General features: G+C 42.7%; 55 protein-coding genes (1 of these 55 running past the window's edge). 43 read left to right on the top strand and 12 right to left on the bottom strand.

Annotated features, from left to right (window positions below):
* From tadA to rsmA, 23 genes are all read left to right on the top strand, one after another.
* A protein-coding gene (tadA, locus tag IKL48_06260) for a Flp pilus assembly complex ATPase component TadA (GenBank protein ID MBR3604254.1) crosses the window boundary here: on the top strand, window positions 1–1,093 show its final stretch. 1,187 nt of this gene lie to the left of the window's left edge; the window shows 1,093 of its 2,280 coding nt (coding positions 1,188–2,280); its start codon lies off the left edge, out of view; it ends in the stop codon at window positions 1,091–1,093.
* A gap of 9 nt (window positions 1,094–1,102) precedes the next feature.
* Entirely contained in the window at window positions 1,103–2,725 is a 1,623-nt protein-coding gene (locus tag IKL48_06255) for a type II secretion system F family protein (protein ID MBR3604253.1), read from the top strand.
* 2 nt (window positions 2,726–2,727) lie between these two features.
* Window positions 2,728–3,612, top strand: a complete 885-nt coding sequence (locus tag IKL48_06250) for a type II secretion system F family protein (GenBank protein MBR3604252.1) — start codon at window positions 2,728–2,730, stop codon at window positions 3,610–3,612.
* Between the two features lie 12 nt (window positions 3,613–3,624).
* Window positions 3,625–5,007 (top strand): hypothetical protein, encoded by a 1,383-nt coding sequence (locus IKL48_06245; protein ID MBR3604251.1) that lies wholly within the window; start codon window positions 3,625–3,627, stop codon window positions 5,005–5,007.
* An 8-nt stretch (window positions 5,008–5,015) separates the two neighbouring features.
* Window positions 5,016–6,131 (top strand): hypothetical protein, encoded by a 1,116-nt coding sequence (locus IKL48_06240; protein MBR3604250.1) that lies wholly within the window; start codon window positions 5,016–5,018, stop codon window positions 6,129–6,131.
* Window positions 6,132–6,162: 31 nt separating this feature from the next.
* The gene (locus IKL48_06235) at window positions 6,163–6,435 is read left to right on the top strand and encodes a hypothetical protein (GenBank protein ID MBR3604249.1); all 273 of its coding nucleotides are present in this window, start codon (window positions 6,163–6,165) and stop codon (window positions 6,433–6,435) included.
* Window positions 6,436–6,445: 10 nt separating this feature from the next.
* The gene (locus tag IKL48_06230) at window positions 6,446–7,390 is read left to right on the top strand and encodes a hypothetical protein (protein MBR3604248.1); all 945 of its coding nucleotides are present in this window, start codon (window positions 6,446–6,448) and stop codon (window positions 7,388–7,390) included.
* Window positions 7,391–7,480: 90 nt separating this feature from the next.
* Window positions 7,481–9,364 carry a hypothetical protein gene (locus IKL48_06225; protein ID MBR3604247.1) on the top strand — a complete coding sequence of 628 codons (1,884 nt, stop codon included), beginning with the start codon at window positions 7,481–7,483 and terminating at the stop codon, window positions 9,362–9,364.
* Entirely contained in the window at window positions 9,357–10,478 is a 1,122-nt protein-coding gene (locus IKL48_06220; GenBank protein MBR3604246.1) for a response regulator, read from the top strand. The genes IKL48_06225 and IKL48_06220 overlap by 8 nt, the downstream gene beginning before the upstream one ends.
* A gap of 26 nt (window positions 10,479–10,504) precedes the next feature.
* Window positions 10,505–11,191, top strand: coding sequence for a response regulator transcription factor (locus tag IKL48_06215; GenBank protein MBR3604245.1), 687 nt, complete (start codon window positions 10,505–10,507; stop codon window positions 11,189–11,191).
* 4 nt (window positions 11,192–11,195) lie between these two features.
* On the top strand, window positions 11,196–11,375 hold the full coding sequence (locus tag IKL48_06210; protein MBR3604244.1) for a hypothetical protein: 180 nt from the start codon (window positions 11,196–11,198) through the stop codon (window positions 11,373–11,375).
* Between the two features lies 1 nt (window position 11,376).
* Window positions 11,377–12,489 carry a hypothetical protein gene (locus IKL48_06205; GenBank protein MBR3604243.1) on the top strand — a complete coding sequence of 371 codons (1,113 nt, stop codon included), beginning with the start codon at window positions 11,377–11,379 and terminating at the stop codon, window positions 12,487–12,489.
* Window positions 12,486–13,019: a hypothetical protein gene (locus IKL48_06200; GenBank protein MBR3604242.1), complete on the top strand. Its 534-nt coding sequence runs from the start codon at window positions 12,486–12,488 to the stop codon at window positions 13,017–13,019. Before IKL48_06205 ends, IKL48_06200 begins: the two co-directional genes overlap by 4 nt.
* A 177-nt stretch (window positions 13,020–13,196) precedes the next feature.
* Entirely contained in the window at window positions 13,197–14,798 is a 1,602-nt protein-coding gene (locus tag IKL48_06195) for a hypothetical protein (GenBank protein MBR3604241.1), read from the top strand.
* Between the two features lie 12 nt (window positions 14,799–14,810).
* On the top strand, window positions 14,811–16,301 hold the full coding sequence (locus IKL48_06190; protein MBR3604240.1) for a hypothetical protein: 1,491 nt from the start codon (window positions 14,811–14,813) through the stop codon (window positions 16,299–16,301).
* A 64-nt stretch (window positions 16,302–16,365) separates the two neighbouring features.
* Window positions 16,366–17,853, top strand: coding sequence for a hypothetical protein (locus IKL48_06185; GenBank protein ID MBR3604239.1), 1,488 nt, complete (start codon window positions 16,366–16,368; stop codon window positions 17,851–17,853).
* Between the two features lie 8 nt (window positions 17,854–17,861).
* Entirely contained in the window at window positions 17,862–18,128 is a 267-nt protein-coding gene (locus tag IKL48_06180) for a hypothetical protein (GenBank protein ID MBR3604238.1), read from the top strand.
* A 22-nt stretch (window positions 18,129–18,150) separates the two neighbouring features.
* The gene (locus tag IKL48_06175; protein MBR3604237.1) at window positions 18,151–19,644 is read left to right on the top strand and encodes a hypothetical protein; all 1,494 of its coding nucleotides are present in this window, start codon (window positions 18,151–18,153) and stop codon (window positions 19,642–19,644) included.
* Between the two features lie 11 nt (window positions 19,645–19,655).
* Entirely contained in the window at window positions 19,656–19,898 is a 243-nt protein-coding gene (locus IKL48_06170; GenBank protein ID MBR3604236.1) for a hypothetical protein, read from the top strand.
* Window positions 19,899–19,919: 21 nt separating this feature from the next.
* A complete protein-coding gene (locus IKL48_06165) occupies window positions 19,920–21,566 on the top strand; it encodes a hypothetical protein (protein MBR3604235.1) in 1,647 nt (548 codons plus the stop codon).
* 108 nt (window positions 21,567–21,674) lie between these two features.
* Window positions 21,675–25,238, top strand: coding sequence for a hypothetical protein (locus IKL48_06160; GenBank protein MBR3604234.1), 3,564 nt, complete (start codon window positions 21,675–21,677; stop codon window positions 25,236–25,238).
* A 149-nt stretch (window positions 25,239–25,387) separates the two neighbouring features.
* Window positions 25,388–27,058 (top strand): tetratricopeptide repeat protein, encoded by a 1,671-nt coding sequence (locus tag IKL48_06155; GenBank protein ID MBR3604233.1) that lies wholly within the window; start codon window positions 25,388–25,390, stop codon window positions 27,056–27,058.
* Window positions 27,055–27,816, top strand: a complete 762-nt coding sequence (rsmA, locus tag IKL48_06150) for a ribosomal RNA small subunit methyltransferase A (GenBank protein ID MBR3604232.1) — start codon at window positions 27,055–27,057, stop codon at window positions 27,814–27,816. Before IKL48_06155 ends, rsmA begins: the two co-directional genes overlap by 4 nt.
* On the opposite strand, the gene ftcD is transcribed toward rsmA, so the two are convergent.
* Complete coding sequence (gene ftcD / locus IKL48_06145) at window positions 27,799–28,770, bottom strand: glutamate formimidoyltransferase (GenBank protein ID MBR3604231.1); 972 nt, start codon at window positions 28,768–28,770, stop codon at window positions 27,799–27,801. The two genes, rsmA and ftcD, sit on opposite strands and share 18 nt — an antisense overlap.
* 127 nt (window positions 28,771–28,897) lie before the next feature.
* Between ftcD and IKL48_06140 the strand changes: the two genes are divergently transcribed.
* From IKL48_06140 to IKL48_06130, 3 genes are all read left to right on the top strand, one after another.
* On the top strand, window positions 28,898–29,101 hold the full coding sequence (locus tag IKL48_06140) for a cold-shock protein (GenBank protein ID MBR3604230.1): 204 nt from the start codon (window positions 28,898–28,900) through the stop codon (window positions 29,099–29,101).
* Window positions 29,102–29,172: 71 nt separating this feature from the next.
* Window positions 29,173–30,540, top strand: a complete 1,368-nt coding sequence (locus tag IKL48_06135; protein ID MBR3604229.1) for an MATE family efflux transporter — start codon at window positions 29,173–29,175, stop codon at window positions 30,538–30,540.
* Between the two features lie 579 nt (window positions 30,541–31,119).
* Window positions 31,120–31,596: a prepilin-type N-terminal cleavage/methylation domain-containing protein gene (locus IKL48_06130; GenBank protein MBR3604228.1), complete on the top strand. Its 477-nt coding sequence runs from the start codon at window positions 31,120–31,122 to the stop codon at window positions 31,594–31,596.
* Window positions 31,597–31,653: 57 nt separating this feature from the next.
* Here the strand turns inward: IKL48_06130 and IKL48_06125 are convergent, their stop codons facing one another.
* Window positions 31,654–32,631 (bottom strand): class II fructose-1,6-bisphosphate aldolase, encoded by a 978-nt coding sequence (locus IKL48_06125; protein MBR3604227.1) that lies wholly within the window; start codon window positions 32,629–32,631, stop codon window positions 31,654–31,656.
* A 144-nt stretch (window positions 32,632–32,775) separates the two neighbouring features.
* Here IKL48_06125 and IKL48_06120 point away from each other — a divergent pair, with 144 nt between their 5' ends.
* Genes IKL48_06120 through IKL48_06110 form a run of 3 tightly spaced genes read left to right on the top strand, consistent with a single transcriptional unit; the run spans window position 32,776 to window position 36,605 of the window.
* Window positions 32,776–33,810: a M42 family metallopeptidase gene (locus IKL48_06120; GenBank protein ID MBR3604226.1), complete on the top strand. Its 1,035-nt coding sequence runs from the start codon at window positions 32,776–32,778 to the stop codon at window positions 33,808–33,810.
* A 2-nt stretch (window positions 33,811–33,812) separates the two neighbouring features.
* Window positions 33,813–36,158, top strand: a complete 2,346-nt coding sequence (locus IKL48_06115; protein ID MBR3604225.1) for a hypothetical protein — start codon at window positions 33,813–33,815, stop codon at window positions 36,156–36,158.
* An 18-nt stretch (window positions 36,159–36,176) separates the two neighbouring features.
* Entirely contained in the window at window positions 36,177–36,605 is a 429-nt protein-coding gene (locus tag IKL48_06110; GenBank protein ID MBR3604224.1) for a DNA-binding protein, read from the top strand.
* A 63-nt stretch (window positions 36,606–36,668) separates the two neighbouring features.
* On the opposite strand, the gene dut is transcribed toward IKL48_06110, so the two are convergent.
* From dut to IKL48_06095, 3 genes are read right to left on the bottom strand one after another with little or no spacing between them, the layout of a single operon-like run.
* Entirely contained in the window at window positions 36,669–37,088 is a 420-nt protein-coding gene (gene dut, locus IKL48_06105) for a dUTP diphosphatase (protein MBR3604223.1), read from the bottom strand.
* Window positions 37,089–37,096: 8 nt separating this feature from the next.
* Entirely contained in the window at window positions 37,097–38,137 is a 1,041-nt protein-coding gene (locus tag IKL48_06100) for a hypothetical protein (GenBank protein MBR3604222.1), read from the bottom strand.
* A gap of 55 nt (window positions 38,138–38,192) precedes the next feature.
* Complete coding sequence (locus IKL48_06095; protein MBR3604221.1) at window positions 38,193–38,345, bottom strand: hypothetical protein; 153 nt, start codon at window positions 38,343–38,345, stop codon at window positions 38,193–38,195.
* A gap of 141 nt (window positions 38,346–38,486) precedes the next feature.
* Between IKL48_06095 and IKL48_06090 the strand changes: the two genes are divergently transcribed.
* Both IKL48_06090 and IKL48_06085 read left to right on the top strand, forming a co-directional pair.
* A complete protein-coding gene (locus tag IKL48_06090) occupies window positions 38,487–39,449 on the top strand; it encodes a hypothetical protein (protein MBR3604220.1) in 963 nt (320 codons plus the stop codon).
* Between the two features lie 407 nt (window positions 39,450–39,856).
* A complete protein-coding gene (locus tag IKL48_06085) occupies window positions 39,857–40,399 on the top strand; it encodes an OmpA family protein (protein ID MBR3604219.1) in 543 nt (180 codons plus the stop codon).
* A gap of 58 nt (window positions 40,400–40,457) precedes the next feature.
* Here IKL48_06085 and dacB read toward each other — a convergent pair whose 3' ends face one another.
* Window positions 40,458–41,915, bottom strand: coding sequence for a D-alanyl-D-alanine carboxypeptidase/D-alanyl-D-alanine-endopeptidase (gene dacB, locus IKL48_06080; GenBank protein MBR3604218.1), 1,458 nt, complete (start codon window positions 41,913–41,915; stop codon window positions 40,458–40,460).
* A 76-nt stretch (window positions 41,916–41,991) separates the two neighbouring features.
* Here dacB and IKL48_06075 point away from each other — a divergent pair, with 76 nt between their 5' ends.
* Window positions 41,992–42,438, top strand: coding sequence for a methylglyoxal synthase (locus IKL48_06075; GenBank protein ID MBR3604217.1), 447 nt, complete (start codon window positions 41,992–41,994; stop codon window positions 42,436–42,438).
* A gap of 38 nt (window positions 42,439–42,476) precedes the next feature.
* Here IKL48_06075 and IKL48_06070 read toward each other — a convergent pair whose 3' ends face one another.
* Together IKL48_06070 and IKL48_06065 are read right to left on the bottom strand one after the other, a co-directional pair.
* Window positions 42,477–42,830 carry a DUF190 domain-containing protein gene (locus IKL48_06070; protein MBR3604216.1) on the bottom strand — a complete coding sequence of 118 codons (354 nt, stop codon included), beginning with the start codon at window positions 42,828–42,830 and terminating at the stop codon, window positions 42,477–42,479.
* Window positions 42,831–42,994: 164 nt separating this feature from the next.
* Complete coding sequence (locus tag IKL48_06065) at window positions 42,995–44,551, bottom strand: hypothetical protein (GenBank protein ID MBR3604215.1); 1,557 nt, start codon at window positions 44,549–44,551, stop codon at window positions 42,995–42,997.
* Window positions 44,552–44,716: 165 nt separating this feature from the next.
* Between IKL48_06065 and IKL48_06060 the strand changes: the two genes are divergently transcribed.
* The 8 genes from IKL48_06060 to IKL48_06025 all read left to right on the top strand — a co-directional run bounded on the left by IKL48_06060 (window position 44,717) and on the right by IKL48_06025 (window position 50,484).
* The gene (locus IKL48_06060) at window positions 44,717–45,772 is read left to right on the top strand and encodes an aminopeptidase P family protein (GenBank protein MBR3604214.1); all 1,056 of its coding nucleotides are present in this window, start codon (window positions 44,717–44,719) and stop codon (window positions 45,770–45,772) included.
* A 1-nt stretch (window position 45,773) separates the two neighbouring features.
* Window positions 45,774–46,829: an aminopeptidase P family protein gene (locus IKL48_06055; protein MBR3604213.1), complete on the top strand. Its 1,056-nt coding sequence runs from the start codon at window positions 45,774–45,776 to the stop codon at window positions 46,827–46,829.
* A 28-nt stretch (window positions 46,830–46,857) separates the two neighbouring features.
* On the top strand, window positions 46,858–47,430 hold the full coding sequence (efp, locus tag IKL48_06050) for an elongation factor P (protein ID MBR3604212.1): 573 nt from the start codon (window positions 46,858–46,860) through the stop codon (window positions 47,428–47,430).
* The gene (locus tag IKL48_06045) at window positions 47,430–47,948 is read left to right on the top strand and encodes a hypothetical protein (GenBank protein MBR3604211.1); all 519 of its coding nucleotides are present in this window, start codon (window positions 47,430–47,432) and stop codon (window positions 47,946–47,948) included. Before efp ends, IKL48_06045 begins: the two co-directional genes overlap by 1 nt.
* On the top strand, window positions 47,929–48,216 hold the full coding sequence (locus IKL48_06040; protein ID MBR3604210.1) for a DUF192 domain-containing protein: 288 nt from the start codon (window positions 47,929–47,931) through the stop codon (window positions 48,214–48,216). The genes IKL48_06045 and IKL48_06040 overlap by 20 nt, the downstream gene beginning before the upstream one ends.
* Before the next feature lie 9 nt (window positions 48,217–48,225).
* Window positions 48,226–48,972 (top strand): hypothetical protein, encoded by a 747-nt coding sequence (locus IKL48_06035; GenBank protein ID MBR3604209.1) that lies wholly within the window; start codon window positions 48,226–48,228, stop codon window positions 48,970–48,972.
* Window positions 48,973–49,133: 161 nt separating this feature from the next.
* The gene (locus tag IKL48_06030) at window positions 49,134–49,766 is read left to right on the top strand and encodes a hypothetical protein (protein ID MBR3604208.1); all 633 of its coding nucleotides are present in this window, start codon (window positions 49,134–49,136) and stop codon (window positions 49,764–49,766) included.
* Window positions 49,767–49,824: 58 nt separating this feature from the next.
* Entirely contained in the window at window positions 49,825–50,484 is a 660-nt protein-coding gene (locus IKL48_06025) for a hypothetical protein (GenBank protein MBR3604207.1), read from the top strand.
* A gap of 165 nt (window positions 50,485–50,649) precedes the next feature.
* On the opposite strand, the gene metK is transcribed toward IKL48_06025, so the two are convergent.
* On the bottom strand, window positions 50,650–51,810 hold the full coding sequence (gene metK / locus IKL48_06020; GenBank protein ID MBR3604206.1) for a methionine adenosyltransferase: 1,161 nt from the start codon (window positions 51,808–51,810) through the stop codon (window positions 50,650–50,652).
* 13 nt (window positions 51,811–51,823) lie between these two features.
* Between metK and xth the strand changes: the two genes are divergently transcribed.
* Complete coding sequence (gene xth, locus IKL48_06015) at window positions 51,824–52,651, top strand: exodeoxyribonuclease III (GenBank protein MBR3604205.1); 828 nt, start codon at window positions 51,824–51,826, stop codon at window positions 52,649–52,651.
* A gap of 71 nt (window positions 52,652–52,722) precedes the next feature.
* The gene (locus IKL48_06010) at window positions 52,723–53,553 is read left to right on the top strand and encodes a hypothetical protein (protein ID MBR3604204.1); all 831 of its coding nucleotides are present in this window, start codon (window positions 52,723–52,725) and stop codon (window positions 53,551–53,553) included.
* A 55-nt stretch (window positions 53,554–53,608) separates the two neighbouring features.
* Here IKL48_06010 and IKL48_06005 read toward each other — a convergent pair whose 3' ends face one another.
* Genes IKL48_06005 through IKL48_05995 form a run of 3 tightly spaced genes read right to left on the bottom strand, consistent with a single transcriptional unit; the run spans window position 53,609 to window position 56,381 of the window.
* Window positions 53,609–54,475 (bottom strand): VIT1/CCC1 transporter family protein, encoded by an 867-nt coding sequence (locus IKL48_06005; protein MBR3604203.1) that lies wholly within the window; start codon window positions 54,473–54,475, stop codon window positions 53,609–53,611.
* Window positions 54,472–55,950 carry a M20/M25/M40 family metallo-hydrolase gene (locus IKL48_06000; protein MBR3604202.1) on the bottom strand — a complete coding sequence of 493 codons (1,479 nt, stop codon included), beginning with the start codon at window positions 55,948–55,950 and terminating at the stop codon, window positions 54,472–54,474. The genes IKL48_06005 and IKL48_06000 overlap by 4 nt, the downstream gene beginning before the upstream one ends.
* The gene (locus IKL48_05995; protein MBR3604201.1) at window positions 55,947–56,381 is read right to left on the bottom strand and encodes a DUF192 domain-containing protein; all 435 of its coding nucleotides are present in this window, start codon (window positions 56,379–56,381) and stop codon (window positions 55,947–55,949) included. The genes IKL48_06000 and IKL48_05995 overlap by 4 nt, the downstream gene beginning before the upstream one ends.
* A 168-nt stretch (window positions 56,382–56,549) precedes the next feature.
* Between IKL48_05995 and IKL48_05990 the strand changes: the two genes are divergently transcribed.
* On the top strand, window positions 56,550–57,671 hold a 1,122-nt coding region (locus IKL48_05990), incomplete at its 3' end, for a hypothetical protein (GenBank protein MBR3604200.1).

Here is a 57,671-nt window from a genome sequence, read left to right as displayed (position 1 = left end):
CGTCACAGAAATCATGGTCAATGCCTTTGATAAAATTTTTATCGAACAAAAAGGTAAATTGACCTTAACCAAGTACAAATTTAGAAACAATGAACAAGTGGTACAAGTAATCAAGCGTATTGTATCCCCGTTAGGCCGTCGTATTGACGAATCTGTGCCTTTGGTGGACGCGCGTTTGAAAGACGGTTCCCGTGTCAACGCCATCATTTCTCCGTTGGCGGTTTCCGGTCCGACACTGACCATCCGTCGTTTCTCTCAAAAACCGTTTGGACCGGCCGATTATTTCCGTTTCGGCACCATTAGTCCGGAATGTATGGAATTCTTGGAGAAATGCGTTAGAATTCGTAAAAATATTATTGTCTGCGGTGGTACCGGTACCGGTAAAACAACCTTCTTAAATGCGTTGTCAGGTTATATTTCTGATAATGAACGTATTATTACGGTAGAAGATACGGCAGAGTTGCGCTTGCAACAACCGCACTGGGTGTCTTTGGAAAGCCGCCCTCCCAACGTGGAAGGAAAGGGTGCTATTACTATTCAAGATTTAGTTAAAAACTGCTTGCGTATGCGTCCGGACCGTATTGTAGTAGGGGAGTGTCGTGGCGGAGAGGCTTTGGATATGTTGCAAGCCATGAACACCGGTCACGAAGGGTCTTTGACTACTATTCACGCCAACACACCGCGTGACGGTTTATCTCGTTTGGAAGCCATGTGCATGCAGACAGGGGCCGATTTGCCGATTTTTGCTATTCGCGAAATGATTTCTTCGGCTGTGAACATGATTGTACAGTTGTCCCGTTTTTCTGACGGGTCCAGAAAAGTGACCTATATTACGGAAATGCATGGTCAAAAAGATGGGCAGATCCAATCTACAGATTTGTTCCGTTATGTGCAAACCGGTGTTGATGAAAACGGAAAAGTGCAAGGTTTGTTTGCTCCTACGGGTAATTTGCCTACTTTTTATAGCGATTTCCAAGCAAAAGGTGTACCTGTGCCGGAAGAAGTGTTTACCAAAGGTGCTATTAAACTAGATGAAGAAGGAAACCCGATTCTTTCCAGTTTAAGTGTACCTCCCGCACCACCGGTATTATAGGAAATATTCATGAAAAAAACGGTATTTTTAATCATTGCTTTGTTTGTTTTGAGCCTGCTTGCCCCGCAGGGGCTTTTGGCGCGTGCATTAAACGCAAATGATAAGGCTAAAATAGAGTGTGCCGAATTTAAAATGCAGGTGTTGGCAGGGTTTTTTGATGTAGATCGTCCTGCTGAACAAAAAAATGCCGTTTATCCGGACGTTTGCGGTGAAAGATTGGCCGGAAAATCAATATCTGTTCCCAAATGGTTTCCAGCGGAGTTGGAACGCATGGAAGCCCAAAAAGTGGTTTATATCCCCACACAAGGGACATTGAGCGAAGCCAAACTTTGGTATAGTGTTTTTGCTACGATATTTTCTTATTTGGATCGTGCCAATAATGCATTGGATCCTAGTCAGCCGGTCGTGCTGGAGCAGTTGTCTCGCGGCTATGTGAGCAATCGTATCCGTTTGGTTTCTCACTTGGACCGTTTAAACAAAGAGTTAGTGCGTGGTAAAGAGGTTTATAACATGAAAGATAGTTTGCAAGGGCGTGCCCGTGCCATGTTAGCCACTTTGGAATTTATGAACCGTGAATTTTATAGCACGGTGGAGTCTTTTACCAGTCCGGCCTCTCAAAAAGAAGATAAATACCGTCAATCTGTAATGGCTGTGGTGGTGTTGGCCAACCAATTGTGGAGTGAATTTTTTGCCAAGCCTATTCCGATGGAACATCCCGATGCCAAAATCTATATGGATACGGATGGGGATCGTCTTTTTGCCACGCTTTTGATATTGATAGGTTGTTTGCTTGCTGCGGGTGCCGTTTATCTTTTTCTGTCGGAAAAGAAAAACGAATTATTGGATGGTTGGGACCGCTACAAAGAAAAGAGTACTGCTTGGGCAGAAGATTTTAACCGCCAATTTTTAACCATTGACGTGAAATACATTGTTTTTGGTACAGTGGCTGTTTTTGCCTTTTTGGGGTTGTTAATGGGTGTTTCTATAGGCGGTTTTGGCGGAGTATTTATGTTTTTTGTGGTGTTGGCAGTGGGCGCTTATTTGGGCATTCAGATGCCGGCTATTGTATTGGATAAACTTAAAAAAAGTCGTGGTCGCAAAATTAATGCTCAGTTGATGGATTCGTTGATTTTACTTTCCAACTCTTTACGTTCCGGTATGGATATCGTACAAGGATTTGAGTTGGTATCTCATGACTTGCAACCGCCGATATCTGATGAATTCGGCTTGGTAGTGAAAAACTATCAGTTGGGTACTCCCTTTGAAAAGGCATTGGAAGGCTTAGATGAACGTGTGGAAAGCCGTATGCTTTCTTACATCATTAAAGCTATTATTATTCAACGCCAAGTCGGTGGTAATTTGACGGTTATTTTCTCTCGCTTGGTAGAAAATATTCGTGAAGAAAGCAAATTGGAAGAAAAGTTGGACGCTATGACAGCGCAACAGAAGATTCAGGCTATGGTCGTGGGTATTATGCCGGTGATTATGTTGGGTGTGATGTTTATGTTCCGCCCAGAAGAAATGCTTGCTTTCTATACTACACCGGTGGGGTTAATCGTTTTGTTCGGTTGTTTCGTCTGGATTATGATTGGTATGAAACTTATCCAAAAACTCGGAGAGGTTAAGGTATAATTATGGACGGTTTATCTTTCTTGTTGCTTATCATTTTGTTGATCGGGACCGGAGCGATATTTTTGGGAGTCTTGAATCTTTTTGCTCCTAAAAAGGACGGAGACAGAATTGTAGACGTGGCCGCGCAGCGTTTCAAGTCTTCCTCTAGCTTTTCTCGTTTGCAACCGGAAAACAAATGGAAGGACCGCTTGGCGGTGTTCTGCTTAAATGTTTTTCATTTAGAAAAGCCTTTGGAAGAGATGCATATGCAGTTGGGCAGTCCGGATCAACCTCAGCCGGTGGATATTTTGGATTACAAGATTATTTTTGCAATGGTCTTTCCAGCGGCTATTATATTGATGTTTCAGACCATTTGGGGTATTTTATTTATTCCTTTGGGTTTTTATTTGCCGGATTTAATTTTTAAAAGTAAAATCCAAAAAAGACAGGCCGAAATCTTGGGCAACTTTTCTACTACGGTAGATTTGGCCGCCTTGATTATTGAATCCGGTTTGGACTATTTAACCGCCTTTGAAAGAATTATTAGTATTGCCAAGAAAAAAACTATTTTAGAAGAAGAATTGGAAAAAACGCTGAATGAGATTAAGTTGGGTTATTCTCGACGTGAAGCATTAGAACGTTTTGCCAATCGTACGGGGGTGCAGGAAGTGCGTTCTTTGGTGGGGCTTATTATTCAATCTGACGAATTAGGTACAAGTTTGGTGGAATTGTTAAGAAACTTCTCCTCTGACTTGCGTAGCCGCCGCATGAGCCGTGCCGAGAAATTGGCCGCACAGGCATCTACGAAGATGCTATTCCCTTTGTTTGTGTTTATTTTTCCGACGATTTTTATTTTAATCTTGTCGCCGATGATTAAAGGCCTGCTTTCGCAGGGGCTCGGTTTTTAGAGAGGATATATTATGAAAAAACATCTATTGAGTTTGCTACTTTTATCAGTTGCAGTGGGGGTTGTATCGGCCCCGCTTCGTCAGCCTAATTCTATCCGCCAACACGGAAAAGAAGAAGGTATGATGTTGGATTTGAATAAGGTTTCTTTAGGCACCTTAAACGATGTGGAAGAAAAGAAGCAATACCTTTCCACCGTACAACTTGAAAAACAACGTGTACAAAATTATATGTTGCGCCAAGTGTATGAGAATGCTTATACCCTTTATCGCAGAGGGGACTATCAGCGTGCCCAAGAGATGGCTCAAACCATTTTAAGTATTGATCCTAACTTTACTCAAGCCTCTACATTAGCCAAACAGGCCAGTCACATGGGGGCTTACGGTACGATTTCAGAATCAGAAGTGATTGAGGCCAAATTCCAAGAAGCAAACCGCATGTATCAATCCGGTCGTTTGGTAGAAGCCAATGAAAAATTGGATGAGATTTTAACTATTCAGCCGTATAATTCCAAAGCAACCGCTTGGAAGAAACGCATTGATAAGGAAATTGCTCAAGAATATGCCCGCAGAGGGAATGTGGCTTATGATAAACTGGATTATCAAACAGCATTGGATAACTGGTACAATGCTTTGTTAATTCGCAAAGATGATCCCTCTTTGGTTAATAAAATTGCCCAAACCGAAAACTTATTGCGTCAACAACAAGTAAAAGAGGCGATGGAACAAGCGATGGATTATTATAATAAGGGCCAATTTTTGGAGTCTTATGCCGTATTTGAAAGAATTACCAAAATTCAGCCGGGTGACCAACGCGTACAAAAATATATGAGCCAATTGAAGGATGAAATCGCCCAAAGTTATTATACGGCAGGGAATCGCTCCTTTAGGAGCAAAAGGTACGATTCTGCCATCAACTACTGGACCAATGCCAAAAAATGGGGTGCAGATGAGTCTGAGATGGATCGCTTAATTAAAAATGCGCGCAATGCCAAAGAAAATGCTTTGAAACGTAAACAAGAGGCTATCCGCAAAGCGGCTGAAGAACAGAAAAAAGCCGAAGAAGCCGCTGAACAAGAGTTGCTTGAAGAAGAAGAAGTGGAAACGGTGATGGTGGAAGGCAGTGGCTTAAGCCCCTTAATGCCGGGTGCCAGCGGGGCTGTGATGGGTGCAGATGCTAACGGTACTACTTCCGGTATCGGTGGTGCGGCTACCCGTGTTTCTGCTGAGGCCAGCGCTGCTTCTCGCCAGAAATATATTGAAGGCTTGGACGCTTTTAACCAAGACGACTATGAAAGAGCCCGTCAGGCTTGGATCGTGGCGAAACAGTTGGATCCGGGCAATACCGACGCTGACTTAGGTTTACGTAAGGTGGAGGAATTAACCGGTATTCGGTAAAAATGCCTATGAAATTAACATCTAAATGGACATTGTGGTTTGCTTTAGTTTCTCTTTACGCAGCTTTAATGGGCGGCATGTTTTACTATCACATGTTTACGTTCGTGTTTGATAAAAAACTGCAAAATGAAATGGCCGAGATGGTGCGTTTTCGTGCCCCGCTTTTGGTGACAAACTTGGCGGCGCGTCCGCGTCAAGATGCCTCTTTCCCGGAAGCAGAGTTGATGAAAGCGTGGAAAAGAAACGATGACCGTATTAAAAACTTGGTGTATTTAAATGATGACGGATCTATCCGTTGGCATGAAGATACGCAGTTTTTGAAAATGTCTTATAGCGATTATAACAACGAAGTGGTGTTTGATACACCGGTTATTCCGCAGGCAATTCGCTCTCGCAGCATTCGGGCTATTATGTTTGATGAGGGCAATTACTACGATATGGCTATTCCTTTGTTGGCTAAAGACAATGTGGTGGCCGGTGTGGTAAATTTAACGGTGTCTCGTGCCGAAGCCAAATCATTAATTCGCCAATCCATGATTCGCTATGCGGTGGGCGCTTTTATCATGTTGATTTTGATTGGCGGGGTATTGTATTTGTTCTTGCTTTTAAAGATTATTCGCCCGCTGGAATCGTTAAGAGACAGTGTGGATTCTGTTTCTTTAAACCGGTTGGAATTGCCATTTTCTTCTCGCTCCGATGAAATAGGAGAAGTGGCGGATTCTATAGCTGCTTTGCTGGTTAAAATCAGAGAAGAAATAAAAGGCCTTGAAAATGTGGAAATTATGTCTTTGGAAAAAGAGCAAAAATGGTGGAAAACCATTTTGGCCGTCACTGTTCCGCGCGGTTCAAGAGCTTTGGTAATCGATGAAAATAACAATATTTTATATACCAATTTTGAGTTGAATGTTAATAAGCAAGGTCCTGTACACTTGTTAGATATTTTTGATGGTCGTCAGCAGAGCATTATTCAGGTAGTGGGTGAGGCTTTGGAAAACCCGACCAAAGTAATACGTAGTATTGTGGAAAATAAAAATGTAAAATGTACCGTAAAAGCGGTGCAATTACCTGATGATGCGGGCAAGAATCGTTCATTGCTTGTGCTGGAACCTGAAAAAACTTTATAATAAATAGAGGGGTTTTCCCTTAGGAGAGAATATGAAAGTAGAAATTAGAAAAATTGGTATTATGAATGTTCTTTTTTCTGTATTTCCGGTGGCGGTATTTGTCATCATGTTAGTCAGTGGTATTTTGGGAATGTTTGGACCGGATTCCTCTTTTACCCTCTCTTTTCTGATGAACATGATTATGACGGCCATCTTAAACACCTTGTTGTTCTTGGTATATACCGTCGTATTTTTAGGGGTATACAATATCTTGTGCGGTATCGGCATACGCGGTATCCGTGTGGTATTGGAAGATAAAGAATAAAGGGGGGAAAATGAAAAAAGTTTTAATTTGTCTTTTAGTCGGTTTATTTGCGGTATCAGCCTTTGCCGCTCCTAAAGCAAAAACGAGCAAAAAAGAAGAAGCGAAGCCGGTAATTGAGTTTACGATTATCGAATCTGAAAAATATACTGCTGGCAAACAAGACCCTCAGTTAACCTTTGGCATTGCCGGATTTTTAGGTGGAGAAGCTAAGGTGGAAACGGTATCTTATTCTCAAGCCAAAGCCAATGCTTCTTTGGCCAATTTGGATATGAGTTTTTTGCCTTTGTATTTGATTAAGAAAACCCCGCAGTTGCGCGAAAAATTGGCGCAGCATTTGGCAGCCGGTTATGTGCAAGAAAATGACGATTACCTAATTTTCCCGCATGCCACCCGTACCGGTGTTTATGAAGAAAAGACCGCCAAGCCGAATGTATTGGAAATTTTTGTGATGTCTCAATGTCCTTATGGTGCAATGGCAGAAAATTTGGTAATTGAAGCTCAAAAAGCCGGCAAAGTACCTGCCGATAAAACCGTTCAATTGCGCTATATCGTTAATTATGATGAGAAAAATGGTTTCCAAAGTTTACATGGTTCTGCCGAATGGGAAGAAAACATTCGCCAACTTTTAATTGCTAAATATTATCCCGCCAAATTATGGAAATATTTAGAAATTCGCAACAAAGATTATCGTTCCAGCCGTTGGGATAAAGCGATGGAAGAAGCGGGTATTAATGTAAACAAAATCATAAAAAAATTTGATAAAGAAGGCGTAGAGTTGTTAAAAGCCGAAGCCGCTTATTCCAATGAATATGGCATTAATGCTTCCCCTTCTTTCTTGTGGGAAGGAAAAGAAGTATTAGATTTCGGTTCCGTTTCTCAAAAAGCCGGTTTGGAATTTTTAAATCCAAATCGTACGCAGGGTAAAGGCCAAGCGGTACCCGCCGGCAGTTGCTAAACTTTTGTTTGTATATATAACTGAGACGGGGGCTTAGATATTATCTTAAGCCCCCGTTTTCAGGATTTTTAGTTTCGGAGAAATATTTTTGTGAAAAGAAAAACAAGCGGCTTATTTCCAAAGGCTATTTTGGCTTTGAGTATCGTCTCTATCGTGCCGGTGGTATTGATTGCCTGGCACGTTTTGCGCGTGGATAGCCGTGTATTGCAAACAGAAATATTGGATAAACAACGTACCGTAGCCAGACAAATTGCCTCTGTCATATCTGATGAAGTGAGCCGTTATGCCCGTTTTTTCTCCGTATTTACGGATTTGCATAATGACTTTGCCGGACATCATTTAATTAACCAAGAAGATATTGAATATTTAAGAAGAGAAAACCCTTCCATTTCGCACGTTTCCGTTTTAAATAGCAACGGGCGTCAGTTGTTTTATTCCAGTGATAAAGAAAATCTTTTTACCTATGCGCCGGAACTGGCTAATATTTTATATGAATGTGTCCAACAAGGAAAGGATTATTTGGGCTCCATTAACCGTACAAATGGACAGTTGTATGTGTCGATGGCGTTTCCTCTGCGAGAAAATTATCAATACAATCAAGTGACGGGGGTTATGCTGACCAAAATGAATTTGGAAAGCATGGGGCTGGCTTTGGAAAAGATTTACCCCAAAGATATGTTTGCCACTGTAGTGAGCGCAGATGGAAATGTTATTTCTTATTCCGGCGCCAAAAATGGTTTGGCCTTAGAGGCTAACAGCCGTTTACAAAGCCAAATGCGGGAGTTGGTGCAGGTTTTAAGAGATAAAGAAGGTGCTTCCGTCACGTTGCCGAATGGTCAGAAAATCCTGGTTAGTCAGGCCAAAGTGCCTCTTTTAAATTGGACCGTTTATGTGCAACAACCCGAAAATACTATTTCCAAATTATTTTTGGAAAGCACGTTTTATTCTATTTGGGATATGTTGGGCATTATTTTTATGATGGCTATATTTGTGATTTTGGTGGCTTATTTGGTTATTCGTCCTATCGTTCGCCCCGTAGAACGCTTGAAAGAAGTGGCCGTTAAATATGAAAGAGAAAGAGACTATGTGCCGACGGAGAAAGATTTGATTATTCCCAACAATGAAATTGGGGAATTGGAGCGTGTATTTTTGCATATGGCTGAAGTTTTGACGGAGCGCAGACATGTGATTATTCAGGCTCAAAAAGAGTTGGCTGTTATGAATAAGGATTTAGAGCAACGGGTGCAAGAAAGAACGGCCGAATTAAAAGCTGCTACAGATGAATTGGTGCGTAGTGAAAGATTGGCTGCCATTGGGCAGATGGCGTCTATTATCAGCCATGAAATTAGAAATCCGTTGGCGGTTATTAGCAATGCTACCCGTTTAATTAAGACGATACAATCTCCGACGGATCCCAAAATACTTAAGCAATTTTCTATTATTGAGGCTGAAATTAAACAGGCCAATAGTATTATCAGCGAAGTGTTAGGCTATGCCAGAAGCCGTGATTTAATGCTGAGTATGATTGATTTAAACAGTTATGTTCATGAAATAGTGGCCTCTTTTCCGGTAAATTGTGATGTTCGTATTACAGAAGAATTAGACCCTGAAAGTGCCCGTTTAAAAATAGATGCTGAAGAAATTAAACAAGCCATTCGCAATATAATTTCCAACGCTTGTGAAGCCTTGCAAGGATCCGGTCATGTGCGTGTAGGTACGCAAGTGGGAAAAAGAGCGGTTTGTATTTATGTGGAAGATGATGGACCGGGTATTGCAAAAGAAATTAAAGAAAAGATTTTTTCTCCGTTCTTTACTACTAAAGCGCGCGGTACCGGATTGGGGTTAGCTGTTGTGCAAAAAGCCATCAATCGCCACAAAGGAAAACTTTTTATTCATAGTATAGAAGGTCAGGGGACCTGCTTTGCTATGTATTTCAAAATTTATAAAAAAACTGGAGATACCAGATATGGATAAGCAAGTAAAAATTTTAGTGGTAGATGATGATAACAATTTGCGGGAAACGATGGCAGATTTGTTGGAAATTGAAGGCTACAAAGTCTATCAGGCCGGTAATGGGCAAGAATGTTTAGACTTGGTTAGTTCTGAATTTTTTAACATAATTTTGATGGATTATAATTTGCCCGATGAGACGGGCTTGGATTTAATTCGCAAAATACGCGGCTTTAACCAAGATAGCCAAATTTTAATGATTACGGCTTATGCTTCTTTAAATTCTATCATGGAAGCGATGAAAGAATCTGTATATGATTTTTTGATTAAACCGGTAGATTTTGATTATTTGAAACGCACGATTAATCGCGCTTTAGACAAATATTTTTTGGAACAGAGCAACAAAGAGTTATTGGCACAACTTAAATCTCGTAATGAAGATTTGGACAGGCTTAATAATATGAAGTCCAAATTTTTCTCCATTGTTTCGCACGATTTGTCTAATTCTTTGATGACACTTAAAATGAGCTTTGATATGCTTAAAAAGAAGATGATCCCAACGGAGGACCAATCCAAGAAAATGTCTTATATGGACGAAAGTATCGGACAAATAGAACATTTAATTAAAGACTTAGTGGACTGGGCTGCCATTGAAAAAGGGAAACTGCGCATAGAAAAAGCACCGTTTGAATTAACAGCCAGCATGAAAAAGACGGCCGAAATTTTTAAAGTCAAAGCAGGTAAGAGAAATATACAACTTACCTTTGAAAGTGCGGGGGCAATCCCTGTTTTGGCCGACGAGAAACGCATTCGCCAAGTTATTTCAAATCTTTTGGAAAATGCCGTCCGTCATACCCCAGATTATGGAAAAATAGAAGTAATCGTCAGCAAACTAGACGAAAAAAATGCTAAAGTGTCCGTAAAGGATTCTGGGGACGGTATTGAACCGGAGCAAGCACCGGCTTTATTTACCAGCTTTATGCAAGTAGGGGATAAAGCTCGCGTTGGTCGCTTGGGTTTGGGTTTGTCGATTGCCAAAGATATTATCGGAAATCACGGTGGTCGCATTTGGGCTGAAAGTCAGGGGGTAGGCTTAGGGGCCACATTTAATTTTACTTTGTCGGTAAACGGAAACTAATTTGAAAACTGTACGGGAGTTGACAAATGAATAAAAAGAAAAAAGTAAGGGTGCTCATTGCTGATGATCAAACACTTTTTCGCGAAGGGATTAAAGATGTATTAAGCAGCGAGAAGTGGATTGAGGTAGTGGGTGAAGCGGCTGATGGTTTGGAAGCGGTGGCCTTAGCCAAAAAATTGAAACCGGATGTGGTGTTGATGGATATTAAATTGCCGAAACAAGATGGCATCGCGGCTACGCGCCAAATTCGTCAATATACTTCCGAAGTAAACGTATTGATGCTTTCTTCCTTTGAAGATGAGGCTCATGTTTTAGATGCCATTCAGGCCGGAGCCAATGGCTATTTATCCAAAATGTTGCCTGCGGTGGAGTTGGTCAATTCCATTAAAACTTTCACGACGGAAGGATTAATGATCCCTCAGCAATTAATGGGTAAACTCTTGCATGGTCTTCGCCGTATGGGTGATGGCGGTATGCCCAGCCAAGCCACTTTGACCAAAACGGAAATTAAAGTGATGGATTTGTTGGGCAAAGGGCTGAGCAATAAAGAGTTAGCCAAAGAATTAGGTTGTAGTGTTAAAACCATTAAAAATCATTTAAACAGTGCCTTCCATAAATTAGGCGTCAGCAGCCGTACCGAAGCGGTGGTGAAAGCCATAGAGAAAGGATTAATTTCTTCGGAAGGTACTAAATTTACTGAGGACGAAGAATAAAACTATGCGCCGGTTAAAAGCAGTTTGTCGCCTTTTGCGCCGTCAACGGCGAGGGCAAGCCACCATTGAATATATGCTGATGTTAGGCAGCATATTGGTGGTTTTTTCTGCCTTTTTAACTGCTTTTCATAATGATATTGCGCGATGGTTTTTTATGTTTGTTGGGCAAATGTTAACGAAATAATATGTACCACTATATAAACCAAGTAAAAAGGACCGTACAGAGCCGTCGGGCACAGATTTTGTTGCCTGCGGTGATGCTTGCGCCTATTTTTATTTTGGTGGTCTACTTGCTGTTTGAAATGTCTAAGTTGTCTATGACTAAAGTTCGTCAGCAGTTTGCCTTAGATAGCGGTGCTTATTCACAGATGTCCAGTGCCAGCGGTTATTTGAATGCTTTGGCGCAGGTAAATGGCCCTCTCCCGTACAGGGTTATGAAAACCATGAACATTGTGGTTCCTCCCAAAGAATCAAGTACGGAACAAGATAAGCTGACCGTATTTGACGTGTTTTATACGGCCGGTGCTTTCCCGACGATTGGCCCTAACTATGAAAGAGGGGCCAATGGTGCTATTTCCAACCCGGCTCCCGCACCGCAATCTACCAACTGGGGTTTTAAATATTATGGGGATAAAAGGTCTGGCTGGTTGAAAGAAGACCCGGCGGACTCTCCTGATGAAGACGAACGCTATGTGTTGACTAATAAGTCTATCGCAGACAATTACTTTTTCGGAGCCTCCGGCATCGGTCTGACCACGATTAAAGAGTATGCCACCATTTTTGTGCGCACAGGGTCTATTTATCATTCTCAAACCTACTCTTATAAAGACACGATTAAGAACTCCCGTATGTTTCGTGAGAATTATTATTTAAACACGCGCGATTGCCGCCAAGTAGACTGTGGCAAACAGGCGGCTGCTACATTGGACCGGTTTGAGTTGGAGGCACCTGCTTTTGAAATTGATAAAACACGTTTTTATGTGACGGCAGATTATAAAGGCTCTACCATGCACTCCGGTTCCTATCCTGTGGATTTAAACATGACAGAGGCTATTAAGGCCAAACTTTTCCAATTTGCTTATTTGAATCCTGCCAGCCGCAACAAATTGCGCCGTTTAAAACGTGGTATTGTGTTAAAACAAAAATATACATTACCGCAAAACCGCTTTAATATTAATTTAACACAACGCTATACTCCGTATGTGCAAAATAGCGTGTCGGTTTCTTGTCCGCGCAGTAATAATAACTGTGTTTGGCCCAATCCGTTGCCCAAATATAGCGTAAAGGTGGGACTATGAGAAATATTTTTTCTTCGCGCAAAGGTCAAGCAACTACCGAGACGGTACTTCTGTTTCCGGTCTTGGTTATTTTTATTGTATTTATCATTAAAATTTTTGGTTTGTTGGTCTTGTCTCAAAAGATGGAAATTGCCGGTTTTTATGCTGCCCGTCGTTATCAGCTGCAATCTCACACTGCGGCATATTTAACGCGTTGGGACCGCCGATTCTTGCAAAAAGATATTAAGAAAAAAGTGGAGCATTATTTGGGTTTTAACAATCCCGGCATGGTGCGTTTTTTAAGTTTACGTTCTATGGATTTAAAGATAGACGTTTCCGGTACGTGGACCAAAGTGGTGCTTAAGGTAAAGACGGCTCCTCCGCGTATTAACTTTTTATGTAAGTATGACAAATTGCAACTTTGTAAAGGTGATATGAGTTGTTTAAAAGGGTTTGATTTTTTGTGTGAGACCGGCGGTGAAATTGAAGTGATTAAGTATGTAGGCCCGAACGAGCGCGTATTGCCGTACGTCCGGCCGGAAAACCGTTAGTTTTTGCGGTGCTGAAGGGGTTTGTAAAAAAGGCTTGACAAACCCTTTTAAACCGTTTATACTAATGGTAAGCGCTGGTATTGCGCGGAAGATTTAAACTCTGTGTTTGAGCGTAAAAATTTGTTTTTTACGGGTCAGCAAGAGTGAATTTTTATATATAAATAAGGGGTGAAGCCTATGTTTAACCTGTTTAATAAAGGTTCCAAAGTAAGAGCAGGCAACCAAAAAAATCAAGAAGAAAAGAAAAAAGCCGTTGCTGCGGGCTCTTCTACAACCCATGCTCTCCGTCAGAATAATCTGTTGGGTGAAGCATGGAAGAAATTACAAAAGATGGACCGCAAACAAGCCTATACTTGGGGCGCGGTGGCGGTGGTATCTTTAGTGGCGCTGATCAGCATTGCCTCTGTGGGTGGGCCGGAAGCGGAAGATTTTAACAATTTTGAAACGCGCGGTTATGACTTGGCCAATATGCCCTTTTCCACCGATGAGGCGGAGCAATACCTTTTGGCCTCTAAATATCCGGACTTGAACGACAAAGGCCACGCCGGTTTGTATAGCAAATCTGAAAAAGAGGCCCGCCAAGCCGAAGATGCCGCCCAAGCAGAGCAAGCCAAGCTGGACGCTTCTGCTTCGTCCACTGCTTCGCAGTATCGTCCCGGTCGGTATGGGGGTGGAAGCGCAGGCGGTGCGGCCAGCCCTACGCAGGTGGGCAGTTTGAGTTCTGCCAATCTCAAAAGTGCAAGCGGCTCCGGTATGAAAAGCACCTTCGGCCCGCAGGGGGACTTTTCTAACTTCCGCACTCAAGAAAAAGGAAGCGATAAATTCCTTCCCAAAGGTCCCGGTAAAGGTGATGCTCGTAAGGCCCTGTTTCAAACGGCCCAAGCCAGCAGAGCGGCTGCCAACCTCAAAAATGACAAACTACTCAATGCCAAAAAAGCCATGATGGGCGGTAATGTGCAGGGCAGTGATGCTTTTATGGAAGATGGTAAAATTAACTTAGATAATTTAAAAGGCTTAGAATTAGATACCAATGCCCCGATGGAAAGTGCCGACTTAAGCGGTTTAGATGATGCTGTAGGCGACGCCAATACTGAAGCCGCCGAAAAACAACATGAAGAAGAAGAAAAGGAATGGTGGGAAGAAGTTGTGATTGATGTCTGCAAAAAATTAGCGGAAGGATTGATCAATATGGGCATGAATGCGGCGCAAAATGCTATGAATGATGCAAAAATGGAACGGGCAGGTAAAGAGGCTGGTTGGCAGGATTGGCAGGCAGAGCATGCGCCAGAAGTGCCGGTTTTAGAAACGGGTAAAAATTGGGAAACACAAAAAGTGTACGGTCAAGGAGGGATAGAATCTTTTGCTGAAAGAACGGGTGGCAATTATGATGCCTCTAAGAGACAAATAGTATATGATGATGGTAAGCATTTAAATGTTTCCGCAGCCGGTGAAGATGGTACATATACTTTAAGCAAACCTGCGGAAAATGCACCGGAGGTAAAAGTGTCAAAAAAAGATGCGCGCATCATCAGAGAAGAAGGATTTAAAGATTTGGATCAGAATAAATATGGTGGTGCCGGTATGTTTAATGCGCAAGCAGCCGGCCGAAGAGCAAGATTTGGATCGATTTCTCAACGAGCAAATAGTAGTACAACGTCAACTTTGGAAGTGAAAGGAAGAAAGGTATACGGTAATTATAGCGATAATGGAAACATTTTTAAAGATGCTTACGGGAATATATGGAAAAGGGGAGAAGATAACGAGTGGAAAAAACAATAAAGGAGCAAGGTTATGAATATCATTAAAAAAATATTGATGACTCGTACAGGTAAGGTGGCCTTATCCGGTATGCAGACTTTAGGCCTTGCTACCGGTATAGCGGTGGCAGGTGTGGGCGGATATTTTGCGCTTACCTCTCAGCAAGATATCAATCCGGATACTGTTTTTTCTTCTTATGATGAAGGAGACATCGTTTATGTAGCAGGTCATAGTGCCGCCGGCCGTTATGCCGGTGTCAGCACACCGCCTGTGGAAGGGGGGGAAGTTAAATCCGGTTTTCAGGCCACGCTTTCACACGGTTTGCGCATGATGAACGAAGAAAATGCAAAACCTGTGCTCTTAGATGTGGAGAGACAGGAGCAAGATTTGGTGGCTTATAAAATGGACGGTGAAACGGCCGGGTTAGGTGTGGCAGTGGGCCAACAGGGTACTCCGTCTATCAATACCAAAGGCGGAAATGATATGGCCGCCATTCAGGCGCAAATTGCCGCTTTGCAGGCCAATGTTCAAGCCCAACAACAGGCCGCCGCAGCCGCTGCTGCAAGTGCAGAAGGCGCTACCCCTGCCCCTGCCGACGGAGCCAATGGTGGCGATGGAGACGGAAAACCGTCCTTTGGCGCGCGCAATAGAGACTGGGGTAAAAATCCGCTTTTAAATGTGGGTGGCGGGCATGATTTGGGTGCCGACGGTTTAAGTGGAAGTACTTATTCCGGCCCGAACTCATCTCCTACAGTAGAGGGGACCACGATTAAGCCCTCTTTATCTCCTGCCTCCGGTCCGATTGATACCCCGCTCTATGCAGGGGGAGACCGTTGGAGACGCGGTGGCAAAGTGCAGGGAATGGAGTTGGACTCCCTGACCGCCATGACCAAACAATCGGCTGATATTGCCAACAGAGGCGGTGATGCCAGTGATATATTTATGTCCGGTGAAGGATACGGCCCGGCAGGTATTACTTTAAGCGCTGGCTCAAAAGTAAATACCGGTGGTGGCGGTGGATCTGTAGATTTGACGGGCGGAGATTCTTTTGTAGCCGGTATCGGCGCGAAGACGGCTGACTTTCAGCAAGAAGCAGAAAGCTATGCCGATGCGCGTAAAGCCTTAGTTAAAGAACTGAACAAATTTGTTCGGGACTGTACCGGAATCTCTTTTACGAGTTTTTTGGGCTATATATTGGCAAGAAATTTACGCAATAAAATGAAAGCTAAAATTGAAGCCTTTGAGGCCCGTTGGAACGTGAAACCTGCCAAAGGAGAAAGCGGTGCCCATTATGCTACGGATCAATATTGGAAAAAAGCCAAGCATGTTATGAATTGGGTGTATGGAGTAATCGGGGGCGGCCCCGTTGCGGTATTGATTGCTTGGGCAGCTGCGTCTGCCAAAGAGTTTGGCAGAAAGTTAGAAAAAGATGAAGGTGCTATTGAAAACGGTGGGGTAGTGCATACCCGTTCAGGTGAGGTAGCAAGAGATTCTTTGAGATTGAGAGAAAATTCTCGGAAGTAGATGTGCAGTAAAGAGTTGTTGTCAGTATTTGTAAATATTTTAATTAATGAGGTCGGAGGGACTTATGAAAGTCTTAGAACTTTTAAAAAGCAAAATCGGTGCTATCAGTAAAGCCGGCTTGTTTGCAGTCAGTTTAACAGGCGGTATGGTGGCATTAAACGTGTATAATTACGCGTCGGATAGACCGGCAGCCTTACAACCGGAAGTTCGTTCTTTAAGCCAGATTATTTCTTCCGGTGGGGAGTTGCCAAGAGAATATTCCGGCATTAATTTAGACGCTCGCGGTGTGGAGTTTGCCTCTGCTGAGGAGCGCGCCCTTCAAGAAGGGGCCTTATTAGCCAGCTTTGACGGAGGAGAAGCACAGGTACAAGCCTTAGAGGGTATTGACCCCATTAACGTGCAAGGCACTGTTTTTAGCGGTGGGGAAGCCGGACTTGGTTTTAATCAAGGTGCGGTGGAAGTGGGCCCCAACGGTAGCGGTGCCGGCGCAGGCGGTAGCGGTAATAATGGCGGTAGCGGTGGGGATGCCGTAGAGGCCGCCAATAAAACCATTATCAATAAGTTAGGCGAGGCCGGTGTAAACAACGGCGGCTTAAAACGTGCCTCTATTGCTACTGTAAATGCAGGCGGGGCTTCGTCTTTTTCTCCGTACGGTAATGCAGGTGTTAGCCCCAGTGGCACTCCTTCTGCTACACCGGTGGGTCCGTCTTCTATTTCCGGTATACCCAGCTTAGAAGGTACGACCTTAGTTCACGCGCCTGCCAGTTTAAGAGGAGCCACCGGCTCGGGTTTTGTCGCTCCGAATAGAAATGTAAATTACAGAGGCGGTATCAATAGCCCAATGGGGCGTGATTTGAAAAATATTGCGGTGCAGTCTTCCAAAGTGGCGGCCGCCCGTCATAAACAAACAAACTCCCATGCGCAAGTGTTTATGGCTTCTTCTCAACAAGGCTTAGGTACGCATGCGGTAGGTGATGATGTAGGTGCCGGAGATAGCGGCGTAGGTGCGGCGGAAGATTTTGAAGAAGATCTAAAAAACAAAGAGGGTAATTTAGGTGCCAAAATTGACGAAATAGACACCACCGAACAAGAACGTAAAGACCATCGTACTCGTTTGCAAAAGCAGATGGTTAGTTTATTGTTTACCACGTTTTTGGGTATGATGACTATTGCAACGATGAAAAGTAATAAGCCTTGGGGACTTGTGGTAGCTATTGCGGTCACTGCGTTATTGGCGGGTCTTATCGGTTTATTTGTTGCAGATTGTGCTGTATATATTGACAAATACAAAGAGGGCTCAGGCTGGGCAATTGCCGGTATAGCAATGGCAGCCGTGTTTGCGACTGGTGTAGTTTTTGCATGGGTTAGTAAAGCTGTGACAACATGGTTTAATAATATTGCCACAGGAGCATTATCTACCAATATGGGCGTGTCTTTGCTTGCGGGAGCTGTTTTAGGTACTCTAGGTCCCGGTATGTCTATCACTAATGCCATTGAAGAAGGAAAGATGTTGTTTGGTGATGATGATAAATCCGGACTGAAAAATGGGTGAGGTGCGCTATGTCAAAAGTAGATAGCAGACTAAAAACCATATTTTCTGTAGCTTTTGCGTGGGTGATTATTATCTTGCTGGTAGTGGGCTACTTGCACCTTTCGGCCCAGCATCGCCAAGCCCAACGGGAATTGATTTATATCAAGGCTCTCAATCAGGTTGCTCAAGAGCGCAGAGCGCGTCAGCAAGAGTATGACAAAAGGCGCAAAGAAGCGCAACTGCGCAGAGAGTACAATCAAGGACAAGTGGTGGGGACTGTATCTCTTTCCAACTAAGAGTCCTTGCAGGAGTTTATAAATGAATATTCGAAAAATATGGAGCAATAGAACAGGTGCTATTCGTAAGACCGGCCTGCTGGGTGCAGTAGTGCTTGGTGGTTGGGCGGCATTGGGCGTTTATAATTATGCCACCGATCCGGCAGATTCTATGCCTGAAAAGGTAAAGTCTTTAAGCCAAATTATACGTTCCGGTGAAAATTTACCTAGCGAATATTCTTCTATACACATTAATAATCAAGGGGCAAATTTGGCTTTCGCTGAGGAGCAATATCCCTTCGCGAAGGCCGAGTTGGCCCAATTAGACGAATCGGAAGAGGCAGTTTCTTCTTTGACGATAGATGCCGAACAAACTGAAGGAACGGTATTTAGCGGCGGAGAGGCCGGCCTTGGGTTAAATCAAGGTGCGACGGAAATCGGCCCGAACGGAAAAGATGCTGACGGCGCTTCCTCTGTTAATGGGGTCGGTGTGGGTGATGCCGTTTCTGCGGCTCATCAAACCGTTGTTAATAAATTGGGTGAGGACAGAGGCAGTTTGCCTCGCGCTTCCATGCCAAAAGTAAATGCGGAGGGATCTTCTTCCTCTTTTGCTCCCTATGGAAATGTGCCTAATTCGCGCGCGGAGCAAGTCAATTCTGCCATGCTAGGTCCCCAATCTATTTCTACCGGATTTGAAAAAAGAAAAACGAACCTGCCTCGTTTGGCAAGTTTAAATGAAAATCCGTCAGCTGACTCTTCAGCCAAACAGGTGCGCTGGCAAGGGGGATCAAACAGTCGCGCAGGAAACAGTTTGCGCGGCATAGCGGTGCAGTCTGCCAAAGTGGCCGCCGCTAGCAGCAAGCAGGCGAACTCTCATTCGCAGGTATTTATGAGTGAGGACCAACGCGCTTTGGGTATGCAGATGTTGGGGGATTCTTTGGATACGTCAGAATGGGCCGTAGGGGCGGAAGATTTTGAAAATAAATTAAATAATACGGAAAGAAATCTCAATACAGCCATTGATGAATTGGATACCACGGAAGAAGAAAGAAAAGAACACAGAAGCCGTTTGGCGAAAAATATGTTTTTCTTGATGGCAGGTACAGTGGCGGCTGGATTAACAATTAATTCTTTAATGAAAGGGGATACTACCAGTAAAGTAATGGCTTTTGTTTTGGGGGCGGCTATGTTGGCGCTTATCGGTTTTTACATAGCAGATTGTTGGCAATACATAGACAAGTATAAAGAGGAACAGGGTTGGGCCATTGCCGGTATTGTGATGGGTGCATTGATGGTGGCGGCGATTGTGATCAGTTATTTTGATTTTTCCAAACAATCTGATAAATTGGCTTCCGCGGCAACCGATAAAATGGGTACAAAAACCAATGCGACGGATTTGAACGGAAAATCGGGCGGTAAAAAATTCGGTCAAGATATGCTTAATTCTTTAAAACAATATGCCTCAGAAAAAGGGATAGATGCCGGTTTTTCTTCCGCCGAAGAAGTGTTAACTAACAACGATAAAGGCAAAGATTGAAAGGGGCGATTATGAAAGTACTTTTTCAAGTGGTATCAGTCCTTTTGTTTATTGCAAGTACCGTTTTATATTTTTATTTTAATGCCCAACACCGCCAAGCACAACGGGAATTGATTTATAAAAAAGCAGTCCAAGAGGTGCAACGCGTGCGCAAGGAACGTTTGCAAGCTCATGAAAGAAGAGTTCAAGAAGCGCAACTGCGCCGCGAATATAACCAAGGACAAGTGGTGGGGGCTGTATCTCTTTCCAACTAAGAGTTTTTACAGGAGTTTGAAATGAAAACGGAAAAACAAGTGCCTCCGGCACTTTCGGAAACAGCAGTTCCTACGCCACAAGCAAATCAGGCTCAGCCTGTTTTGCCCAATGCGCAAGAAACGGCCGTTAAATCAACCCAAGAAAAACGCTTTGACAGAAAAAAGTGGTTGATGCTTTTGGCACTTGTTTTTTTCTTGTTTTCCATTATATTTATAGTACCGGTAGGTTCTTTGCCGGGATTACGCAATTTAGCTTGGTGGATGGGATTTTCAGCGCAGCAAACCCAGTCTATGAGTTTTGGACGTGCACTCTTGACGTGGGCTGGCGAGGGAACCCGACTTTTGTCGTCTAAACGCAACACTGAGCAAGAAATTTCGCTCTTTGACAGAAAAAATGCGCAAGCCTACAAACTTGGCAGTTATTCAACAGGTTTGTTTGATGTAGATGCCGTTAATGCAGAACGCAGAAAGCGCGGTTTGGGTGCGGAAGGTTTGTCCGGTGTTTATACCGGTCTGGCTGAAAGAGACGGCGCCTTAAACCGCAAGGTCAATGACTTTAGCCAAGAAGCACGCCAAAATGAGGCAGCCAAAAACATGCAAGAAGTTTATTTTGGCGCAGATGCCAACTTGATGGCCCGCTCGGCTCAAACGGCCTCTATGCGTAAAGGTGTGTTGGACGCTGCCAAACTGTTGCCCAAAGGGGCGGTGGTCGGTTCTATTTCACCGGATTGGTTTGCTTTGGCTGTGGATAAAGCCGCCAAACTCAGCAATGAACAGTTAGACCAAGCCATCGGCGTAAGCACAACGGTTGCTCCGCTGAGCAGTTTAAACGCACAGGTTAAAAGCAATAGCAAACCCCAGCGTGACTTGGCGCAAATATGGTTGATGAGTAAGGCGTCCAATCGGGCCAAGCAACTGATGCTTAAAAAACAGCTTGCCGCTGCCGGATATATAGGCATGGAAATGCCCAAAAAAGTTTATGATTCGTTGGGTCTGAGCAGTGGTGTGATGATGGGCGGAGAAGATTTGGTAAAAGATTTGGAAGACGTACAAATGCAACTTTTAAAAGAAGAACAATGCCGCACCATCGGCGCAGAAGCCAACGGCGTGATGATGGAAAAGATGGAGCAATCTATCAACTTGGTCAACACTATTACCACCACCGTACCCAGAACGTGTGATGCCGATGTAGCAGGCTGGAGCCAATCTTTAAGTGAAGTAAGCAGCAATTGTAATACGGTGAAAAATACCATCAAAACGATGAGCGAAAATTGTGGCAGTGTAAAGTTAAGCAAAGAAGGCACCTGCACCACTGAAAGATTAAATACCTATGCAAACGATTTTACGCAAAGTTGTCAGGCTTTGACAGTGGCGCAAGCGGAATATGATAGTGCCTTAGATGCTTATAACAAAGCCAAAGCAGAATATGATGCCGCCGTTGCCTCTGCACCGGAGGGCACATCGGTAGATGACAGCGCATTAAAAGCCGCCGAGCAGAAATTGAAAGATAGCGAAAAAAAGAAAGACCAAGCCGAAGATAAAGTGGACGATGTAAAAGACGGCTTGAAAGATAGTGAAGTTTTTGATACATTTAATATAAGTAGCGGTGCCCAACAAGGGGGGAGCGGAGATTTCTTCCCTGAGTTTGGAGATAAGATGTCGCTATAAAGATTTGCAGTTGTGTAGTACTCGGCCTTAACGTGTCCAAGCGGCCGTTAAGACCCAAGCAGTACCCGAAGATATTTTTCGGGAAGATATACCTCAATGGAGGCTGTTATGGCTGAAAATAAGAAGGATTCCTTCACTTTTAGCGATAAGATTAAGAACAGCAAGCCTGCTTTTAATCCGTTCTCTAAACGTGTTTCCTCTAAAGTCGGCAACAATGGCAAGCCCAAAAAGACGTTGTTTGAGCGCACCCGTCGGGACGCGCCGTTCTTTGTGGCTGCTGCAGCGGCATTGCTGATGTTGCCTTTCTTGTATAAATACAGCGGCTCGGTGGAAGATGGCGCAATCATCACTCCGGGTACCGATTCTGTGTTTGAACCGGATCGTTCCGGTTTTGACCCCAGTATAGAAGACCCCTCCGCCCAGATTGCTCAGCTTTCTGTGCGTGATCCTTTGAGTTTAATCAAAGGGTGGGGCGATCCGGAGCCGGCCCCCTCTATGGGCAGCTACGATAGAGACGGTTTGGACGATACTTACACTCCGCCCACTCCGCGCTCCTCTTATAGAGATAATTACCGCTCTCAGAGACCGTCCAGCACCAGAGCTTCTTTCCAAAGAAGTACCCCCGCACCTACTAAGGTAAACCCCTTAGGTTCTGCTTCTATGAACTTTCGTGGCGGTGGCGGCGGTTTCGGTCGTTTTGGCGGTGCGAACTTAAAGACGGCGGCAAAAGTATCTTCTGCTCCTGCTCCTAAAGCAGGTGTGAAGCCTGTTTCTTTGCAGCCGCTGCGCTCTGCCGGTAATCCGTCTCGCTCTTATTTTGGTCAAGGCTCTGCCGCTCAGGCCAGAGCTTCCCGCGATGCTATGGGCAAAGCCAATGCTTTGCAAGCGTTAAACGACGCCATGTATGACCCCTTGAAAGCCAACCAAGCCCCGTTAGGCGGTCTTGGCGGTGGTGATTTTGTGGGTGGTGCCGGCGCCGGCAAGTGGGACCCGCACTCTGAGTACAAAGGCATTACTCCGTGGTGGTGGGACATGATGAAACAACAAGAAATGGAAAAATGGAAATGGGAATATTTCCTGTGGAGAAAAGGTTTGGTAGAGCCTTTAATCAAAGGCTTGGCCGATATGACCTTGAAATTTGTAGATCCGTTCCTCTCTTGTTTAATCACCGCTACGGATGACTGGTCTATGGGTTCTATGGGTGGAAGATCTGCCAGTGGCGGAGCTCCGGGAAAATGTAATCTCTATGACGGAGACACGGGTTATACGATGGCAGAATGGTGTGAAAAATTCAAAAACAATTCTTCTCATGCTAGCCACTATGCAGAAACTTGTGCAAGTGAAGAAAATTTTAAAAGTGCTTGTATAACGGGTAAAATCGGTGGGGCGAGTGTAGAACAAGCAAAAAATAATGATAATGAAGTAGATGCTAACACTTGGGACGAACCTGCTCCTGCTACCGGCAAATTGTCTTGGTTCGGCAATAGACGAAAATGTCTGACCGGATATGCCGGCAAGATGGAAACTGCCTTTACCGGCACTGACACTCAAGTGTTGGAGGCTTACAACTGTGAGCAGATGGCCAACCATACTTTCGTTCTGAAACCCGGTGCCAAATATTCTGAAGATGAAGGTTATGATGAAGCCTTCCACATCGTCATCGCCAAGAACGTTCAAATTAACGGCAAAAGGCTTTGTGAAGCTGAAAAAATAGATGCCGGTTTTAGTGTTGTTGGTTTAGATTCGGGTGACGCTGGGAAAGGTGCTGCAAGCGTAAAAAAATCTGACGCTAAAGTCATGCACACATCCAAAGATAATGCTACGAATGATCATTTCAGAGTGCAAAATGGTCAAAAGGGCATGTATAACACCAGATTGTCGGAGCACAAATATGCGAATGAATGTGTAATTTATTTGGCGGAAGGCAAGACCTTTAACCATGATAATTACAAGTTCTTGCTTGAGGAAGCTCAGAAATCTGTTGTCGTTGATGAAACCGATAAAAATTTACATAGAGGTGTCGGTAGTAGTAATGGTTCGGTCTATTCCACTACCACGGTCAAAAACCCCAAAGGTGTAAACTGGAATGACCAGCAAATAGGACAGTTTAAAGATAAGCTTATTCCTGTGGCCATTGAAGGTTATGTAATGAAGAAGAATCCTTTTGACGGCATGCGTAAGATGCGTAAAGCATTGCCTATGATGTACAAGGACTTCATTGCTAACTACATCGAAGGTCAAGACGGCGATTCAGCACTTTGTGATTGGACTGACTTTAACATCACGGCCAAAAATATTGTCAACTTAAGAGACATTCATGCAGTGTTGGCTTACGATCCTGAAGTATATGGAAATAAGCCAGAAGAAAAAATTACTGTAACAGTAGAAATTGTGGGAGACGGCTTAACCCCCCCCATTCAGGTTGCTGCGGCTAGAACCCACTCTACTGAAGAAGATAATGGAGCAGGTGCCTCTGTATTTAGAGCTCCGTTAAATCAAGCTCAGTTGGATGCTTTAACAGCTTATTTTGCCGATGCCACTGCAGAAGCTCCTAAAACAATAGTCGCTAAGTGGTTGGCAAAAGAAAAAGATCAAGAGTCCAGAGATACGGCTGAGTACAGCTCCACCATCCCTAACGTGGAAATGACTGATGTGCCGCCCGGAATTAATCCGACAGATCCGGAAACTTTGACGGATAAAACGAAACCGTACTTGTTGTTATCAAGAGAAGTTTCGGCTATTTCTACCGAGTTGGAAGGTCACCGTATTTTAAATGTACAAAGCGGTAGATTTGAAGTCCAAAAGGCGGATGCAGCGAAGTTGTTCCCTAACTTGTCCGATGATAGCAAAGATAGCAAACAGCGTTTGAATTCTGCCCGTTTGGATACGCGTAGTTCTAATAAGGCTGCTGAGTTTATGACTGATGTAGTAAACGGATTCAATGCCTTGGATGCGGGAAAGAGAAAAGGGACTTTTATGTTTGACTCCTATAATGAAGGAATCTTCTTGGCAGAGTTTGTAGATGCTATGTATATTGCTAAGAGTGTACTTCAAAAGACTGAGGTCCCCAGAGCTGCCGTTTGTACTATGGTGCGCGGTGTTGCTTTGAGCTCTGAAGATACGCAAGGAAAAGCTGCCGGATTGGAAATGACCAATACCTTCGGTGCGGCTGCTATCTATATTGGTTTGGATTCTGCTTATTACCCGAACCAATATGTGAAAAAAGGTAACAATATGGTTGTAGATCCGCGTTTTTCTGGAGATCCGTATCATTGGGGCAACTATGTTTCCTGCACTAATGGTGGTGTGTACAGCAGCGTTAAAGAGCAAATAGAAGCTGTAAAGGTTAGAGGACAATACCCCTTAGCCAGTATGGTTAATGGAAAAATTAACCACATTAAGGTGGAAGGATTAAGCTGTTCTCCGGCTACAATAGTGGATGATAATCGCAGAACATATGTAGAAACTTACAATGATATATTGTTTGCTAATGAAGGAAAATGCGATCAGCTGATCGGAAATATGCCTATCCAAGATGCTTTAGATTATGTTACTAGAGTTGCGGAATTAGGATTAAATTACAAACCTAGGGCAGTTGCTTCTAGTGGTAATGGCAGTGATCCCGGAGGATCAAACGGAAGCTCTCAAAGAGGTGGGGTTAGCCGTACATAAACAAAAGTATTTAAAACCCCGAGGCGAAAGCCTCGGGGTTTTTTGTGGAGAAAATTTAGGGTGAAAAGTAAATTTTACTCTTTTTCTTTTCCTCATTCTAACCTTTCTTTTCTTTTGTCACTTCTTGCAATATTGCTACAATACTATAGATGAGGGTTTTTGTTTTTATTTTTATTTTTTTCTTTACGGCTCAACAGGGGTGGGGGTTTTTCCCTTTCAACTTTGGCAAAGAAGAAGTAAAGACGGACTATTCCCAAACCGTCTGGGACCGCATTATGTTGGAGCAGTCCGTATCTGACATGCGCCGCGGCATGGGAGAGATGAGTAGCGCACAATATCGTCAGGCCGCCAACTCTTTTGCCAAAGCCATTATCAAAAATCCGCAAGAGGCCTTGCCGCATTTTCTCTACGGATCTGCTTTGTATTGGAGCGGTAATGTGGACGGTGCGATGACCGAATACCGCGAGGGCCTGCGCCTAGACCCTCAAAGCCCGATGGGCCATCAACTTTTGGGCATTGCGTGGGGGTGGAAAGGCGAGATAGAAAAAGCGCAAGAACATTTTTTAAAAGCCTACCACTTAGACCCTGCCAAAGCAGATACGCACATGAATTTAGGATCTACCTATGCCGCTCAAAAGAATTTTGAAAAAGCATTAGACCATTTCCGTCAAGCGGTGGAATTGGCCCCCCGTATGGCTTTGTATCAGTATCAATTGGGCAATTTATATGATTTTATGGGGCGTGACGATCAGGCCGAAACCGCCTATAAAAAAGCATTAAAACTATTCTTTAAGTATGAAGATGCACAACTGGCCTTAGGTGCCTTGTATGAAAAAAGAAAAGATTATACAAATGCTTTGAAATATTATAAAAAGGCCGTCAAAACCAAAGAGGGGGATTTTGTGGCCCGCTTGCGCTACGGATATCTGTTGCTTCGGCAAGGCCAAAAGCAAGCCGCGCGTGAAGTGCTGGAGGGGGCATTTTCCATTGTGCGTTTTAAGGCGGACGGGTTAGCCCTCAATGCCGTTTATCGTGCCAGCGGTCGTAATAGCCAAACCTTTCAAGAGCAAATTGAAAAGTTTAAAGAAAGTCTTTTAAAAGTACCCGCAGGGAAAGATATTCAAGTGGAAGTGGCTTTGGATTTTGTGCCTCCGGCTTCACCGCAAAAAGAAACAAATCAAAGTAAATTTGCAGAGCAGTATCAAGCGTTGCGCGGTAAAAATCAAATAGTTGCTGACGGGCTGAGCCCTATTTCTTTTAAGCGCAGTTTCTCTCTGCCTGCCGGTGAACAAGCCAGCCGCGAACAACAAGTGCAAGAACTGGTGGAGGAACTTGCCCGCGCAGTGGCAGCAGGCTCTGATAAATATGACGTGAATATGGCCTTGCAGGGGCGCACGTTGGATTATCGCTCCCCGTCTGCCCTTAGCCAACATCGCACCGCACCGCCCAAAGCGGTGTATGACCCGCGCATTGTAGGTAATGATATGGGTTTGTGGGTTATGGGCAAAAGTTGGGTGCGCTATGTAGAGGAAATAGAACCCGATTTGCAAGAAGATGTGCAGACCCAAAAAGAAGCGGAATATTTGCTTTTGCAAGGTCTTGCGGGTCTTGTGTCCGGTCAAATATCGCTGGCAGAGCGTGCATTTGATGCCGCACAACAAATCAATTTGCAAGACCCCTTGCCACTTTTAGGGCTGGGCACCGCTGCCGTAATAGCGGGCGATGATATGCACGCCAAAGAGTATTACCGGCAGGCTTTAGCGGCGGACCCCGAAAATAAAACCGCTAAAAAGAATTTGAAAGTGTTGGAGGAAGAATGAGAAAATACGGGCAACATTTTTTAATCAGTCAGACGGTGATTGAAGGTATTGTGGCGGCTGTAAAAAAAGATGCACAAAACGTAGTGGAAATAGGACCCGGTAAAGGGGCGTTGACACAATATTTGGTGGAGAAAAATTTCCCTCAATTTCATGCGGTGGAAATTGACCCCGAGATGAAAAATTATTTGCAACAGCACTTCCCCGCTTTGCAAGGGCGCGTCATTCTACAAAATTTTTTGAAGTTTGATTTGAATCTTTTACCGCAAGAGCCTACTTTTTTTGTGAGTAATCTGCCCTATATTGATGCGGCGGAAATTTTGGACAAAGTATTAAATTGGTCCTTTTTTGACGGTGCCGTATTTATGTTTCAAAAAGAGCAGGCCCAACGTATTTTGGCCAAAACAGGCGCGGAAGGATATGGCCCCTTAAGTATTTTGAGTCAGGTGCGTAGTGAGCCAAAACAATATTTAAAGGTGGGAAAGGCTTGCTTTAATCCGCCGCCTAAAGTAGAAAGTATGGTGCTGACTTTTGAGAAAAAAGAGTGGCCTTTTGCCAATGTCGGAGAATATAAAAAATTTGCCAAGTTGGTGAAAGCAGCCTTTTTGCATAGACGGAAAACTTTGTTTAATTCTCTCTTGTTGTGCGGATATGAAAAAGCCCGCGTGGAAAATGCTTTGAGTGTGTTGTCGTTGAGCCCCACCGTACGTGCTGAGGAAGTGACGGTAGATCAATTTTTGAAGTTAAATGAGAGGTGCTAATCCGGCTTTGACTTCTAAAATTTGCTCTTGAGCGATGAATGGTTTTACTTCGCTTAAATTTAAATACTCCGCCGCCGATGCCACCAGTGCGGCGGTGCTTTTTTCTTGCGCATTGCAGTGCCGCCCTACCGCTAACAAGGCCTCCAGCGGAATAAGGCCCACCAACTCACTGCCTGTAATTTGAACTCCCAAATTTTGTGCTTGAAGTTGCGCTTGTTGATACACGATGTGCAAAGGAGCAGAGATAAAATCGATAATATTGCAGGATACTTGCGCGCGGGCAAAGTTTTCCATGTACCAACCGATGGCTTTTAAACCTTTTATGCCACCACCGCTTTGGCGAATGCGCGCAGCGATTTGGCGCGCGGGGGCCGGGTCTTGCGTGTTGAGGTTGATGTTAAATGCAATCAAAAAATTGCGCGCACCCATTACGCAGGCTCCTGTTTTGGCTACGGATTCAGTAAAGACGGAAGGACCAAAATCGGGCGGTAAAATCTTTAATTTGTTGGGCAAAGATTCATATTCTCCTCGTCGGATAAAGGCTAGGTTTCTGCGTTCGGCGTTGCAGGCGGCGGCTTCGTAGAGATAGATAGGCAAGGCTATTTGATCAGAAATTTGACGGGCTATCTGCTTTGCCAAATCTGCACACTCCTGCAGGGAAATGTTTTGAAGCGGCACCAAAGGGCAAACGTCCACAGCGCCCAAACGCGGATGAGCCCCCTGTTGCGTGCGCATATCTATCAAGTCACAAGCGCGCAAGATAAATAAAGGCAATGCTTTTTGCATGGCCTCAGGTGAGCCGATGAAAGTAAAAACGGTGCGATTGGCAGACGGGTTGGAGTCTATGCCCAGCAGAGTAATACCTTTTATGCTGCGCAGTACTTCTTCCAACTCGTGTAAGACGAAAGGGTTTTTTCCTTCGGATACATTGGGTACAGCCTCTAAAAGTTTCATATCTTAACTATAGCAAAAAGATTTCATAAAATCTCATGTGAAAAGAAAAAAGTTTTGCTATAATAACTATAGATACTTATTAAGTTTAGGTATCCGAAATAATTAATACAAGGAAGTAAATAGTAAAATGGCAAACGGAAAAGTGAAGTGGTTTAACGACCAAAAAGGTTATGGTTTCATTACGCCCGAAGATGGTTCTAAAGATCTCTTTGTGCATTACCAAGAAATTCAGGGCGATGGTTTCAAAACCTTAGCCGAAGGCCAAGAAGTAGAATTCGAAATTGTCGAATCCGAAAAAGGCCCGAAAGCTGTGAAAGTCGTTAAAAAATAACTTTTTATTTTTTTAGACTTTACGAAAACCCGCTCTTTAGGGAGCGGGTTTTTTGATAAATGGAGAAAGCATTGAAACGGAAAACTTTTGAGCAAGCATCTTTAGGTGAGTTGTGGTTTTTGTCCTATCCGCTGATTGTGACGATGGCTGCGCAGGTAGTCATGCAATTTGTGGATCGGATGTTTTTGTCTTGGTACTCGCATGATGCGTTGGCGGCCTGTGTGCCTGCCGGTGTGCTGGCAATGACGTTTGGGGCGTTGTTTATGGGGCTGGCCAGCTACACCAGTGTTTTTATCTCTCAGTATTACGCTCAAAAAAAATATGCTTCAGTATCTATTTCTCTTTGGCAGGGGATTTTGCTGGCGTTTATTTCTGCTTTGATTTTGGCTTCTCTGACTCCGCTGGGGGGATGGATTATTCGTTTGTTTGCGCATAGTCCAACGGTGACAGAGTTGGAACTGAAATACTTTTTTATTTTAAACTTGTTTGGCGGTTTTGCCGTTATTAACAATGCTTTAGCCAGTTTTTTTAGCGGACGCGGGCAAACCAAAGTGCCGATGTGGGTGACTTTATTTGGCAACCTGATAAATATCGCTTTGGATTATGTAATGATTTTTGGAAAAATGGGATTTGCTGAAATGGGCGTGGTCGGTGCGGCATGGGCAACAGTGTTGGGTAGTGTTTCTATGACATTGATATTTGCAGGGCTTATTTTTGCCGGACGTGTGCGGAAAAGGTTTAAAATTGCCAAATTGGCAGGCTTTTATAAACCGGTATTTTCAAGATTATTGAGATTCGGTTTACCAAATGGTTTTGGTTTTTTAATGGACATTATGTCTTTTACATTGTTTACGTTTATGGTGGGCAATATTGATGTAATATCCCTGCAAGCCAGCAATATCGTCATGTCCATGCAACCGATGGTGGTTACGGTCATTTTGGGGCTGGGTATCGGGATTCAGATTTTGGTGAGTAAATATCAAGGAATAAACCGCTCTGACCTGTCAGTGAAAGTAGTCAAAAATGCCTGTAAGTTGGGTTATGCTTATGCCGGTGCGGTAGGGGTGTTGTTCTTTTTTATGGCCCAACCTTTAGTAGATCTTTTTGTGCCGCCAAATTCCATTGATGCGGCGGCCATCTCCGCTAAGACGTATCCCTTGATGAAGTTGGTAAGTGCTTTTGTTTTATTTGATGCAACCTATTTAATTTTTGGAGAGGCTATACGTGGGGCGGGGGATACCAAGTTCTTTATGAAAATAATGCTTTTTTGCGCGTGGGGCTTGATGATACCGGGTGCTTGGTGGATTATTTATAAACTGCAGGGTAGTGTATTTATGGTCTGGAGTTGGTTGACCTTTTATACGACATTGACGGCGGTGATAATGTTGGCTAGATTTTTACAAGGGAAGTGGAAAAGTATAAAAATTACGGCCGGTTAATAACGGCTTTTACAGTTGTTGGTCTTTGCATACACCGCGTAAAACTTTATGTTTTATGCGGTGTTACTTTGTACGGCTTTTTCAATTACTTGTCTTTGGAGCAAACGATTTTTCATTTTTGGGTTTCTGTTTTTTAGGGTCATTGCCGAGTGTTTTAGTCGGCAATCTTCCGCTGCTTTGTCTTTTGTTTAATAGGGAAAAACCTTAATTAAATAACGGCCGAGATCCCCGACTACATTCCTTGGTGATGAGGGCAGTGGCTAGCACGGCTTTTGCCGTTGAAGGCCAATCTTGCAAACGCAGTCAAAATACCTGCTTTTTAGGGGAAACTGTTTTGTGTGTTTGAGTGAAATTTCACGAGTTTACAAAACAGCCTGAAAAGCAGGTATTTTGGTTTGTCTGATTGGCTAGACTTTTTGGTTACTTTTTGGGCAATGCCAAAAAGTAACACTCTCCCCATCGGGGAAAAAGAAAAGACTTGACTTGTTTTTTTTTTTTGATACAATTTCGGGGTCGTAGACAGACTGCAGACTTAAAGGCTGTTTGTTTAGTCTTTAAGCCATATAAAAGGAGAGAAAAATGAAAAAAGGTTTTACTTTGATAGAACTGTTGGTAGTGGTTTTAATTATCGGCATTTTATCTGCCGTGGCTTTGCCGCAGTATACTAAAGCGGTGAGAAAGGCTAGAATTAGTGAGGCGCGTGTTATTTTGCGTGCTTTGGCTAATGCGGAAGATTTATATATTTTAGAACATGGTGAATCCGGTTGGACATCATGGGAAGAATTAAGTATTGAAACTCCGACGGAATCCAAAAATTGGACATTTCATCAAGAAGAGTGTATTACGGGAAGTAACGGAAAAATAGGTTGTGGAGTATATGCCGAGCCAAAGTGGGAAAGAGGATATTCTATAGAATATTGGAGTTATAATTATGATGGAGGAGACAGTATTGTATCAGGAAAATACTATTGTAATTCTTGGACGGATGAAGACGAAAAAATCTGTAAGTCTTTAGGAATTTATGAAGAGGATTCTAGCCGTTATTTATTAAACTAATTCTTCTTTATAAAAAAACCCCCGCGTTAGGCGGGGGTTTTTAGTTTAAACTTTTACTTATTTCACGCGGCCGGCGGAACCAAATACATTTTCGTTCTTTTCGGCATACATTTTGATAAGAGCTTCACGGGCAGGACCCAAATATTTGCGGGGGTCAAATTCAGCCGGTTTGGTGGCAAATACTTTGCGGATGGTGGCGGTCATTACTAAGCGGCCATCAGAGTCCACATTGATTTTGCAAACGGACATACCAGCAGCTTTGCGGAGTTGTTCTTCCGGAATGCCGGCCGTATCTTCCAATTTGCCGCCGTATTCGTTGATTTCTTTTACAGCCCATTGCGGTACGGAAGAAGAACCGTGCAATACGATGGGGAAACCGGGCAAACGTTTGGAAATGTCTTCCAAGATGTCAAAGCGAAGTTCAGGCAAAGATTCGCCGGGTTTTACTTTAAATTTGTAAGCGCCGTGAGAGGTACCGATAGAAATGGCCAAAGAATCTACACCGGTGCGGGTGACAAAGTCTTCCACTTGAGCAGGATCGGTGTAGGTGTGGTGGTCAGCGCAGACATCGTCTTCAATGCCGGCCAATACGCCTAATTCACCTTCTACGGTGACGTCATGAGCGTGGGCATATTCCACTACTTTTTTGGTCAAAGCAACGTTTTCTTCGTACGGCAAGTGAGAGCCGTCAATCATTACGGAAGAGAAACCGTTGTCGATGCAGTCTTTGCAGAGTTCAAAAGAATCACCATGATCCAAGTGCAAGGCTAAGGGAACCGGGTTTCCGAGTTCTTTCATCATTTCTACAGCACCGCGTGCCATCCAGCGAAGCAAAGTGGCATTGGCATATTTGCGAGCGCCGGAAGAAACCTGCAAGATTACCGGAGAGCCGGTTTGCACACAAGCAGTGACGATGGCTTGCAATTGTTCCATGTTGTTGAAGTTATAAGCCGGAATGGCATAGCCGCCTTCCATAGCATCTTTGAACATTTGTTTGGTGTTTACCAAACCAAGTTCTTTGTAAGAAACGGTCATGAGAGACTCCTCCTAAAAATTTTATATGTCCCTTTTATTTTACAATTTTTCATGGACTAATGGTGTTTTCTTGTGGGAAATCTTGCCAAAAGCACCTTTTGTGAGTATAATGTATTTACACTTACGCGCGTGTACGGGAGAAACATGGATTTTGTAAATTTAAAAACGTTGTGCCAATTGGACGGTATTTCCGGTAGAGAAGATGCCGTTCGTCAAGAAATTTTTAACCAGTTGTCCTCTTTGGCCCAAGATATTCGTTGTGACGCTTTAGGCAATTTGATTGCATTTAAAAAGGGCCGTACGGATAAAAATATCATTTTATGTGCTCATATGGACGAAGTAGGCCTGATGGTGAAATATATTTCGCCGGAGGGGTTTTTGTCCTTTGTGCCGGTGGGGGGGATAGATCCCCGTACTTTGTTGGCCCAGCGCGTGCGCGTGCATACTCGACAGGGAGTGTTGAAAGGGGTCATCGGCACTAAGCCGGCCCATATTACCCAAGAGTCCGAACGTGGAAAAGCCGTACCCATGTCGGAGTTGTTTATTGATGTGGGGTTGAATGCTCAACAAGTGGCTGAACAAGTGCAATTAGGTGACTTTGTCACATTGGAGCGTTCTTTTGAAGAAATCGGTCCGGATTGTTTTTGCTCTAAAGCATTTGATGATCGTGTAGGGTGTTTTTGTATTTTAGAAGCATTGAAACGGGTGGAAAAACCGTTTTATGGTGTGCATGTTGTGTTTTCTTCTCAAGAAGAAGTAGGCTTGCGTGGGGCTACGACAGCAGCCTTTGGTCTGGAGGCGGATTTGGCCTTAGCCGTTGATGCTACGGGAGCGGCGGATATCCCCTTGTGTCGCCCGCAGGATTATATCGTACGCTTGGGCAGTGGTGTGGCTATCACAGCCATAGACAGTATGACCATTACGCCTACGTGGTTGTTTGAAGGATTGAAGGATTTGTGTGTAAAAAATAAAGTCTCTTATCAGGTGCGCATTGCGCCGCGCGGTGGCAATGATGCAGGAGCTATTCACCGTTCTCGTACGGGGATTGCTGCTTGTGCTTTATCTGTACCGACGCGCAATATACATTCCAACGTGGAAATGGTGCATAAAAAAGATATTGAGACCACTGTGCAACTCTTGTGTGCTGTGCTAAACGATGGCGTAGAAAAAAGAGGATAAAGATGAAAAGTTTCGAATTTACTAAAAAACACGGTATTTATGCAGATGTGACGGATTTTTTGGGACAGGTGGATTATCAACTATCTCAGACCGATAAAAAACAATTTGAAAAATTAGACGTAATTTATCGGGCTTTGGTGTCTATTTTGTATAATTTTGCCCCTACTTCGGGTCATCCGGGTGGCAGCATTTCTTCAGGCAGAATCGTTAGCAGTTTGATTTATAAAATGTTGGATTATGAATTGGCCTCTCCGCATAGAAACGATGCCGATATTTTGTGTTATGCTGCCGGACATAAGGCTTTGGGCATGTATGCCATGTGGGCTTTGCGCAATGAATGTGTGCGCTTGGCGCAGCCTTCTTTGTTGGCAAAGGAAGAAATCAATCAGTTGCGTTTGGAAGATTTATTGGGTTTTCGCCGCAATAAAGTACAGGGAACTGTTTTATTTAAACAATTAAATGTAAAACCCTTAGGCGGTCACCCCGAACCGGTGACTCCGTTTGTTTATACTTGCACCGGTGCCAGCGGGGTGGGCGATGCTTCTGCCGTAGGGCTTGCCATTGGCGCCGCCGATGCCTACGCAGAAAATAGCCCCATCGTCAATATTTTAGAAGGTGAAGGCGGTTTAACTGCCGGCCGCGTAAGCGAGACATTGGCTTGTGCCGCGACGGCTCAATTGAAAAATGTTATTTTTCATATTGATTGGAACCAAGCCTCTATTGAAACAGAATGTGTCACTTGTGAAAACGGCAAAGCCGGAGATTATACTCAGTGGACTCCGGTGGAACTTTTCCGCATTCATGATTTTAACGTGATTTATGTGCCAAACGGACATGATTTTGATCAAGTATATGCCGCTCAAAAGATGGCTTTGACTTTTGCTAATCATCAACCTACCGCCATTGTTTATCGTACGATAAAAGGCTGGAAATATGGTTTGGAAGGAAAGGCTTCTCATGGGGCAGGCTATAAGTTTTGCTCGGAAGGATTTTATGAATCTTTGGCTGAATTTGAGCAAACTTTTGGGGTTTCTTTCCCGCGTTTTGAAGGGGAACAAACTCCGCAAAACATAGAAGAAAACTATTGGAAAGTGCTTTGCACCATACGCGCGGTGTTGGAAAAAGAAACCGACTTGACCCAATTTATTGCAGAGCGGGTACAAGAGCGCGGACATATGTTAAATGCCTATAAACGTCAAGTGCGTGAAGATTTGGGCGATGTGCAAAAGATTTATACAGATTTTAAACCGGAAGAAGTGCCGGCGGAATTTGAGTTTAAAGTGGGGGAAAGCTATACAACGCGTGGTGTGCTGGGCAATGTGCTTGCTTATTTGAATAAAAATACCAACGGCACTTTGTTGACGGGTTCTGCAGATTTATATGGTTCTACCAATGCAGGCAATGCTTCCAAAGATTTTCCGGCCGGATTTTTTAATACTATGCTTAACCCTAAGAGCCGTAGTTTGTCTGTAGGCGGTATTTGCGAAGATGCTCTTGCCGGTATTTGTAGCGGTATTTCAAGTTTCGGTAAGCATATAGGGGTTAGTTCCTCTTATGCAGCATTCTTATCTTTTGCACATGTGGCAGCCCGTTTGCATGCTATCGGTTATCAAACCGGCAAGGAAGTGGGCCTGCCTATTAATACATGGGTACTGTTTAACGGTCATTCCGGTTTGCCCACCGGAGAAGACGGCCCCACGCATGCCGATCCGCAGGCTTTGCAACTTGTGCAGGATAACTTTCCGAAGGGGCTTTGTATTACATTGACTCCGTTGGAAGTAGATGAAATTTGGCCTTTGGTGACACGTGGCTTTCAGTTGCGCCCTGCATTATTAAGTCCATTTGTGATTCGCCCGTCTCACAAATTTATCGACCGTAAGGCCTTAGGCTTACCTGCTGCCATAGAGGCGGCAAAAGGGGTATATTGTTTGCACAAACCGCAAGCAGAGCCGGAAGGAGTAGTGTTGTTGCAGGGGACCGGAGCGGGAAGAATTTTTGTAGAAAACGTTTTGCCTCAATTGAAAAAGCAAAATGCCAATATAGCTGTGTTGTATGTGGCCAGCCGCGAACTTTTTGAGCTCTTGCCACAAGCAGAGCAAGATAAAATACTGCCGCCTGCATGGAAACAAATAGCGACGGCGATTACAGACTTTACATTGCCGACGGTGGACTGTTGGTTGCATAGTGATATGGGCCGTGCTTGCGCGCTCTATCCCCATAAGAGCGGGCAATATTTAGGAAGCGCTAAAGCCTTCAAACTTTATGAAGAGGCTCAAATGGACGCTTCCGGCCAATTACAAGCCATTGAAGAATATATGAAACAGCGCAAACAGGGCCAGTGGCAATAAGATATTAAGGAGAAAAAAATGGCAGAAGAAAAACCTTATTTAACCGGAAGAACCTATATTTTTAGACTTCCAAAAGGAAAAGATCTCTTGGAATCATTGGCAGGTTTTTGCCATGATAACCAAGTGAAGTGCGGTATCGTAAACGTCATTGGTGCGGTGGAAAACGCAACGGTAAGTGTGTTTGACCAAGCCAAGAAAAAATATGACAAAAAAGTCATCGCTGAGCCGATGGAAATTGTCAACTTGAGCGGAAATATCAGCATTCAGGACAATCGTCCTTGTGTGCATGCCCACGTAATGTTTGCCAATCAGGAGTATCAAGTTTTTGGCGGACATTTATTACCGGGCACAAAAATCTTTGTGGCGGAAGCCTATATTCAAGAATTAGTGGGTGAGCCCAAAGTGCGCCGCATGGATAAAGTGACCAAAATTTCCTTGTGGAGTTAAGGCCTGCTTTTTATCAAAAAACCCCCTGCCAATCGGCAGGGGGTTTTGCTTTACCAAAAAAAACTATTTAGTATTGCCGGTACTGCCAAAACCGCCTGAACCGCGTGAAGTGTCCGAAAGTTCTTCGGCTTCTTCAAAAGACGGATATAATGTGGGCAACACCACTAATTGTGCCACTTTGTGACCTTTTTCAAAGACAAAGTCCGTATCGTTTAAATTGTACATACATACAATTAATTCTCCGCGATACGGTGCATCTACCAGCCCCGCCATCGCTTTGATGCCTTTGCTTTCTACGGAACTTTTGCCCCAGATAATACCGGAGGTGTTTTCAGGCAGTTCTACCGCTACGCCCGTATGTACTTTGGTAATGCTACGCGCAGGTAAAACCGTACGTTCTAGGGCAAATAAATCAGCACCGGAATCGGTGGGGTGTGCGCGGTGCGGAAGTAAAGCATCGGGATGTAATTTTTTTACTTTCATAATTTTCCTTAGATTAATTTGGCCATTTGCTTTAACGCATTGTCTGCATATACCTTGACATTGCTTTGATCTCTTTTGACCATTGCGGACAAGGCCGGAATTAAACTTTTTAAAAGAGTAATATCAAATTCTTTATCTTGGGTATATTGGTTCGCCTGCGGACTGGAAAGCACTGCTGCCATATAAGCGGCGGCTCTGGCAGAATTAATGCGAATGTTGACGTCCGGATTTAATAATCCTTTTTTGATCGTGTCTATGGCATGGCCCGTCATAAAACCTAAAGCCAACGCATAGGTGGAAGATTGTTGAGCCGTATAACGCGTTTTTAAGGCTTTGGCACATTCATCTAAAGTCCAAGTTTTATTTTGTGACAGGGCAACCGCTAAGGCATTGGCGGCTTGAGGGTCTAATTCGTTTTTGGCCATTTTTAATAATTGTTTGGCTGCTTTCTCGGTTTGTAATTGCCCTAACCAGCTGGCAGTAGCCGCACGTACTTGCGCCACATCGGAGCGAGAAGTTTCCTTTAAATATTTAAAGGTTTGTTTCTCATCTTTGGATATCAAATTCATGGCGCGCGTTGCAAAGGCAGGGTCGTAAATATACAAGTTAATAATTTCTTCTTTATAGATGTCTTTTTGCGGATTTAAAATGGTGTAAGCCGCTGCTGCATAGGAGCGCAGGGCTCTGTCTTGGCTGAAGGTGGCGTCTTGTAAAAGAGAGGATAACTCTTGATGTTCGGTCCCCATAGCCGTTAAAATAACTGCGGAAAAAACTTTTTTAAGCATGTTGTCATCTTTGATGATGATATTTAATAATTTGGCTTCATAGGCTTTGGGTGGAGTAATGCGCACAAGGCTGGCACCGGCGGCAAAAATGGTATTGGCATCTTTGGCAGCGTCAAACAAGGAAAGAACCTGAACGTTTTGGGCCGTCGTGCGAGTTTTGGCCTGTAGCAAAGGCAAGATAGAAGATAGATTTTGCTCTGATTGTGCCTTTGCTGTATTGGATAAAAGGATAAACAAAAAAAGGAAAAGGAATAATTTTTTCATATAGCCATTATAGCATTTTCAGGGATGGGCTACAGATGAGAAATGAATTATAAAATTATTCCGAAACGGCATCGGCCAATCGGCCAACGGAAACGTTGTTTTTGCAAGAGAGAGGGCTGGAATAAATATGCAAATGCTCTTGATTTTGCAAAACAACTACTTTCTGCCCGCCGAGCGCTAGTAAAAAACGAAGATTATTATTTTTCATACAAAACTCCAAATCCTGTAATCTTATTATTATGGTAAATGTTTTTTAAACTGTTCACAAGGGTCTTAAGACCTAAAAAAAGACTAGGTCTTTTGTTCTTTACTATAGTGCTTGAGGGAAAATTTTTGTTAAAATAGATTTATGAAAAAAATACTAGTTTTGTTGTTAATTTTACTGTCCGGTTGGGCCTTTGGGGCAGAGCCGCTGTTGGTGATAAAACCTTTTCGGGAAACTTTTTTAAATTTCCCTTCAGACACTTTAGGAAAAGATGCTTTGGTGGTGACTGTTTTTTTGCCGGAAGAAAAAGTGCCCCTACGCAAAGATTATCCGGTTTTATACGTGCTGGGATTAGGGCCTAAGCAAGCAGAAGAAATAAAAAAAATACAAGATAATTCTGCACAAAAAATCTTATTGGTCGGGATAGAACTAGGGGATAATGCCCAAGCCGGTGTGCAAGAAATTTCCACGTTTATTTCACGCGAATTGGTGCCTTACATGGACGCAAACTATCTGACGATAGAAGGGGCAAATCATCGAGGGTTGGCGGTATGCGGAGCAGAATATGCGGAGTTGGCTGCTGAACTGCTGCAAAAGAAAGAATTGTTTTCCCGTTATCTGTTTTTAAATTTACCTTTAAAAAACATTTCTTTGAACCAAGACAATATGCCTTTGCGTATTTTGTTGGCAGGGGATAGAGAACCCCTGACTGTTTGGCAAGAAACCTTAGAAGATAAAGGGCTTTTGTATGGTAATAATTTTGTGACGAAGATTACAAAAGAAGATTCTTTGTCTTCTGTTTTGGATATAGATTACCTGTTTTCTGAAGAGGTATCGGTGCAAGTGAAGAAATTGAGCGGTTCTGTTTATCCGCAAGCAGTATCCATGAAGACCGGTAAAGCCTATCTGTCTGTCTATGCTCTGCTTGCAAACGGCTCCCTATATGATTACATTCCTCTTTCTTTGCGCATGAGTCCGCCTTATTTAAGTTGGAGTGCCTCCAGCGGAGAGTTAACCCCTATTTCCGGTGCAGAGCGCGGAAAAGTCAAAATAAGGGTTTTTGTGGATAAAATAGATTTTGGTGCAAAAATATCCTTGAAAAAATAAGAAAAAAAGCCATTTTTGGCACTTTCGTAGTAAAAAAAATCAAACTTGTCAACAGTTTTCTTAAAAATATAATTTTGAGTGGTTTGAAAAAGGAAAAAGAATTTCTCCGTCGGAATATTCGGCGATATAATCCATTTTTTCCTATACAAAAAGAAAGTTATCCACAGAATTTTGCACTTATCCACAGGTTTTTAAGGAAACTTTCTTTTTAAGCCTTTTTTGCAAGATTAAAAAAGGGTATTTGTAGAGTAGAAACGGAGTTATCCACAGGTTATCCACACTTTGTGGATAAAATGGATATCTGAAAAAAGAAAAATTTTTTATTAATTTTTTACTAATGCTTTTGCTATAATTTTGAAAAGGATTTTTTATTTAATCTGTAAACATGCATCAAGGAGGCATGGAATATGAAAGTTTCAAAAGTGTTTGTGACGGCTTTGTTGTCTTTGAGTTTGGCAGCTTGTGCAGCCAACAGTGCATATGAAGGAGAAGATGCAGATATTCCTCGTTTGCCGGAGCGTGACCCTATTATCCAAATAGAAGCCGATAAAAATGCCAAGTTATTAAAACAAAGCGTAAGGGAAATGGCCGAAAGCCGCCAATTACCTGATATCACCTATGAGTTTGATTCTATACAACCGCCGGATTATTCGTATGAGTTTTTGGATAAATTGGCCGAATTGTTGTTAACAAACCCTAACATGAAACTGATTATAGAAGGAAATGCCGATATCGTGGGAGATAAGGATTATAACTATTGGTTGGGTTCTTCTCGTGCCACGGCGATGAAGTCTTATTTAGTCAGTCGTGGGGTATTGGCAGACCGCATTCGTGTTCACTCTTATGGCGCAGACAGGCCCTTAACTTATGATACCAGCAAAGAGGGCCGCCGCACCAATCGCAGAGTACATTTTGTCTTGACCACCCGTTCTTGGCAATCTGTTTATTAAAAGTATTTTTTGATTTAAAAAAGCAAGGATTGGATCCTTGCTTTTTTTATGGGAAGAATTATTCCAATTGGAGAAGTATTTTAAGAATATCCTCGTAAAAACGGTTAATATTTTCACCTTCTTCAATAATATTGTTGGTAATAAAGGCAAAAGCAATAAGGCGGCCCTGCCTGTCTTTTACGTAGCCTGCTTGGGCTTTTACTCCGTCTAGGGTGCCGCCTTTAACATGAATGTCTTTGTTGCGTTTAAACGGGGTTAAAAAACGGCGCAATAGCAACAAGTCTCCACGATCATCTACAGTGGCCAAAGAGTTGTAATAATGGGAAAAGTTTGGACTCTTGGCCATGAATTGTAATACATCTAACAAAGTTTGCACCGACAATTGATTATCTCTAGACAAACCGCTGCCATCGTAAATCATCATATTATCAGTTGGAATGGAATTTTTTTGCAAAAATTCTTTCAACGCGGCAATTCCGTTTTCGGTGGTGGCTTTTTGGCCTGAGTGCAAGGCTAAGTGGCGCAGTAAAGTCTCTGCATATAAATTAAAACTGCGTTTATTGACGATATAAATAATGTCTTTTAATGGGGGGGATTGATGCGTGTATATCAAACGCATGGCAGAATAATCCGCCTCTATGTCTAAGAGAAATCCGGCTCCGTTTACGGGGATCTGATCTTTTTCTAACTGCATAATAAGCAAATCCGTCAGCAGTTGTGCCGGATCGGGTAAGGCCGCTGATATGCGATATTGCTTAAAAGTTGACGTGGGTAATGTGCCGTGTATTTCCAAATTATATTGTTGTGGTGCGGCATATACATAGACTTCATCTTTTTGATGATGTGCATCTGCCGTGACAAAAGAACGAATTTTTAATCCCTCCGTTTCCGGAAAGAAGGACTTTACTTGCATAAGGGCGCCATGTTTAGGTTGTGCCTTAAAAACAATTTCAAAAGAATTGTCGTTAAAACTGAGTGCGCTTACGGGTGCGGCAAAATAGTTGCCCATATTTTGCCAGTTTGTTTTTGTGGGGAGAGAAAGCCCCTGCAATAAAGAGACATCGGCATAAATGTTTCCGTTGATTTGCTTGATGCCGGCGGAGCGAATTTTTTGAGACCAATGTTGAAGCAAATCTTGCCATTTCATGCTCGTTGGCACTCTGTCTGAGCCTAATGTAGGGTCTGCCCCGCCACGAATGTAGAGGTGCCCGTTTAATGTTCCGTTGGCATCTATGGTGCCTTCTTGATAAATACGGGTTTGAAAACGATGTTGGGAGCCAAGCATTTCTAAAGCAGCGGCAGAAGTTAGCAGTTTAAGCGTAGAAGCCGGTGCTAAGCGTAAATCGGGCTGAATGGAAAAAAGAGGTTTCTTCTCTTGCACATAAGCGGCGGCAGCAGCCCACGAAGCCCCTTTTAGTACAGAGCGGTCCGCTAAGGTATAAACTTGCCATGCTGAGTCTGTTGCAGCAGCGTAAGAGGATAAAAAACACAAAATAAGAGAAAATAATATTTTCATGATATTTATAGAATAGCAAAGTTTTCCGCTGCCATGAAAGGGCGAGTAAATGCTACAATAAAAAAAAGGAGAAAATATGTTAATTATTCCTGAAAAGAAAAGTATCGCTCTTGTAGCGCATGATAATAAAAAGAAAGATTTGTTGGAATGGGCTTTATATAATAAGGGCTCTCTTTGTGAGCATCATTTGTTTGCTACCGGAACTACCGGTAGTTTGCTACAAGAGGCCTTAGGGGTGCCGGTGCACTGTTTTAACAGTGGTCCTTTCGGAGGAGATCAGCAAATAGGAGCAGATATTTCTGAGGGGAAAATACACGCATTGATTTTCTTTTGGGATCCTTTGAATCAGCTTCCTCATGATCCGGATATTAAGGCCTTATTGCGTTTGGCGGCGGTATGGAATATACCGGTGGCCTGTAATAGAGCTACGGCGGATTTTTTGATTTCATCACCGCTATTTTCAAAAGAATATAAAAAGGTCTTGCCCGATTATGGGCCTTATCTAAACCGTTTTAAGAAATAAAAAGACCCCGCTTTATGCGGGGTCTTTTGTATTAGATTTTATTGTTTGGTATCACCTTTTTTAGCCAGAAGAACATTCAAGTCTTTAGTTGTGACCAGACAACCTTTGGGTTGTTGTTTTAACCAAGGCATAATGCTATCGATAAATCCGTCAATTTTTTCTGCCTCATCAATGAAATTTAAGATGATGGGGAATTTCTCTACCAATTCGCAATAACGGGTATCGCGCAACTCTGTGCTGAGCCCATAGCCCAAAGCACCTTTGATTACGGTCCCACCGGCAATGCCATATTCTTTGGCTTTGCGGATAATGGTTTCGTACAGCAGATGATGGTCCACAATATCGGTGCTGCTGACAAAAATTTCCAGAGATTTGATTTTTTTTGCTTCCATCGTTTGACCTCTTTTTTAGGACGCCACCGATGTAAAAACTATCGGCGGTCGAACGGTCTAACCGCTACCTTCATTATAACAATTTCCTCCGGATAATCAAGAAAAAAAGTATTTATAAGAGTTGTTTTTTGGCTAAAAAAAACCCCTGTTTAGTACAGGGGTTTTTAAAACCAAGGATACCATTTGTCTCTGTCTCTAATGTTAATAAGCATAGAAGATACCAATAAATCCCGTGCGGATATGGCTTGCGGTTTATCTATGTTGCAGGTGAAGGTATTAAAAATACTTTTTTTGCTTTCAATGTGTCCGGTGCTTTGCATGGATCCTTCAATCCGATAACTAGCTCGCAGAAAGCCCCACAAATGACCTGTCACTTTGCGCAAAAGCGCCACAGGCAGGCTTTCTTCCGTTATATGTGCCAAGATATTTCTGTTTTTATCTAAAATTTGCCATTTTCTAAGCAGGGAAAAGCGTTTTCTTTCTAACAAAAGAACTTCTTTGGATTTAACAAAATAAGCCAGATAACATTCCTTTTTTAACCCGAAACCACGTTGTATAATGAGTACCGCCTTACAACCTTTAGCATCGTATAAAGCAAACTGACGTAAAACCAATTGGGACCATAAAACTCCGCAAATAAAAATTACAAAACCCAAAGGAATAATAAGTGAAACGGCAGAGTATACGGTGTTATAGGCAAAAGAACTAAAATGACCGATTTGGGTGCTTTCTAAAAGACCTGTTATGGCCATAATAAGCACTGCCAACACCACCAACACGATTCCGCCAAATAAAAACAAACTATCCCAACGGCTGGAAAGAGATATCAATACATTGCCCTGATTATCTCTGACACGGAAAATTAAAGAAGGAGTTCCGTACAGGCGGAGAAATTGAATCGGATAAGGGGAGTTTGGATTGACGTCTGCTTCTTTTTGCTTTTTGGAAAGAAAAATTTTGCCAATAAGTGCCATTATCTGTAGGAAAAGATAAAAGAATAGACATAACACCAATACATCAAATCCGTGCCCTAATTGTTTAATGTAAGGTGGCATGTTGCGCGTCACCAAAGAGGCAGGCCATTTGATTTTGGTTGTTTTTTGAGCAACGGGAACTGTCGGCACAGGTTTTATATCTACTTTTTGCAAATCATTCGGATTTACCAAGTTTTCTTCCGAGACGGCAGGAATGGATTCTATATTATAGGCACGTGGATCGGTTAAATCCATTTCCATGCTGGGAGCGGTTTGTTGTGCGGGGGAAATAAAAGAAAAAATTAAATCTGTTTGGGCATAAGACAAATCTTTGGCCAAGATAGAGTATGCCTTTTTGCCGATCAAGAAATATCCGGAACTAAAATCATTTTTTGGGCTAAAAAAACTAATGTAAAAGAAAGGATCTCCCGTAGAAAAATCAATTCTTTTAATTTCTTCTCCTGTGTAAGTGTTCCCTACAACTTGCATCTTTTTCTTTTTAACGTCTGCTAAATCCGTTTGCGTTTTTTGTTCGATACAGGCTGGGTCTTGGCAAGAGGAAACAGGTTTAATATCAATGCGAGCACTACCCTTCACAACCGATAAAACGGTTCCAGTCGCTGCGGTGCGTGGTTCGGCCCAACCGGAAGGCAAATCCATCGTAAATTGGCCGTCTTTAGACGTAAAAACGGCCGCCTGCGCAGCGGTATGAAGAGATAAAAAAAGAATAAACAGAAACTTTTTCATGCTATGATTTCGTCATAGGGTACGATATAACTTATTATATATAATTATTGCCCGCCTGGCGCAAGTGTCTAAAAGAAATAAAATAAGGATAAATCCATTGCCCAGAGAAGGAGAAAAGTGATATCATAATAGTGTATATGAAGTTAGTAAGAGGAAAATAGTATTATGCAACAAAGAATTGTAAAGAAAATAGACGTATTGAAGCAGTTAATGAAAAAAGATGGTTTTGATGGATTGGTAATCACCGATAGTATTGATCAATTTTATTTATTAAATTTTGTGTTTTCTCCAGGTGAAGCCGTAGTTTTGTTGAGTGATAAAGAATTGGTTTGTTTCACCCGTCAATTATACGTAGAAACTTTAAAGCAAAGAATTCCTTTTATGCGCTGTGAAGGCGTGGATAAAGGTATGCCCGTTGCTGCTGTGGCTGAGGCGGCTCGTCTCGGTTTAACGAAAGTCGGTTTTGATGGAGAAAAAGAAAAATACAAAGTGGGCTGCTTGTTTAAACAGGCCGGTTTTGTGGAATATGAGGGATATATCTCTCAGTTGCGTCAAGTCAAAGATGAGCAAGAGATTGCTTCTTTAAGAGAAAGCAACAGAATTGCTTTTCATACGTATCAATACATTCGCCCTTTGGTTAAAACGGGTATGTCTGAGGTGGAATTAGCGGCCGAAATAGAAAAATTTATGCGTATGCAAGGGGCATCTTCTCCTTCGTTTAACTCTATTGTTGCCTTTGGGGAAAATACGGCCAATCCGCATCATGTTGCTTCCGACAGAAAATTGCAAGATAATGAAGCTGTTTTGATTGATTACGGTTGCGTGTATGAGGGGTACTGCTCCGACATTACGCGTTGTTGGTGGCATGGAGACCATGAGCCGGAAGAATATACGAAAATTTGGAATATCGTAGATCAGGCTCGTCGTGCCGGCATAGAAGCTGAGGTGCCGGGTGCCATTACTCAACAAGTAGATGCCGCCGCCAGAGATATTATTGAGGCTGCCGGTTATGGAGAATATTTTACCCATCGTTTAGGACACGGAGTAGGGCTTGAGATTCATGAAGAACCCAATAATGACCAAACCAGCCAAACCGTATTGCAAGAGGGGCATGTTCTTACCATTGAGCCGGGTATTTATTTACCCGGAAAGTTTGGTGTTCGTTTGGAAGATACCATCGTATTGACGAAGACCGGATCTGAAATTTTAACTTGTGAATAATATGGAAAATTTAGCAAAGCAGCGCGTTAAAGATTTTCAAAAAGTATTAAAAAATGCAGATGTGCAAGGCTACGTCTGTGTATCTGCTTTGGAAATGCGCTATTTTACGGGTATAGAGTTGATGGACGGAGAAGCCGTTTTCCTGTTCACTCAGCGTAAAGCATATTGTTTAACCAAAACGATGATTTTGCCCAAAATGCAATCTGTTAAAGATTTTATTTCTTTGCAAGACGTCAGCGGAGATATGTTGGCGGCAGCGTTAGAATTGGCACTTAAGTTGAAATTAACCCACTTGGCTTTTGACCCACAAAGTATCGACTTTGTGCGTGGTGAAAAATTGGCTCAAGCCGGCTTGATGCGCATGGAGGGAGTTGTGGCTGAAATGCGCAAAGCCAAATATGAAGACGAAATCCGTTTGATGAAAAAAACCTGTCAAATAGCCGCACAGGCTTTTGAGGAAGTAAAACCTCAGATTAAAACGGGTATGAGCGAAGAAGACGTAAGAGTCTTGATTGCGATGGCGATGCTCAAACGCGGAGCCGATAGCGTTGCTTTTAACATTGTCTGTTTTGGTGAAAACTGTGCCGATCCTCATCATGAGCCTTCTGCCAAAAGAAAACTGAAAAAAAATGATGCTATTTTGATGGATTTCGGTTGTTATTACAAAGGCTATTGTTCCGATATGACACGCAGCTGGTGGCATGGTGATAAAGAGCCTGCCGAATATCATAAAATTTGGCATATTGTATCTATGGCAAAAGAGGCCGCCGTTGGTATGCTGAAGGCCGGTTTGCCGGTGGCGGAAATAGACAAAGCCGCCCGCGCCGTCATTGAAGACAGCGGATACGGAAAATATTTTATTCACAGCACCGGTCATGGTATTGGGCTGGAGGTGCATGAGTCTCCGATTGAAAGAAGCAATACCGTTGGAGAAATAGAAGAAAATTTTGTGATTACCGTAGAGCCGGGCATTTATTTGGACGGAAAATACGGAGTCCGCTTGGAAGATAGTTATCTGGTGACAAAAACCGGATCTAAAAATTTGACACAAAAATAACGGGGAAACCCGCAAAGAGGTACAAACTATGATTAACACAACCCAGTTTCACGATGGTCTGATTTTCGAAGATGAAAACGGACAAATCGTTGAAATCATTGAGTTCCAACATCACCGCAAAAGCCAAGCACGCGCTGTTGTTCGTGTGAAATTGCGTAATATTCATACAGGTTCTTTGATTGAAACGTCTTACAGACCTGAAGATAAATTTAAAGAAGTGGAAGTTGAAAAACGCCCGTTCACCTATTTGTATGATGAGGGTGATATGGCTGTTTTTATGAATAGTGAAAACTATGAGCAGGTTTCTGTGCCCATAGCCAAACTTGAAGATCAAAAGAAATATTTGAAAGATAATATGGAATTGACCGGTATCTATATCAATGACGAACTCTTGAATATGGAATTGCCGATTAAAGTTCCCTTGACCATTGCTTCCACCGTTCCGGGTGTAAAAGGCGATACCGTAGCCAATATGACCAAAATGGCCACATTGGAAACGGGTGCCGAAATCAAAGTGCCTTTGTTTATCAATGAAGGAGATAAGATTTTGGTAGATACTCGCACCGGTGCTTATGTGGAACGTGTAGTAGAACCCAAATAATGTTTTTGTTAAGGCGTGTGCTTGTTATATGGATATGTCTGTTGGCGGCCAATGCGGCATGCGCCTTTACTTTTTCGTATGGACGTTTTTTTGATGTAGAAGATGTGAAATATGAAAATGACGTGCTAAAGATGCCTCTGGCACAAGGAAAATACAAAAACGTAAAAATTTTATCTCAAAAAGTGTACCGTTTTTTGTTAGACTGTGAGAAAGATTGTCAGTATCAGGTGCCTGCTATTACATTTGAAACGGTGGACTATCGTAAAGCATTTACGCAAGAGGGGATGCTGATTGCGGATGTGGATTTTAACGGTGAGATTGCTTTGACGTTTCTTGTGTTTAAAAATAAAAAAGGATTTTTGATAAAAACACCTAAAGAAATTATTTTTAAAGACAAGAAACTTCAAAAACAAGTAGAAATTTATTTAAAGGAATTGGCAGAAAAAACTTATGAAGTGTGTGGTGGAAAATACATGGGTAATAGCGGAAAATGTGGAAATGGCCAATACGTTTTTTAAACGTCTAAAAGGGCTGATGTTCCGCAATTCTATGCCGCAGGCAACAGCGATGTTGTTGGCCCCTTGCCCACAGATTCATACTTGTTTTATGAAGTTTGCCATTGATGTTTTGTTTTTAGCAGAAGACGGGACCGTATTGTATGTGATAGAAAATATGAAACCGTGGCGCATCAGCCCGATTGTTCGCCATGCAGTACAAACCTTAGAGCTGCCCGCCGGTACTTTAAAAGGCCGAGTAAAAGAGGGCCATTTGGTTGATTTTAAATAGGAGAAAACCATGAAAAAATTATTGATTTTTGCTTTTTTGTTTGCATTGTGCGTCCCTGTACAGGCGCGAAATATTTGGGATGATTTTGCCGCCAACGTATCTGCCGATAACGTGCGTGCTTTTGCCAAAGATTTAGGGGGGCTGATGGGTTCTGGCACCTATACCACCGGTCGTGTGTTAGGTTGGGGTGGGTTTCAAATCGGCCCGCGTGCAAGCATGATTTTTAAAATGAGTAAAGGGAAAAATGAAACGACGCATACGGCATTGGGGGAACGTGAAGAAGTGGGGGAAGTGTATTACCCTTGGCTTCAAGCCGATATCGGTATGCCGTTTCGTTTAGATGGTTTTATTCGTGCCAGCAGTTATCAAGGAATGACGATTGCCGGCGGCGGTTTGCGCTGGGGTATTACGCGTCCGAATGAAATGTTGGGGTCTTTTCAGCCGATGTTGGTGTTGTCTGCGCATAGTGCCAGCGCGCGTGATTTTTCCGCTACGCACTACAATGCCAGCTTGGTTATGTCTATGAAATTTAAATATTTTGTCCCTTATATCGGCGGTGGTGTGGATTATACAAATTTACATATCAACCAATCGGTCATGGCACCGGAACTGGCCGGTGAAACCGAATATGCCGCTACCGCCCGTGCAACGGCGGGGCTGAATTTTAAACTTCCTTCTTATTTGGATTTAAGTTTAGCAGCTAACTACGCACACTACGGCTTGGGCGCAGAAGCCTCCATCTCACTTAGGTTTTAGCAGAAATCTTTTAGAAAACCGCCCGAAAGGGCGGTTTTTTTAAGAAAGACCTAGATTTTTATAGGCCTAAAAAACATAAAAAATAGGTCCAAGGACCCTAGTGAATTTTTGCAAAAACAGGTTTAATATAAAGAAGAAGTAAATAGATTAGGAGAATGAATATGAATTTAAAGAAGATGGGTTTTGTGTTGTGTGCTGTATTTGGTTTGGCCTCTTTTGTACAGGCTTTGGATATGCAGGCTTTGCAGTCTGCTGTGGAACGTGCGAATGTAAAAGCGCAGACAACTCATGCGCAAAAGAACGTGCCTCCCACCAAATTTGCCGATCCTCAAAAGCAAGAGGTTTTTAATTATTATCTGATTAAAGGGGTGGAAATACTGAATAAATCCGGTAATTTGGAAGGTTGCCACCAGGAAATTTGTGGTTTAACCAGAGAACATTTTTTGGTATTAGTCTTGGAGAATGCTGTTAGAAGTTATTTTGAAAATGAAGATTCCAATGGTCGCTCTTTGACCAATGACGAATACCGTGCTGTTGACTATGCCATTTTCACGCTGATGATGAACGGCGATGAAAAAGAAAGATTTGCCGCCTACAGACCCTATTTAGGTTATACCAAAGAATGGTTGGAAGAACATCCGGTTGAGAACTGGAGTGAATATGTGGTGGCTTGTGAAAAAGCCATGAATTATTTCTACGAGGCTATGAAAATGTTGGTAGAGGCTGAGCGTCAAGGGCCTGCGGAATTAAACAATGTTTTGAATTATTCCACTTGGATGATGATGACTCATTAATTTTAGTTGCATTTTATAAACCCCGCCTGTTTAGGGCGGGGTTTGTATTGGAGAAAAAATGAAAAAGATATATTGTTTGTTTGTATGTACTTGTTTTTGTATCAGCGGAGCGCAGGCAGCTGAATTTTCTGAGCAAATATCGGCTTTTGAAAGTGCCTTTCACCGTCAGTCTGTTTCTACTGTATTACAATCAAGGACGATTCCTCCTACCCAACTTGATACGGTGGAAAAGCAGATTTTATTTAAAAAATATTTAAAAGCTGCCGAAGAAATTTATAATCAATCCAGTTTGGTTCAGTACTTTGAGACCAACTATCCCTCAGAGTGGAATTTGGTACATAAGGGCATGATTTATATGTCCAAAGAAGAATATTTTGTCAAATTTTTGGAACATATGCTCAAACAAGCGGGGGATTATCCGGACGATGAAATCTTGCCCGAAGATCATGAAAGAGCCATTAAATATACTATTTTTGTTTTAATGATCGAATCAGACTCTCGCTACGAAAAATATCGCTCCCATTTAGGCTACACCAAAGAATGGTTGCAGCAACATCCTGTGCAAGATTGGGCCTCTTATGTGGAACTTTGCAAGTTTTATATGGATCTATTTTATTTTTCTATTAAAGAATTTGTGCAGCAATATCACAGTGATATAGATATCTGGAGAGTTTCTTTTGAGACGAGAGACTGGCTGCCGTTGGAAATGCAATATTAGATTGAAAAGATACATAAAATCCTCCCAAATTTGTTGGGGGGATTTTTTATAACTACTAAGTAACAAAATCTCATGCGTAAGGTTGAGTGATTTTATAAATAACCCCCCAGCCTTGCTGGGGGGTGTTTTGCCAAAACATCTCTGCTAGTTAAAAGCAAGGGTTTATTACTTTGCGGCTGCTTGCAAAAGTTTTACTTTGTCGGTGGCTTCCCAGGGGAAGTCTTTGCGTCCAAAATGCCCGTAAGCAGCCGTAGGTAAATAAATGGGATTGCGAAGTTTGAAATGTTCGATAATTCCTCTAGGAGTCAGGGGGAATATTTTACGCGCAATCTCGGCTAGTTTCTGATCACTGATTTTACCCGTTTCGTGCGTATCTACATAGAAACCCACCGGTTCATCTTTGCCGATGGCATAGGCCAACTGTACCGTACATTCATGGGCCAATTTAGCCGCTACGATATTTTTGGCGATATAACGGGCCATGTAGGCAGCAGAACGGTCTACTTTGGTGGGGTCTTTGCCGGAGAAGGCACCGCCACCGTGCGGACAACGGCCACCATATGTATCTACAATAATTTTACGCCCCGTCATACCGGTATCACTTTGCGGACCGCCGATGACAAATTTGCCGGTAGGATTAATCAAAATTTTGGTGTCTTTATCCATCCATTTTTTGATAGCAGGTAAAATGGCCACCGCTTCAATTTCTTTTTTAGAACGTTCGGTGATTTTATTGCCGGTTTTGTCTAAAATTTCTTCGGTATGTTGGGTAGATACCACCACCGTATCAATGCGTACAGGTTCGCCATCTTCATACTCAATGGTCACCTGACTCTTGGCATCGGGGCCTAAGTACGGCAAGGTTTTGTTTTTGCGTGCTTTTTCCAAATTTTTCAAAATTTCATTGGAAAGCACTAAAGTAAGCGGCATATATTCAGTGGTTTCATCTACGGCATAACCTACCATTAAACCTTGATCTCCGGCACCGCCTACGTCTACCCCTTGACTGATGTCAGGAGATTGTTTGCCAATGACGTTGACTACGGCACAAGTGTCTGCATTAAAACCGTATTTTGCATCCGTATAGCCGATTTCCTTGATATGATTGCGGACCAACTGTTCCACATCCACCCAAGTTTTGGTCGTGATTTCACCACCCACTACCACTAAACCACGCGTAATATACGTTTCGCAAGCGACGCGGGCTGTTTTATCTTTTTTCAAAATCTCATCTAAAATTAAGTCTGAAATTTGGTCACATACTTTATCAGGGTGTCCTTTGGACACAGATTCGGACGTGAAATAACATTTTCCTTGTTTAATCATAAGCAACTCCTGAATGCGTCATAGTAGAGAATCATTTTTATATAATACTTATTATACTAATTTAGGGGTTAAAAACGTGAAACTGATTTCTTGGAATGTTAACGGTTTGCGAGCCGTAGAAAAAAAAGGATTTTTGGATTTTTTAAATACATGCCATGCTGATATTCTGGCTTTACAGGAAACGAAAGCCTTGCCGGAGCAACTTTCCGATGCACTCCGCGCACCGTCCGGTTGGCACAGTTATTTTTGCTCAGCAGAACGTAAAGGCTACAGTGGGGTGGCAGTGTATAGCAAACAAGAGCCGCTGCAAGTATGGTATGGGTTGGGAAATGAAGAATTTGATAAAGAAGGCCGCACATTGATATTAGAATATCCTAGTTTTTTCTTTATCAATATTTATTATCCAAATGGCGGTCAGGGGCCGGAACGTATTGATTTTAAACTCCGCTTTTATGATTGTTTTTTGCAAAAGAGCAAAGAATTATTCAAAACGGGTAAAACGGTGATTGTGTGCGGAGACGTTAACACCGCTCACCAAGCCATAGATTTAGCCCGCCCAAAAGAAAATGAAAAAAATACCGGTTTTTTACCGGAGGAAAGAGCCTGGTTGGACCGTTTTTTTAGTGAAGGATTTGTAGATACCTTCCGCCAATTTAACAAAGACGGAGGGCATTATAGTTGGTGGGATTATAAGACCGGTGCGCGCAAAAGAAACGTAGGCTGGAGAATTGATTACTTTATGATAGATGCTCTTTCAAAAGATAAGTTAAAAGGGGCCGGAATGTTAAGCGATGTAATGGGTTCGGACCATTGTCCTATATGGATAGAAGCAAAATTATAAGATTTGATAAAAAATATATAATTTTATAAATTAAATAAATAGATACTTTGGAATATATGGGAGGAATTATTGTGAAAAAAATATTAGTTTTTCTGTTTTGTTTAGTCGGTCTTTGTACAGAAGTGTTTGCAGAAGAAAAAAAGCATAGCCTGCAAGTGGCTTATGAAATGTCTAATTACAAATATCGTGAGCCGGGCCTGATGTCTGTTAAGGCCAGACCCAAATATGGGGTTAGTGCGGCTTATACACTTAGGGGGCTTTTGTCACAGGATTTTGCCGGAGATGATCATTCTTTTGCGACGATAGATTTTAGATATATGACCGGCGATGCTGATTATTATGGCGGCATACAAGATGGCACTGGGAATGTGACCCCTTTTACCTATAAAGGAATTGAGGATTATTACTTTGAGGCCGGCTTACGCATGGGAGCAGTTTATTCTTTTGCTGATAATTGGCAAGTGTGGCCCTATTTTGGGTTTGGCTGGCGCAAATTAGTCAACCATTTGGAAGAATCCGGAGAAACAGGTTATTTAAGAGAATCTACCTATTGGTATTTGCCTATCGGAGCTAATCTTAAATATATAAACAACGATTGGGAGTTTGCCCTTAACGGGGAATTTGATTATTTCTTAAAAGGCAAGCAGTACAGCGGTCCTGTATCCGGTATGGAAGGCAACAATAATGATCAGGGTGAAGGCTATGGTGTGCGCGTTAGTTTAAAAGCAGAGAAGAAATTTGAAAAGGTAGGTGTTTTTGTAGAGCCTTTCTGGCGTTATTGGCATATTCAAAATTCTTCTTTGGCCTGGAAAGAAATTACGGGCACCGGTTGGGCTATGGGTGTGATAGAACCCAAAAATTATACACATGAATATGGTTTAAAGATAGGCGTTAGTTTTTAAATTTAAAAGCCCTCTCTAAAAAGAGAGGGCTTTTTTAGCAATGAGCAAGGTGTGTTTAGGCTTCGATACCGGTGAATTTTTGCAGTAAAAATCCGATGAAAAAACTGACAGCAGCTACACCAAAACTCAGGCAGGCCATTTCCAAAAATCTGCCCTTAAAATCTTCACTTTTGGCTACGGCATAATAAAAAGTAAAAGAGGCGATGACCGTTAAGGCCAAAAATAACATAAGACCCAGAGCCACAAAAATATTATCCAAAATGGCGTACGGGAACACCAATAATCCTACCGTCAAAATGTAGGCCCCTGCCGTATAAATGGCAGCCTTAACAGGGTGTTTTCCTTCTGCCTTTTCTGTTTTGGAGGACAAATACTCCGAAGAGCCCATACTTAATGCAGCAGCAATGCCGGTGATGGCACCTGTCAGTGCCACTAGTTTTGGGTTTTGCAAAGCAAAGGTAAAACCGGCCAATGCACCGGTAAACTCTACCAAAGCATCGCTTAAACCCAGCACCACAGATCCCATATAATTTAACCGTTCTTCGTTGATAAGATGAATAAGAGCCGCTTCATGAGCGTCTTCATCTTCAGCCAATTTTTGTACAGCGGGGAAATCTTCATACATGCGGTATTTTTGAGCGGCGTGTCCTTCATTTCCTTCCATCAGTTTAACCGTAAAAGTAATGCCAAAAATACGCGCTAATAATAAATACCAAGCAATTTTAATATAGCAAGCATTGCATTCTTTTCCTGTAATTTTAGAAATAATTTCGCAGTGTTTTGCTTCTTCTTGAGATATTTTTTCCAATACTTGTGCGTTTTGGGGATTCTTTTCACGCAAAGCCAAACGGTGGTAAATGACACTCTCTGTCATTTCATTCTTTTGGAATGTTATTAAAGATAATTTTTTGTCTTTGTTCATAATTTATTTTCTTCTGTATTTTCAGGTATAGTTTGTAAATCTGGAGTGTTTTCTTCTTGCGAGGGGAAAATGTTTTTACCTAATGCAAAATCATAAACAATACCGGCAAAGAAGTGTACTTGCTCCTTAAAATCTTGTTCCGATATATATTCATCAGCCGTATGTGCGCCTCCTTCGGCTTGTTCATACATGGAAGGACCAATGCCATAGGTAATAACACCTAAACGGCGCAAAAATTCTCCGTCGCCGGAAGCAGGGCTCATACCCGGCACGGGTACGGCTTTTGTCCAAAGACGTTGAGCCGTAGCGGAAATAGAGGCAAAGAGTTCGTCATTTCCATCCATCGGTTCCGGAAACGGAAGTTGTGGGCGTTCCAAAATTTCAACTGTTAAAAAATCGTCCGAAGCCAAAAAAGCGCGTAAATTATTTACAAACTCATCGGGATCAGTAGCAGGCAAAAGACGTACGTTGACAATGGCGGATGCCTCAGCTGAAGATGCACCGGTATCTGTGCCGGAGGAAATATTAACAGGGGTAATGGTGTCTCTGAGTTGCGTTTGAAAAAAAGAATCCTGTGCCATGATGTCCGCCGCCATTTGTTTTTGTTCGTCTGTGCCGGATAAAAGCAACTGTATAGTAGTTTTGCCATCTTCATTTTGCAGTGTAGCAATACGGGTAAAAAATTCTTGTGTCGTGGGGATTAACTTAGCCGGAGGCGTAAATTGCGGCAGTTTGGCCAAAGCCTCTGACAAACGATAAACGGCATTTTCCTGTACAGGGACGGAGGAATGGGCCGCTTCGCCGAAGGCTGTAATTTTAATATCCATATACATTTTGGTACCGGCTTCGGCAAATATAATGGGGCTTCCTTCGGGGCTGTCTTTAATGATACCGCCGCCTTCATTCAGGGCAAAACCGGCTTTAATTTTATTCCACTGCGTTTCGGCAATCCATTTGATGCCCGTATCGCTTCCGGATTCTTCTCCGGAAGTGGCTAAGAAGATAATATCTCGTTTAGGAGTAAGGCCGGAATCTTTAATCTGGGTTAAGAGGGCCAAATGCATGGCGGTATAGTTTTTGGCATCGGTTGCCCCTAAACCATATATATTGCCATCTTTGAGTGTGGCTTTAAATGGAGAAAAGGACCAACTATCACCGGCAGGAGCAGTGTCTAAATGGGAAATTAATAATAAAGGCTTGGCTTTAGGGTCAGAGCCCTTAATGCGTGCCAGCAGATTGGCAGCTCCTTTGCGCGGAGATAAAAAGTCCCAATCTATACCGTGTTTGTTAAGTTCTTTATATAGATAGCGTACGGCAGCTGTTTCATTGGGCTCAGGTTTAGAGGTATCAATTTCCAACAAATGGATCAGATGATTTTTCGCTTCTTGATACAGATGCTCTATATCTAGATCCTGTCCTTGTAGCGGAAAAACACAAATCAGCGTAAAGAAGATGAAAAGAAAAAATTTTTTCATAACGAGAAGTTAATCTTATCCCCCGTTTTTAATCCTTGACGGCTAATGGTACCGGCAGCCGCTTCCAATACATAGATTCCGTCTCCTTTGACGAAAGGAATTTGATGGTCCGGTGTATAAGTGTATGTGCGGGGGACTCGTTCATAAAGTTGAGTAATGGTTTTGTCTTGTGATATATAAATAATATCTAAGTCAATCAAGGTGTTTTTCATCCAAAAATAATGTGGTCCTGCGTTAGGCATCAAAAATAACATGCCTTCATTTTCTGGCAAATGTTTAACAAACATGAGTCCTTTTTTCGTTTTTTCCGGTGTATCTGCAATACGAACATGAATGGAAAAACCATTGTTAAGTATGACGGAGGTGTGACGGTAGTGATCGCACCCGCAGAAAAGAAACGCAAAAGAAATCACAATCAGTAGTTTTTTCATACTTTATAGTGTAGCAAAAAAAGGTTTTACTAACTTAAAAAATCTTTTTATGTATAGAGAAATACTTGCTTGCGAAATTTGTATTTTTTGATATAATTTTTATAGACCTTTTTATATTACAAAAGGTCTGTCTTGGGTTTTTATTTCATTATTTAAGAGGTTTCTCTCATGCCAACATCTTTTTTACGCTTGTTTGTAAATGTTTTAGTTGCTCTTTTTCTGTCTTTGTTCTCTACTAATGTGTTTGCCCAATCGGCCGAAGTACGCTCCATGGGGGTGTATTATGTAGACAGTGCAGATATTCCCAAGGCCAAATTGGATGATTCTTCCATTACAGCAACCGCAACCAATGTGAACAGTATTTATTGTAATTGGGGGGGAGATAATTTAACAAAAATAGAAAATATAAAAGACACCTCTGATAATCCTAAATATGGGGTCTACAAAGGCGGTATCGTCAATGTAGCCGGTAAAAACACGTCTGACCCGTGGCAAACCTCTGCTTTGATTGAGTATGACCAGCCGTATCCGTCTCCGACAGAAAATAACAGTTATCCTAACCACTGTTTAGGTTTGTGTATGGATGTGTACTGTACCAATAAACCCAACGGTTCTGCCACGTACTCTGTTGCCTTTCCTATTCAAAACGTACGCTTTGAAATTGCCAAATATTACGCTTCCAACGATATCGGCAATCCGGAAAAGAGCCCGGCTGTGCGCACGATAGACATGAGTATGGAAAATAACTATATTGTCAATGGAAACAATGTTTCTAATGGAAATATTGACTTATCCCAATTTATGTGTGCTTCCTATTCTTGCTGGGGGTCTTCCGCTTCTTTTTATAATACCCAAACCTGCCCCAATCCGTTGTACGAATGTGTTAAAAGAAGTGAATTGAGTTCTCTTGGATATAAGAATCTTTGCACAAATATTACTGGAGAGAATGCAACAGACAATAACGACAGGGATTATTGCTGCCGCCCTTTGGCCACTTCCGGTAACTTCAATTTAACGCCTAGTATTGTATCAAGCAGCAGTTTTTCTGTGGGAGGAAATATTTATTGCGGAAAAGAAACAAGATGCAGTTCTTCTTCCGGGAGTGGTTGCGCTAATGGTAGAGAAAGCCTGTGTATTATTCGTTCAGCAGGTACGGGCAAAGGGTATAATGACCCGATTCGCTTTTGTACGTCGTGGGATGGGTCTTATGAAATTTTGGGAGAATTTGGCAAAACCAATGGTCAGTTTGGTGTACGCGGGACGATCCATACGGACTATCCCGGCGATGGT

The organism is Elusimicrobiaceae bacterium, assembly GCA_017520185.1.
Classification (GTDB): domain Bacteria; phylum Elusimicrobiota; class Elusimicrobia; order Elusimicrobiales; family Elusimicrobiaceae; genus Avelusimicrobium.
Note: the sequence above shows the minus strand (reverse complement) of the source record. Positions and strands in the feature narration are given on the sequence as shown.

Bases quoted from the DNA above. Each gene is read 5' to 3' on its own strand.
- IKL48_06255 (MBR3604253.1), top strand. From the start codon at position 1,103: ATGAAAAAAACGGTATTTTTAATCATTGCTTTGTTTGTTTTGAGCCTG.
- IKL48_06250 (MBR3604252.1), top strand. From the start codon at position 2,728: ATGGACGGTTTATCTTTCTTGTTGCTTATCATTTTGTTGATCGGGACC.
- IKL48_06245 (MBR3604251.1), top strand. From the start codon at position 3,625: ATGAAAAAACATCTATTGAGTTTGCTACTTTTATCAGTTGCAGTGGGG.
- IKL48_06240 (MBR3604250.1), top strand. From the start codon at position 5,016: ATGAAATTAACATCTAAATGGACATTGTGGTTTGCTTTAGTTTCTCTT.
- IKL48_06235 (MBR3604249.1), top strand. From the start codon at position 6,163: ATGAAAGTAGAAATTAGAAAAATTGGTATTATGAATGTTCTTTTTTCT.
- IKL48_06230 (MBR3604248.1), top strand. From the start codon at position 6,446: ATGAAAAAAGTTTTAATTTGTCTTTTAGTCGGTTTATTTGCGGTATCA.
- IKL48_06220 (MBR3604246.1), top strand. From the start codon at position 9,357: ATGGATAAGCAAGTAAAAATTTTAGTGGTAGATGATGATAACAATTTG.
- IKL48_06215 (MBR3604245.1), top strand. From the start codon at position 10,505: ATGAATAAAAAGAAAAAAGTAAGGGTGCTCATTGCTGATGATCAAACA.
- IKL48_06210 (MBR3604244.1), top strand. From the start codon at position 11,196: ATGCGCCGGTTAAAAGCAGTTTGTCGCCTTTTGCGCCGTCAACGGCGA.
- IKL48_06205 (MBR3604243.1), top strand. From the start codon at position 11,377: ATGTACCACTATATAAACCAAGTAAAAAGGACCGTACAGAGCCGTCGG.
- IKL48_06200 (MBR3604242.1), top strand. From the start codon at position 12,486: ATGAGAAATATTTTTTCTTCGCGCAAAGGTCAAGCAACTACCGAGACG.
- IKL48_06195 (MBR3604241.1), top strand. From the start codon at position 13,197: ATGTTTAACCTGTTTAATAAAGGTTCCAAAGTAAGAGCAGGCAACCAA.
- IKL48_06190 (MBR3604240.1), top strand. From the start codon at position 14,811: ATGAATATCATTAAAAAAATATTGATGACTCGTACAGGTAAGGTGGCC.
- IKL48_06185 (MBR3604239.1), top strand. From the start codon at position 16,366: ATGAAAGTCTTAGAACTTTTAAAAAGCAAAATCGGTGCTATCAGTAAA.
- IKL48_06180 (MBR3604238.1), top strand. From the start codon at position 17,862: ATGTCAAAAGTAGATAGCAGACTAAAAACCATATTTTCTGTAGCTTTT.
- IKL48_06175 (MBR3604237.1), top strand. From the start codon at position 18,151: ATGAATATTCGAAAAATATGGAGCAATAGAACAGGTGCTATTCGTAAG.
- IKL48_06170 (MBR3604236.1), top strand. From the start codon at position 19,656: ATGAAAGTACTTTTTCAAGTGGTATCAGTCCTTTTGTTTATTGCAAGT.
- IKL48_06165 (MBR3604235.1), top strand. From the start codon at position 19,920: ATGAAAACGGAAAAACAAGTGCCTCCGGCACTTTCGGAAACAGCAGTT.
- IKL48_06160 (MBR3604234.1), top strand. From the start codon at position 21,675: ATGGCTGAAAATAAGAAGGATTCCTTCACTTTTAGCGATAAGATTAAG.
- IKL48_06155 (MBR3604233.1), top strand. From the start codon at position 25,388: ATGAGGGTTTTTGTTTTTATTTTTATTTTTTTCTTTACGGCTCAACAG.
- rsmA (MBR3604232.1), top strand. From the start codon at position 27,055: ATGAGAAAATACGGGCAACATTTTTTAATCAGTCAGACGGTGATTGAA.
- ftcD (MBR3604231.1), bottom strand. From the start codon at position 28,770: ATGAAACTTTTAGAGGCTGTACCCAATGTATCCGAAGGAAAAAACCCT.
- IKL48_06140 (MBR3604230.1), top strand. From the start codon at position 28,898: ATGGCAAACGGAAAAGTGAAGTGGTTTAACGACCAAAAAGGTTATGGT.
- IKL48_06130 (MBR3604228.1), top strand. From the start codon at position 31,120: ATGAAAAAAGGTTTTACTTTGATAGAACTGTTGGTAGTGGTTTTAATT.
- IKL48_06125 (MBR3604227.1), bottom strand. From the start codon at position 32,631: ATGACCGTTTCTTACAAAGAACTTGGTTTGGTAAACACCAAACAAATG.
- IKL48_06120 (MBR3604226.1), top strand. From the start codon at position 32,776: ATGGATTTTGTAAATTTAAAAACGTTGTGCCAATTGGACGGTATTTCC.
- IKL48_06115 (MBR3604225.1), top strand. From the start codon at position 33,813: ATGAAAAGTTTCGAATTTACTAAAAAACACGGTATTTATGCAGATGTG.
- IKL48_06110 (MBR3604224.1), top strand. From the start codon at position 36,177: ATGGCAGAAGAAAAACCTTATTTAACCGGAAGAACCTATATTTTTAGA.
- dut (MBR3604223.1), bottom strand. From the start codon at position 37,088: ATGAAAGTAAAAAAATTACATCCCGATGCTTTACTTCCGCACCGCGCA.
- IKL48_06100 (MBR3604222.1), bottom strand. From the start codon at position 38,137: ATGAAAAAATTATTCCTTTTCCTTTTTTTGTTTATCCTTTTATCCAAT.
- IKL48_06095 (MBR3604221.1), bottom strand. From the start codon at position 38,345: ATGAAAAATAATAATCTTCGTTTTTTACTAGCGCTCGGCGGGCAGAAA.
- IKL48_06090 (MBR3604220.1), top strand. From the start codon at position 38,487: ATGAAAAAAATACTAGTTTTGTTGTTAATTTTACTGTCCGGTTGGGCC.
- IKL48_06085 (MBR3604219.1), top strand. From the start codon at position 39,857: ATGAAAGTTTCAAAAGTGTTTGTGACGGCTTTGTTGTCTTTGAGTTTG.
- dacB (MBR3604218.1), bottom strand. From the start codon at position 41,915: ATGAAAATATTATTTTCTCTTATTTTGTGTTTTTTATCCTCTTACGCT.
- IKL48_06075 (MBR3604217.1), top strand. From the start codon at position 41,992: ATGTTAATTATTCCTGAAAAGAAAAGTATCGCTCTTGTAGCGCATGAT.
- IKL48_06070 (MBR3604216.1), bottom strand. From the start codon at position 42,830: ATGGAAGCAAAAAAAATCAAATCTCTGGAAATTTTTGTCAGCAGCACC.
- IKL48_06065 (MBR3604215.1), bottom strand. From the start codon at position 44,551: ATGAAAAAGTTTCTGTTTATTCTTTTTTTATCTCTTCATACCGCTGCG.
- IKL48_06060 (MBR3604214.1), top strand. From the start codon at position 44,717: ATGCAACAAAGAATTGTAAAGAAAATAGACGTATTGAAGCAGTTAATG.
- IKL48_06055 (MBR3604213.1), top strand. From the start codon at position 45,774: ATGGAAAATTTAGCAAAGCAGCGCGTTAAAGATTTTCAAAAAGTATTA.
- efp (MBR3604212.1), top strand. From the start codon at position 46,858: ATGATTAACACAACCCAGTTTCACGATGGTCTGATTTTCGAAGATGAA.
- IKL48_06045 (MBR3604211.1), top strand. From the start codon at position 47,430: ATGTTTTTGTTAAGGCGTGTGCTTGTTATATGGATATGTCTGTTGGCG.
- IKL48_06040 (MBR3604210.1), top strand. From the start codon at position 47,929: ATGGCCAATACGTTTTTTAAACGTCTAAAAGGGCTGATGTTCCGCAAT.
- IKL48_06035 (MBR3604209.1), top strand. From the start codon at position 48,226: ATGAAAAAATTATTGATTTTTGCTTTTTTGTTTGCATTGTGCGTCCCT.
- IKL48_06030 (MBR3604208.1), top strand. From the start codon at position 49,134: ATGAATTTAAAGAAGATGGGTTTTGTGTTGTGTGCTGTATTTGGTTTG.
- IKL48_06025 (MBR3604207.1), top strand. From the start codon at position 49,825: ATGAAAAAGATATATTGTTTGTTTGTATGTACTTGTTTTTGTATCAGC.
- metK (MBR3604206.1), bottom strand. From the start codon at position 51,810: ATGATTAAACAAGGAAAATGTTATTTCACGTCCGAATCTGTGTCCAAA.
- xth (MBR3604205.1), top strand. From the start codon at position 51,824: ATGCGTCATAGTAGAGAATCATTTTTATATAATACTTATTATACTAAT.
- IKL48_06005 (MBR3604203.1), bottom strand. From the start codon at position 54,475: ATGAACAAAGACAAAAAATTATCTTTAATAACATTCCAAAAGAATGAA.
- IKL48_06000 (MBR3604202.1), bottom strand. From the start codon at position 55,950: ATGAAAAAATTTTTTCTTTTCATCTTCTTTACGCTGATTTGTGTTTTT.
- IKL48_05995 (MBR3604201.1), bottom strand. From the start codon at position 56,381: ATGAAAAAACTACTGATTGTGATTTCTTTTGCGTTTCTTTTCTGCGGG.